This is a genomic window from Microcoleus sp. FACHB-68 (assembly GCF_014695715.1).
Lineage (GTDB): Bacteria > Cyanobacteriota > Cyanobacteriia > Cyanobacteriales > Oscillatoriaceae > FACHB-68.
In genome coordinates this window covers 1-57,671 of record NZ_JACJOT010000006.1, presented here as the reverse complement: position 1 = coordinate 57,671, position 57,671 = coordinate 1, and the positions used below count along the sequence as shown (strand labels likewise).

The following is a 57,671-nucleotide window of genomic DNA, read 5'->3' as shown; positions in this document are numbered from 1 at the left end:
TGGCAGTCGATACGGAAACAATGGGATTATTACCTTGGCGAGATCGCTTGTGTTTGGTGCAACTGTGCGATCCTCAAGGTCGAGTCACGGTGGTTCGCATTGAGCGAGGGCAGAGAGACGCGCCCAATTTAAAAAAGCTGATGGAAGCCACCGGCATTCTCAAAGTCTTTCATTTTGCGCGTTTTGACATGGCAACAATGCGCCACAATCTGGGTATTGAGGTTGCGCCGGTGTTCTGCACGAAGATAGCGAGTAAGCTTGCTAGAACCTACACCCCGAAACATGGTCTTAAAGAAGTGGTGCAAGAACTCGAACGGGTGGAACTGGACAAAAGCGCTCAAAGTTCGGACTGGGGAAATGCTGCGAACCTTTCTGAGGATCAGCTGAGATATGCAGCGAATGATGTGCGCTATTTGCTCAGTGTTCAGCAAAAATTGATGGGGATGCTGCAACGGGAAGAACGCTGGGAATTAGCGCAGCAGTGCTTTCAGTGTTTGCCGGTGTTCGTTTCCCTAGATTTGTTGCAATACAAGGATGTTTTTGAGCATTAAGCACCCTGTCTATTGCTTTTTTAAATGTTCGGTCTCTGAAGAATTGACTCAATGGGAAAGCCGACTGCTTTCCATGCGGCAACGCCACCCCTGATTTCAGATACGTTCTCATAGCCGGCTGAACGAAGTTTTTCGGCAGCTTCGGCTGTTTCCTCGTCGGTTTCGCCATAGAGGTAGATATCGCGGCACAGTTCAAGTGCTGTGAAGGCACGTTCGACCAATTCGCTCGCCGGCATGGAAATCGCGCCGGTGATGCGACTGGTGTTGAATAGGTTGCGCTCTCGCACATCAATAATTGTTAATGCTGGATCACCCCAGTCGAGCCGGTCTTTGAGGTCATAAACGAGGGATTTGGCTTGCAGTGGCGGCGGGATGGGGATGAGTCCTAGGAAGTTAGGCATGATCAGCGAAGACCTATTACATTCTCCTCTGCAATGTAACAAGATATTTTAAATTTTGCAAAGTTTTAATAAAATCAACTTTACAACGGTATCTATTTATGCATTTACACCTAGCCGGTGTCACTCAGCTCTTTTTTTCAGCCAGTCTCCCACTCTCTGCCGCTCAGCACTCAGCACTCAGCACTAAAAAAAATTAGGAGGCAACCCCGGAAGGATTGCCCCAATAAAGCCACTGCCTTAATTTCTCTCACTTAATTAGCTGACAGCGACGTAATATTAAACTGCAAAGCAAAGCTTAAACATCATTTGATTGCGTATCTGCATGATGCTTGAGGTTGGATACGACATTGTAGGCTTCATCGGGAGCCGGATCTTTCGCGTCTTCAATGCCTTCTGTGGAGCCGGCAATCGCTCTCCATGCTTCCAAACCACCTGTTATCTCTGCCACGTTGGTAAACCCAGCTTCACGAAGCATATTTGCAGCTTCGGCGGTTTCTGCGTCGGAGCCGCCATAAACATAAATGTCGCGGCTGGGTTCTAGGCTAGATTTAGCCCGCTCTACCAAGTCCTCCTTTGAAAACGGCATTGCTCCCATGATGTGCCCCTTATTGTAAGCAGTGCGCTCACGGACATCCAGAATTGTCAAAGCCGGCTCGCCCCACTCCAAACGAGCTTTGAGATCGTGTGCAGAGGACTGAGCTTTCAATCCTGGGGGGGTTGGGGTCAGATTGGGCATTTTTTCTTTGGCATCTTGAATTTGATCGGGAATATTTTTCATGATGAACTTTAACCAATTACTTCAATTTGGAATATAACAAGGTCGTTTGGTTCACCGAATCCTTCTAGGGAGAGAGCGTTCGCTTATCTTCGGGCAGAATTAAGTATTCATACTGTTAGGACTTCAGCAGCAAGTTGTCAGGCCAAGTGCCGATAAGCTAAAGTTATCAGTTCTTTCTGGCCTGTCCTTTCACAGGTGGCCGATATAGATGCTCGCATTTAGCCTCAACTTTCACTCTGTTTCTATAAGCGTTGTGGCTATGGGGATGCTCATAGCTAATACACTTAATTTATATTTAAAATAAAACATGAAATTTAGTTTTGCTTTTCATCTGGACATATAAATTGTTTAATTTTATGCCAATTTTTTGCAATTTAAGTGCAGATTGGCTAAGCATGAACTTAGCCGAATCTATCCCCTCAATGCTCAGAAGGAATCATCCACAAGAAACAGTGTTATTCCGTTTCACAAGGTTTCAAAGCCGGCAGTTCTGTTGATTCTAACAACGCTGCCGGTTGAGAAGATTCGCCGGCAGAACCGTATAGCTCAACAAATCTTCTAAAAAGCCGCATCGTTTCGTGATTTGAAACTCGATTTAAGTTAACCAAGCCGGCTAGATTTTTTTGAGAGATTTTGTGTAAATAAGGTAAATCCTCAAACAGCGTTAAACAAGAGGCAAAATGCAAAAGCATTTGCAATATCGGTTTGGGCCATTCCAGGTTGCTGTAAATGTCGATCAATAACTTGTGTTCAGTCTCGCTGATAGGCTGCACGTTAAACATGACAACTATCTTTTTACCGTTGTAAACAGGGATGCAGAGTTCAACGGTATAAGGCGCGTACAAGATTAAAATAACTTCAACAACTGGTAGCCTCCAAATTCTCAAAATATTGAAAGGAGAATCTAGAATTGTTTGAAATTTGATAATCCCGCCGGTTGCTGTCGGCTGGAAATGGGTGACTTTCAGAATTTTTAAGTTATTGAGACTGAAAGCATGAATGGATTCCAGATGTTTTAAGTTTAATAGATGATAAATTTGGCAAACATAGGAAAAGGGTAAAATATATTCTTGACTGATTGCGTGATAAGCTCGCAACTGAAACATTCTGGCTTGAGCTTCCCGTAAAGCGAATTCTGGCTGGTTGGGTTGGGCATTAAACCGGCATCTGCTAAGCTCTCCTGTGTTTAGGCTTTCTTCGGGCTTCAAAGATAGCCAAGCTAAAAGCAAGAAAGAGGCTGTAAATAACTGCGTTAAGTCAATCGCAGATAAATACCCATCAGCTAGAGAAGCCAGACTTCTATCGGTAATTCCAAATAAACAAGAGGGAATTCCTAAAATCCAAATACTATTTCTGATATGGGCGATGAAAAGAGAAATTTTTGCTGATGTATCGTTATTCATGGATTTAAAAAGATTTATTAATTTAGAGATTTACAACCTTAAGGATTTTTTGGATTTTTCTGCCGAGGCGAAGTGTATCTAACAAAGAAACTTTAAGTAAAAGCGCTCAAAATGAGCTATGAAGTATAAATCTGTAAAAGAAATTACTTGACATTTGGCTTTTTATTTGCTCTCCTACTTAAAAAGATAAAACTCAAAATTCTTTCCGACCTCTATCGCGAGATGGGTGTCTTAGCTCACAAGATGTAGTTTAAAAGAGCTGAAAATAGCAGTTCCTATTTCTCAAAGATGGTCATCACTTCCGCTCTATATATCTGAGGGATGAGAAGTAGAATTACTCCTGTGGCCGGCAGCCCTGCAAACTTATCAATCCAGAATGGTTATTTAACTGAGAGACGAGCTTTCTGTCCGCCGTGAAACTCTATTATTTCTCTTGATGAGTGGCTATCGCGGTAGCAGTTGAAAGAACCGTTACGTGACTATTTCGAGCTTTCAACCGCAGGGGATCGCTGAGTTCGGTGTAGAAGCCGGCTTAGCAGCCACATCAGCTAAGTAAGTTTGTGTATTGATACTCACTCAGTTAATTAATACAAATTTATTCCTTAAGGAAAGGTGAGATGTGGTGTCTAGGCTACATCTGTAGAGCGATGAATATCTTCACGAAACCTACAAAAATAAGAATGTAAATAACAGAATAATTTTGCCTCTCTATGAGTTCGTCTGAGAGGGCAGAAGGAGGAAAATATGGTAGTAAGCGAGCAAAGGCGTGCAGTTGGAGTCTTTTCTGACCGGCAACAGGCAGAGCAAGCACTCAATGAATTGAAAGCTTCAAACTTTTCGATGGACAAAGTTTCCTTGATTGCCAAGGAGACAGAGGAAGGCGATCAGCTAGGCGGTACTCAAGTCAGCGAACGCATTGGCAATCAAAATGTCGAAAGTGGAACAGCAGTGGTCGCTGATGCGGCAACAAGCAGTGCTTGGGGTAGTGTACTCGTTGGCTTGGGAAGTTTGGCAATTCCCGGACTCGGCCCTTTGATCGCAGCCGGTTCCGTTGGGGTTGCACTCGTAACAACCTTAGCCGGCATTGGTTTGGGAACCCTGGCAACAGGTAATTTAGTTAAAGCACTAACTGATTTAGGCATTTCCCAAGAATCAGCGAGCGCTTATGCAGATAGCCTGGAACAAGGTGATTACTTGGTCATCGTTGATGGCACACAAGAAGAGATCGGTCGTGCGGAAGCCGTTTTTAGTAATGGTGGAATTCAAAATTGGGCCATTTATAATTCCCCACAGGTTTAGATGAAAGGGATTTGCTGGATGCACAAGGTGGCCACTCCAAATCATCAACTCGCGGCATGACATTCGAGTGGAACTCTGACCTACACTTGATTGTATGGCTCAGCGTATCCAACCTCTACCAGCAGAAGTTGTTCATCTTATCGCCGCCGGTGAAGTCATTGACTCCCTGGCGGCTGTTGTGCGGGAATTAGTGGAAAATGCCCTAGATGCCGGCGCGACACGCATTGCGGTTTCAGTTTGGCCGGAACAGTGGCGTGTGCGAGTGGCAGACAATGGCACCGGCATGGATTTGGCGAACTTGCAATGCTGCGCCACTGCCCACAGTACCAGTAAAATCCATAGCAGCGAAGACCTCTGGAAAATTACGAGTTTGGGGTTTCGCGGAGAAGCGTTGCACAGTTTGGCCCAGTTGGCCGATTTGGAGATTTTAAGCCGGCCCACAAATCCGGCGAAAGAGCAAGGCAGTTGGCGCGTTGTCTATAACTCCCAAGGCGAACCGATTCAAATCGAGCCGGCAGCGATCGCTTGCGGGACTGTGGTCGATGTCTGCAATCTTTTTGGAACTTGGCAAGCGCGACGACAGGGTTTACCCTCGCCGGCACAACAGTTGCGATTGGTGCAACTCACGATTCACCAACTGGCACTGTGCCACCCTCATGTCACCTGGCAAGTCGAGCAAAACAATCGCCGGTGGTTTAGTTTAACTCCCGGTCAAACCCCACAATACATCCTGCCGCAGTTGTTACGGGATGTGCGCTGGGATGATTTGCACCAGTTGAAAGTTGAAGTGCCGGCACCTACAGAAACCGAAGCAGAAACTTTCCCCCCCTCACCCTCTCAATCTTTAGAATTAGTCCTCGGTTTACCTGATCGCTGCCACCGCCGGCGTCCAGACTGGGTGAAAGTTGCAATAAACGGACGCATGGTGCGAACACCGGAACTTGAGCAAACCCTGCTTACTGCCTTTGCACGAACACTGCCGCGCGATCGCTATCCCGTCTGTTTCCTGCATTTGCGGATTTCCCCGGAGGGAATTGACTGGAACCGGCACCCCGCGAAGGCGGAAATTTATTTGCAGCATTTGAGCTATTGGCAAGAACAGATTGCCGGTGCCACTCTGACGGCGCTACAAATAAGTCGGGCCAATTTGCCGGCAGCCGGTCAAGAACGGGTGAGCAAATTGCTGAAGGCATCGGAAGAGAAAGGGATTTATAATGCCGGTCGTTCGATTGAGCCGGCACAAAGTCAAGAGATGTTGCCAACACGTCTCTATCTGCGTGCGATCGCCCAAGTTCACAACACCTATATTTTGGCGGAACATCCAGGCGGTTTGTGGTTAGTTGAGCAACACATTGCACACGAGCGGGTTTTGTATGAACAGTTGTCTGATCGTTGGCACCTTGTTCCCTTAGAAGCGCCGGCAATTCTTAGTCAACTGACGCCTAAACAAATCGAACAATTGCAACGCATTGGCATAGAAATCGATCCATTTGGCGAACAAGTTTGGGCAGTTCGCACCGCGCCGGCACTCTTAGCTGAACGAGAAGATTGTACAGAAGCGTTGCTGGAACTGAGCTGTGGTGATTTACAAGCCGCTCAAGTTGCCACTGCCTGCCGCAGTGCGATTCGTAATGGCACGCCTCTGAGTTTGCCTGAAATGCAAACGCTTTTAGATCGCTGGCAAAGCACTCGCCATCCCCGCACCTGTCCCCACGGACGACCGATTTATTTATCTTTAGAAGAGACAGATCTCGCCCGTTTCTTCCGCCGGCATTGGGTGATTGGCAAAAGTCACGGAATTTAAGGCTTGTTTTCTAAACGTCGTCAAATGCCGGTGGATATTTAACCATTCCCGTAATTCCTTCCAAGGCTGCCGGTGCGAGTTCCAGCACCATAAATGCCTCATCGGGAACTGGAAAGGGTGCTTCTAATCCTTGCGCTCTAGCCGGAGAAAACCCAAAGCGAGTGTAGTAATGGGGATGACCAACAACCACAACAATTTTATGTCCCAAACGCTGGCAATCTTTTAATCCCTGCTGAATTAGTTGAGAGCCAATTCCTTGATTTTGAAATTCTGGATGAACGGCTATAGGCGCTAACGCTAATGCCGGCATATCCTTGTTTTCTGCTTGGATAATTATATCACTAAATAGTAAGTAACCAACAATTTTTTCAGCTTTTATGGCAACAAGCGATAACTCGGAATTAAAGTTATCTGACTGTCGAATTGTATCAACGAGTCTAGCTTCGCCTTCTTGTCCGAATGCCAGCTTATTGACTTCGTAAATAGCAGCAAAGTCTTCAAATTTTTCAGATCGAATTGTTATCATTTACTTTTTTCCTACCGGCTTTGCCATATAAATATCTGGTTTTCCCAATCCGTTTGCATCTGGCATCACTCCCACAATCGTAAATCCGCACTTTTGATAAAATTCATAAGGATGAGCGGCTAAGTTTTTAATTTCAGTAATATTTTCCCAAAGATTGGGGTATAAATTAACACCTGAAAGCGTCGTTTGATTCTCCTCATCATCAGTACCAACCCAAATTGTCAAGCCGGCACGTTCTCTCACCCGCGCTTCTAAATCAGCAACCAACGCGCTGCCAATTCCGCGACCTCGACAAGTTTTGTTGACGATCAAAGGGTGTAATTCCCATACATTACCGTTGTATTGCCGAATTCCCCCAATCCATCCCAAAACGCTGCCGGTTTCGTCAACAGCGACGCGGCTAATTCTGTCCTCTTCCAAAGATTCACGCACCTCTTGCAGACCGCTTTTTATATCTGGCCAACTATTGGGCCACTGCTCCACCAGCCAGCCGGCTAGCTGCCGAACGATGTTCTCGTCATCAGGAGACAGATCGATAATTTGCATCAGATGTTTCCTAAAGCAAGGCGCTGGGTAGAGATTTCATCTTGACTCGCTAAAATTATACCAATTTGTCAAATACTTGCCTTCCTATTTTTTAATTCAAAATGCAAAATGCTATAAGAGATAAGGAGAGAATAAACAAAAAATTATGCAACTGAGAATCTTTGCAAGTTTACTTCTGCTGGCTGCTTTTTGGTTAGGGATGCCGGCGCAAGCAGCAAATCCTAAACACGTTGAACAGTTACTTAAAACCAATCAGTGTACTAAATGTGACTTAAAGGGTGCGAATCTTCAAGGTGCTCAATTAGCCGGCGCGAATTTAAGCGAAGCTATCTTAAGTGAGAGTAACTTGGATGCAGCTAACTTAAAGGGTGCAAATTTGCGGGGTGCTCAACTTCAGTCTGCTGTACTGCGGGGTGCCATTTTGGAAGAAGCAAATCTGGAAAATGCCAAGATGAGGGATGCCAAAATGAGGGATGCCAAGCTCAGAGGTGCTAACCTGAGTTACGCTAGACTACGAGATGCCAGACTTCGAGGTGCTGATCTCACAGAAGCTAAATTGTTCGCGACTTTTTTAACAAATGCTATTTTAATCGATGCGAAACTAAAGTTAGCTAAGTTAGAAGGTGCCGACTTAACGGGTGCTAAACTTAATCAGGCAGACTTAGATACTGCGAATTTAGATAGTGCTAATTTAACGAACGCTGATTTAAGCGCAGCCTACCTTCCTGATGCCGATCTCAGGGGTGCTAACCTCAGCAATGCAAATCTAGCCGGCGCTAAATTAATGTCTGCCGGCTTAGTTAGAGCAAAACTCAATAATGCTGACTTCAGTTTAACCAATTTAACCCGCGCTAACTTAAGTTATACCGACTTAAGCGGTGCCAAATTAATCAATGCAAACTTAACCAAAGCAGTGCTTAGTAAAGCCAACCTAACGGGTGCCGATCTCACAGGTGCTAACCTCAGCAATACCTATTTATATCAAGCCAACTTAGAACGTGCCAACCTCACGAGTGCAAATTTAGAACGCGCCAACTTAACCAGCGCTAACTTAAAAGATACAAATTTAAATCAAGCAAATTTAAGCAACACCACCCTCACCGGCACCAGTTTAAGCGATCTTTAAAGCTCTATCAATCCTCCCTAATATTGATAACAGCGCTATCTTTCACCTCTCGCTTGCAAGAGTAATTTAGATAAAATGCCGGCAATATTCCAAGCATCATCTCCTCCTCGGTGGTGAGTGCCTTCAAGGGGAAGATTCAGGTATTCTAAGGCTTCCGCCATACCAATTTCCTGTGGCAAGGCATGAATAATCGCAAACAATGTCTTTACATTAATATGCCGGGGGCCAAAAGGATATTTAATTTGATAAGACCGGCATTGTCTTTCAAATTGATTTCTGTCATAGTCCCCATAACTTGCCCAAACCCGCTGCTGAGAGAGATATTTCTTTTTAACAATTAAACAAGCTTCGGCAAAGGGAACTCCTTGATCAACTTGTGCCTGGGTTAAAGTTGTCAGTTGCGTGCAGAATTCACTAACACGGGAACGTGCCGGCTTCACTAAAATACTTTCTTTTTCTAGCCGGCATCCCGAAGCGATATCAACGGGGCAAATTCCTATTTCAATAATTTCGTTTTCTTCTCCTGGCGGTGCTGTTCCTTCCCAGCAAGTGGCTTCCACATCTATTACAATAATTTGATCTAGTTTTTTTGCCACACTTTTTTCTCTAGTAGCTTTTTATTTCTGTTAATAAGCTAATATGATTTATTTTTTTATCCTAATGTATACATCCAACCATCTCTGGCGCAAATTCTGACCAGTCCATCCCAGACAATGGGGGTCGATTCAAAGGAAACTTCTGGTTTAAATCGGGCGGCTTCTTCGACAATGACGCGGTAAAATTCTCCTTTGGAATTTTTGAGGGCATTTTTATCATCTGGGTTTGCCGGCTCAAAATAAAGATTAAATAAATACACGCCACTGTAACAGGCGGCAATCAGTTTATTGCCATCGGTAAAGATTGGAGTTGAAATTGAGCCGCCAATTCTCTGTTTAAATACGATTAATGGCGTATTATATTCCCTATCTAGTAATGGCCCTCTAACTTTTTGGCCGGTGATTACGTTTTGAGAACCAATATAGACGTTTCCATCAATGGCGCAGGTGGCAAACAGTGCCGGCATTTCTTCTGTGCGGTATTCATCATTTAAGGCAACTGAACCAATAATTCCACCTTGCCAATCGTCTAATCGAGCGTTATTGGTGGGAAAGAACCATTCCACAGATTCACTTTCTTTCTTAGCTGGATTAAGTTTTAAAACGCCGCCGTTACCGGGAATGTATTGTTTTTCTATGGCGCAAAAAAGTTTTTCATCTTTGGAGATGGCGACGGTTCCATCCATATCAGAACCTGTATAAAAATCCCAAACTATTTTACGTTCTTTAATACTAATTCCATAAATATGTCCAGAACCGGCAGCAATATAAATTCTATCTTTGAGAACTGCCGGTGAGGATTCCGCAACTAAGTTTCCAGAATGTCTGCCAATGTCTGCCGGCTGATAAAGTTGAACTTCTGCCAAAATTTGCGGCTGAATTATACCCTCTTTTTTAGCAGCGGTACGTGTTGAGCTGTTAATAAAATAGCCAATTGCATTTTCACCGGCATTAAATATCACGCCACTGCCTAAATCAATGCCACTGCTATCGTTATCTCTGCTGTAACTCGCCGTTTTTCTAATATTTAGTTTCCAAAGTTCTTTGCCGGTTCTAAAGGAAATTGCTCGAAAACTCGGCACAGGTGCCGACGTAAATAAAGAATTTCTGACTCCCAGCCGGCTTCCCTGTAAAACCACAATTCGATCTTCTTCGCTTGCGGTTGGATCAATATAAATTGTTGAAGACCCCTTTAAAATATCATCATATTTATATCTCCACACTACCTCATTTGTTTCTATATCTATTTTTCTTAAGCTATGATCGTATGCCCCAATAACCAAATAGGTTTTCCCGCGATCTTTGGTAATCGTTGGCTGTCCTGTCCAGCCGGCACCACTCCAGGTTCCATATCCTCTAAAAGCCGTTATCCCACTTCCCAGTTCAAATCGATCCAGGAGATTCAGTCCTTCCGGAGTTCCCCTCCCATAAAATCTTCGCTTTTCATTTCCTAAATAGGTGGGAATTAAAAGTTCTATTTCTGGGTTCATGTCAGTGAGAATATTATTCACTTGACGGTTAACTGCCTCTGAAAGTGGGTCGGCATTAACTGTCTTCGCACTGACTGGAGTTACAACAGATTTCTGCGCTTTAAATTCTTTGAACACTACTGGAGAAATAGAGCTTGCGAGCATCAATTGGAACGCTCGTTTATTAAAATTTCTTCTTGATAAAAGCATAATTAATTAGATACAAAACGTATCTAAATTGCAGAATATTTATCTGGTTTTTAGATAATAAATTTTAGATTGTCTTTAGTCCTTTGTCAAGGGAGCTAGTGGCAAAAGACAATCCAAAATTTGGCGATTAAAATTGCCTAGTTTTCAGAAACAAACTCAGTCCGAAACTGCTCCACAACTTTATCTAAAGAGATCGCATGAGAAGCTTTAAATAAAAGGCGATCACCGGGTTGCACAAACTCCTTCAAACACTCAACCAATGCTTCTTTGGCGTGGATATAGGTACTCAATCGCGTTTCAATTAAAGGCACCCCAATCGCACCGGCAGCCAAGGCTTCTGCTTCCGCAGCGTCTGCCAAAATAAACAAAGCGTCAAGATTGAGATGGCTGGCGGTAACACCCACTTGCCGGTGAAATTCTAGAGAGCGATCGCCCAATTCCCGCATCGTCCCTAACACCGCAATATGGCGCTTCCCCGGTGTTTGTGCCAGCAGTTGCAGCGCTGCTTCCATCGATTCCAAGCCGGCATTATAACTTTCATCCAAAATCAGCACATCATCCGCCAACTCATAGCGCCGCGCCCGTCCCTCTGGTAGTTCCACGGATATACCGGCACTCAGAGTTTCCCAGCTAATATTGAGAACTTTCGCCACAGCTAGCGCAGCCAAATAATTACTCGCATTATGACGACCGGGAAGTGGGATTGGCAATTGAACGCCCTCAACTATCAAGCGTTCGGCATTAATTAGCATCCCGCGCACATCGCCGCCTTCCAAACCGTAAGTTAGGGTTTTCCCTTTCCAAACCGTGGCTGCCGTTGCCATTAACCGCTTATTATCGTGGTTGAGAATTGCCGTGCCGGTGGGAGGCATTTCGGCTAGTAACTCGCACTTGGCTTTAGCGATTGCTTCTTCAGATCCCAATAAACCGATATGTGCAGTGCCGGCATTCGTAATCACGCCAATTGTGGGGCGGGCTATTTGTGTTAACAGGGCAATCTGACCACTGCCACGCATTGCCATTTCAATCACAGCATAGTCGTGTTCCGAAGAAAGTTCTAGCAGTGTTTTAGGCACCCCAATTTCGTTGTTGTAGTTGAGCTGGGTTTTCAGGACTTTTCCGTGAACGCCTAAAATTGCCGCAATTAGTTCTTTGGTTGTGGTTTTGCCAAATGAGCCGGTTACAGCAATCACTGGAATTTTAAATTGCTCGCGCCACCAACGCGCGATCGCTTGATATGCCTGGAGTGTGTCTTTTACCTGTAGCTGCGGCACCGACACCGGCAGAGGACGTTCGACAATTGCAGCAATTGCGCCTTTTTCAATTGCCTGGGAAACAAAATCATGGCCATCAAAATTTTCGCCCCGCAATGCCACAAACACCTCGCCGGTTTTGATGCTGCGGGTGTCTGTAGTAATGCCGGTTACTGGGGTTTTTAGGAGCTTATCCGGTATATTCGCCGGCGTGGCGTGCAGAATATCAATGAGCTGAGTGAGGGTGGCACGAAAGGTCATAAGGCATTTGGGGTTTTTAGCTTTCAGATTTTAGATTGTAAATTGAATCCAAAATCGATGAACAACTAAAATCCCATTGGCAGCACTAAGGTTAACAAATATAAACGCTTCAAAAGGCCATCCTACACGGTTCCATCTGGGCCGCTGCAATCGCACAACACTCTCGCTTTGTATCAATTTTTAAACTTCCCCTTTTCCTTGCCGAAAATATGCGTAATTAAGTCAACAAAATTTTCATGATAAACCTACAATTTTAAGCCCAATCTTTACTGTTTCTTTACCAATTATCAAGACCAACGCGTGTACATTGGAATTGTAACCCCATTTAGCTTGAGCAGAGCGTTCTGTTCATGCCAAAATCAACTCTAAATCAAGTAGCTTGATTCATCAAAACTGAATTAGAGCGGGGGCAAATAGGGTTCGCAGATGCAGCTCTGCCCCGAAACTAAGCGGTCTATTCAGCGATTGTTAAGTGATCTAGATCACTTAACGTAACTGACAAAAGGCACATTTAGTCTTTATAAGGTCAGAGTATGATAGCTAAGGGTGGAGGATTCTTTGATTTGTGCAATAACTACCTAAAATTTCTTAAGACAGAGAAAATGCCGGCAGTAATTGAGCCTCCACTTTATTAAAAGTTTCGTAGCACGGAAAGCCTAATTTGATCAGCGCTTGCCGCCTACTTGGAACTAAAGATTACAGGGGTGCGTCTGCCAGTAAAGCAGCACAAAGCTTTATATTTATGTTTGAGATTAAGCACATCGGTTTGTGAGCGTTTGCAGCTAAATTTCTCAGATGTGAGATGAACAAAAGTAGCGTCGCTTGAACCGGACACTAGGGCGGGGTTGCTAGCACCATGTATAATTCTATAGACAATTCCCAGCGGCATAGTAATTCTGACGAGCAGATTTTGTACAACCATCTGCTTGAACTTGTAAAAGTAGAGACGCCCTCTGAGCTAATTGAGCGCTTCCGAACCTTATTTATTGCAGGAGTGGGCTACCCTGATCGTGAAGTGGGCGCTGCTGTTGAGAGGATAACCGCCTCAAAGCAGGCTGAGCATGAATTTAAATTTATTTTAAATCGGTGCTGCCATATTCTGATTAATCGCTGGCAAATGCAAACTCAACTGCATGGAGCGATTTCTGAGTTAATCGCGCTGTTTGAAGGAAATCGCAGCAGAAACGGGCTTTACTCATTACCCATGCGTGGAGTGAGGCGCTTGCATGAGTTGGTGCGTTTGTTCACCCAAAGTGAACAGTATTTGACGCTGCACCGCTTGGTGCGAGTCATGAACCAACCTTCAGAAAGCAGTGGCACTCCAGAAACCAAACCCTTGGGCAGCTTAATCAGCCAATATCCTTACCTGTATGAACACTGCCTGCTTAGTGAAGGTAGCACTTACGAGCATCAGCAAACGGTTCGGAAACTGCAATCGAGCCGGCAAAAGCAATTTGAGATTAATCTGTCACAGTATGTAACATATCAGGTGCGGCGCTCGCAGCAAGCCCGTCAAGCTTCCCCTGCGCCGGCAGGACGGATTATTCAAACAGTTAGCAATCCCACCTTATTAAATGATCGCGAATTGTATGTTGCCCTCAAACACTTTGTCGGCAAAGTTGAAGGCTGTCATACCTATCGCGACTTATCTCAAAGCTTTCTCACCCACAGCAGCCAAACACGAACCTACGGGACATTTAAAAAAGAATTATACGAATACCTCATTCCCTCGATTGATTCAGCTTACGGCAAGCGTCAATTTAATGAACGTTTGTATAAGCAACTAACCAACATTCTGCCCCAAAGCGATTCCCAAAAGTTCAGCGATTTCCTGTTAGTGAGAACTTGCAGTCAATTATTAAACTTTTTGGTAGTGGAAAGTCCGCAACGGCCCAACCATTTCATCTTGATTGACCTAATTTCAAATATTGGTCCAACCCTCGCCACCGGCTTGCTGCTAAAGATCGTGCTGCTGTGCCGCAAAGTCAAACCCTATTTGGAAAGGCGATTTGCAATTTTGTTTAACCACTACGAGTCCTCCACGAGAGAATCCGTGCATTGGTTAGTCAAAGCACTGGAAAATGTTAACATTGCCCTAAGTACGAATTTTGGAGCGGTCGATCTTTCCTTCATCCGCTAAATTTTTTTGGTGTCCAGCGCAGTTTTTGCAACCCACAGCAGACAATTCTGTGTTAAAGTCCCTGTTGTAAATCAGATTCGGTTGTAGGATTGTTTCTTGGTTGCAGAATTGCCAGTAGCCCCGTTCTGTATCGGCAGGCATATCTCCGAAGCTGAATCTCAAATCTCTCTGACTTTGGAGGTATCCCATGTCAATTTATGTAGGTAATTTGTCATACGACGTTACGCAAGAAGACATCACTGCTGTCTTCGCCGAATACGGCAGCGTCAAACGGGTTAATCTGCCCACCGACCGTGAAACAGGCCGTCCGCGCGGATTTGGTTTCGTGGAAATGGAAACCGAGGCCGAAGAAAACGCAGCCATTGAAGCGTTAGATGGCGCTGAGTGGATGGGTCGCGACCTCAAAGTGAACAAAGCCAAGCCTCGTGAAGATCGAGGAGGCGGTGGTGGCGGTCGCAGCGGTGGAGGAAACCGAGGAGGTGGCGGCGGCGGCGGCTACGGAGGAAAATCTTCCCGAGGAAGGTATTAAAATAGCTTTGGGGGGTCAGCACTCAGCGCTCAGCAGTCGGCTTTTAGCAATTGAGAAATTTATGGCTCATACCCCTTGCTTCTCAATTAATAAGCTGACGGCGGGGATCTGAATAGCTGACCATTCAATCACAGTTAGTTATCAAGAAATAAAGAATGACCCAAGTTGTTCTCGGCGAAAACGAAGGAATTGATTCAGCTCTACGCCGGTTTAAACGCCAAGTATCCAGAGCCGGCATTTTGGCAGATGCGAAAAATCGGCGGCATTTTGAAACGCCGGTGGAAAAGCGCAAGCGCAAAGCTGTTGCAGCTAGACGAAAAAAACGGTTCAGTTAAGATTGTTGCAGCTTCCACTGATTGGTAGCGGCAAGCTCCTGAACAACAGCAACTATTTTAAAATTTGTTAGCAGCGGTGGGCTTTTCATTAGAGAAAAGCCCACTTTTTTCTGGGGAAGCCACCCTCCTACTGTTGATTTTTCTAACTTCTGTGCGTTTCTGTGTCCAGTCACCGTTCAAAACCAAACCGGGAAAGAACGAACCTGTGCGCCGGCAAAATGCGTGATTTTCCGTCAATCGCCAAATCTGCTTTTCTAATTCGATAGGATCAAAGGAGGATGCCCTAGGTCGTGTGCCGGCTTTAGGCAGCCCCAAAGCATCTTCAAACCCTGCTCTCATGGGAGGTTCAGCTTTGACATCTTCTTCGCCTGACTTTGAATTCGCTCCCGATCCAAAGCAAAGTGATACACCGGCAACCAACTTAGCCGAGGAACTGGATCGGGCCATTTTTAGCTTTTCAGATATTCAGGCGGAACTGAACTACAAGCAAGCGAAAGACGCTCTGCAAGACTTGGTGAATAACCTGGATCTCACCGTTGAAGAACGAGCCGGCTTAGAAGGTGAAATTGGCGGCTTAGATGTGATGCTGGACAAATTAGAACGCACTTGTGTCCAGATTGCCGTCTTTGGCATGGTGGGACGGGGTAAATCTTCAGTTCTCAACGCCTTGCTAGGTCAGCCGGTGTTTGAAACCGGCCCACTTCACGGCGTCACCCGCAGCACAAAAGTTGGGACGTGGGAAGTTAAAGACTCCCCATCCCCACTTCCCAATGCCCAACCTACGATTACCTACCGCCTCTCTCAAGTTGAACTCATTGACACCCCCGGCATCGACGAAGTCGATGGGCAAACCCGCGAAGTTTTGGCCCGTCAGGTGGCTTCGCAAGCGGATCTAATTTTATTTGTCGTTGCCGGCGATATTACCAAAGTTGAATATGAAGCGCTTTCGCAACTGCGGGATGCCGGTAAACCCATGTTGCTCGTATTTAATAAGATCGATCAATATCCCGATGCCGACCGGCTCGCCATTTATCAAAAAATCCGAGATGAGCGGGTGCGGGAATTGCTCTCACCGGATGAAATTGTCATGGCTGCTGCCTCGCCTATCGTCGCCCAGGCAGTGCGTCGCTCAGATGGCACAAGAGGCGTCCAACTCAACCGGGGACTTCCTCAAGTTGAAGCGTTAAAGCTGAAAATCTTGGAAATTCTAGACCGAGAAGGTAAATCTCTCGTTGCCATCAACACGATGCTCTTTGCCGGCGATGTGAACGAGCAACTGGTGCAGCGGAAAATGGAGATTCGCGAGCGCAGCGCCAACCGCATGATCTGGAATGCTGTGATGGCTAAAGCCATCGCCATCGCCCTCAATCCTTTCACGGTCGTTGATATTCTCAGCGCTGCCGCAATCGATGTGGCGCTAATATTGACATTATCTAAAATTTATGGTATAACGATGACCCAAGCCGGTGCTGTTGGCTTGTTACAAAAAATAGCCATCAGCATGGGGAGCATTAGTGCCAGCGAACTGGTGGCAACTTTAGGTCTATCGTCCCTCAAAGGATTGCTGGGAATCGCCACACCGGCAACAGGTGGGGCCGCTTTAGCCCCTTATCTTTCCGTCGCCCTTACCCAAGCTGGGGTTGCCGGTGTTTCCTCCTATGGAATTGGCCAGGTCACCAAAGCGTACCTGGCCAATGGGGCTTCCTGGGGTCCTGATGGCCCGAAAGCCGTCGTGAGTCGGATTCTATCCACCCTTGATGAAACCTCGATTCTCAGTCGCATCAAGGATGAATTGCGAGAAAAGCTCTCAAGCGTAGGAAAAGCAGCAACTCGGAAGGCAGGGAAGCAAGAAAATTGAGGGCATGGGGCATTGGGGATTGGGGATTGGGCAAGGCTGAGCCAACCTAAAGGTATGGGGATTGGGCAAGGCTGTGCCAACCTAAAGGTATGGGCATGGCTGAGCCAACCTAAAGGTACGGGCAAGGCTGAGCCAACCTTTAGGTATGGGTATTTCTCCCCATCTTCCATGCCCCATGCCCCATGCCCCATGCCCCATGCCCCATGCCCCTTTCTTCTTACTTCCTTTCCTTAAACTCAGCCAGCCATTCCCGAATTTGCTGAGATGCGACCTCGCGACCGCCTAAGCCAAAGGAAAGGGCGAGGGCGACGGCAATTGCACCCAGAAGCAATCCAAATGCCAAATTGACAATGTTGCTGGCGATGCCCATTTGTTGCAGTGCCATTGCAGACACCAAGGCGATGATGGCAATGCGAGCGATTTGGCCAAGTATCCGCGCTTGACGAGAACCTGAACTGGTAATCAGTGAGAAGGCAAGGTTTGCAAAGTACAAACCGATGGCAAACACCACCAACCCAGCCAGAATGCGGCCAGCAACGATGACAAGGCCGGTGACAATGGCTGTCAGCGCTACAATATTTAAGATATTGGTGGCGGCAACTGTTGCCAAAAGCATGATGCCAACGAGTACGACAATGCCGACAAATTCAGAAGGTGTCCGCGTGGTAGAGGCGGGGGTGGTGTCCTGAATGACGGTTTGTTGTTGGTAGTCTGGCGGAATATTTGGATCAAGTGGCGGCGTGACAGGCCGGCCAGTATTAACGGGTCGGGTATCCAAACCCAGCCAGCGGAAGATGTTGTTGAAGCCTAAACCTGTGAGGATGTTGGTGACTAAATCTGCCACAAAACGCCCCAAGATGTAAGCACCAATCAGAATCAGCGCCGCTGTGAAAATTTGGGGGATGGCGTTGAGAATCTGGGTTAGCATCGAGATCGCCGGCCTGGAGATGGCCTCAATCCCCAAGGCGTTGAGGGCGGCGATCGCAGTTGGGATCAGGATTAAGACATAGACGATGGTGCCAATAATCCAAGAAAGCGATTGGCCGCCCGTGGTTTGACTAACACCAAAGCGTGCTCCCAGCCGATCTGTGCCGGTGGCGGCTAACAGATTTGTGACAATTCGACGCACCACCTGAGCCAGTAACCAGCCGGCTGCGGCAATGATGATCGCCTCTATAATCCTGGGGAGTGCTGAGAGGATTTGATTGAGCAGGTTTTGCACGGGTGCGAGTGCCTGCTGCAATCCCAAGGTATCTAAGATTGGGGAGAGAAAGAGTAAAAAGATGAACCAATAGAGGGCATTGCCGAGGGTGTCGCTCAGCATCAGTTGGTTACTTCCGGGTGTACTGCCCACTTGCCGGTTCAACCGCTCATCCAAACCAAAAGCTCGCAACCCTCGCGTTATCACCATTTTTGAGATGGTGGCAACAACCCAAGCGATGGCCAGTAAAATCAAAGCTCCGACTAACTTCGGTAAGAAGCCGGTGACCTGAGTGAGGAACGTGTTCAGCGGTTCGGAAACAGCCGGCAGATCCAGCTGGTTGAAAAAGGCCACCAAGACAAATATCATGATGACCCAAAACACCGCAGTGGAAATCCACTTTTCCACCTGTGGCCCATCTGGGCCATCCGGGCGACCTGTTACCCAGCCGGCTAGCCGGTTATCAATGTTGGTGCGCTTGAGCAGCCCCCCTGTCACGGCAGCGGCAATGGTAGCGATGAGCCAGCCAATCACCAAGATGGCGACTGCGATGCCGAGATTGATCAGGGAAGGGCCAAGGGTATTAACGTTGACGCCTGGGAGAATTTCCCCAGCTTGGTTGGTAGCCGGCCTGGCTTGCGCCAAAAACTCAGCTGATGGCATAGGCATCCACGTGCCTATTATTTGTGTAATACTTGGCGATGTTCCATTCATGGTTTTCTCGCGTTAAGGTTAGTTTCAAGACAAAAAATACGAAAATCGTGATATACGCCTCTAGCTTGAGGGTTAGGATGTCATCTCGTCAAGTTTTCGAGCAATCAATCCAGATTAACGCTAGTGCAACCGTGGTTGAGCGCTGTATCACGGATAACGTTTTCATGCACCGTTGGCTGAATCCGGCTCTGCGGTGTGAGCCGATCGGTGAGTGGAGTACCGATGTTGGTGCTCAAAGTCGATTTGTGATCCAAATTCCCTTCGTGCAGCCGGCATTAAATAGTGTAGTGCTGGAGCGGGAGCCGGGGCTGATTGTCTGGGGGTTTGAAGGATTTTTCTCAGGCTGCGATCGCTGGGAATGTCAACCGGCAGCTAAAGGGACGCAACTGCTCAACCGATTTGAATTTGAAATTCCCAATCCTTTGATTCGGTTTGGCTTCAATCGTTTTGCTGCAACTTGGACGCGCCAAGATATGCAGGCGCAACTGCGCCGGCTCAAACGCGTGGCGGAGGAAGTCTCCCAAGGCTTGCGAGCTTAATAGGCCGCTTAACTGTTATCCTGCATTCGCTCTAGTAACTTGCGAATCACACTGGCATCTTCCGCACCCGGAACTTGGGTCAGATATATCTGCAGATCCTGAACCGCTTTTGGCCACTGACCGAGTTGATAATAGAGGATGCCCCGATCTCGCAATTCGATGGGCGCACCCGGAAACAGCAACAAAATTCGCTCAACCGCAGCCAGAGATTTTAAGACATCTCCTTGGTTGAGGTAAATTAATTTCAGGTTGGAAAGCATTCGCCCTAAGAAACGCCGCCGGCCCACAGGTTCTAGAAATGCCGGCAGTAGCTGCACCGGCTGGCCGTAAATTTGGGCGAGTCGTTGCTGGCAATCTTCTGGAAACAGCACCTCACCTCGATTGAAGGGGTCCACGTAAATGCCGGCACCTTCAAAGTCTGGGCGGATTAGGAAGTGTCCGGGCATCCCTACGCCGACCATCGGAAAGTCAAGACGCCGCGCCAGTTCCAGGTAAACCAGCGAGAGGGTGAGGGGGATGCCGGTGCGCCGGTCAATGACATCATTGAAAAAGCTATTGCGCGGATCGTAATAATTCTCACCATTGCCGGTGAATCCCAAGTCATCGTACAGATATTGATTGATGGTTTGGATAATCCGCATGGGATACCGTTCAGCCGGCAGCCGGTCTTCCACCTCAGATGCCATCGTGTCGAGCGCATCAAGATATTCTGCGGGATCAAGTTCTGGATATTCTTCCTGAGCTATATACAGGGAAGCTTTAGCCAAATCAATCTGTGGATCTGGCTGATAAATTTCTTTATAGAAAAATTGCCGCGCTAGGGGAAAGTCCATATTGGCTCACGAATGCACTGTTACAATTCTCCTATTTTTTGCAAAGACGCTTTGCCTAATGCCATATCTGCTCCTTTAGACGACTTGGCTGTTATCGGCGACTTTAACAATTCACTCTGGCGAATCCTCACCGACCATAACCTAGAGGTAGCGCCTCTCGCCATCCCCCCTAGGAGAGGGATACATCTATCACCTTGTTTGTTTCACGGATTACGTGAGTTTCCCTTCACGCTTCTTATTATTTCCCCAGTCATTTTCAGCATAACTGGGGAAATATTTCTTTTCAAGATTCACTTTTTAAAGTATACAACTTTATTGATATTTATTAATATATCTGGCTAATTTTTAAAAGAGACTTTCAAAAAATTTTAAAAATGTTTTATTAAAAATGTTTGGAAAATTCATTTAAATTTATTATTTTTATTAAAAAAAAATAACTTTAGCTAAAAGTTTTGCTTTTTGGACAAAAAGCATGAGCACAAGGGTGAGATTCCATGCTTTCAGGAATTAGACGAATACCGTACAGGCCGCTTTCAATCCGACATTTTCAAGGCATAGTGACAGCGGATACAACAGTTTTCGCCCTGTACTTATACCCAAAGAAAGATAAGGTTAAAAAGAAAATCAGGCAAGATAGAATTTACGGATTAAAGAGCCAATTTTCTATTTCGGCTTATGGAAACTATTTACGGACATATTCAAGGATTAAAATCCAGCCATATCAAGCAACTAGAGCGATTATATGAACATCGGGAACCCAGCGATCGCGCGATTACGGCTGAGTTTGCCCAGCGCCTCGCAGCAATTAGTACAGAAATTCATCACCCGGTATGTGCCTATATTAGCCGGCGCGGACAGGTGTTTCGAGTCGCAGTGGGAACACCCAGCCAAACTCGAATTCCCCCCCAACAATTGCCCCGGCATAGCGCTGAACGCTTGAGTGGAATCCGTTGCATTGCCACTCAAATCAAATCAGCGGCACCAGACACAGCCGCACTAACAGCAATGGCACGGCAGCGCTTAGACGCTTTAGTCGTCTTAAATTTAACAAAAGAAGGAGTTGAACGACCGGGAAAAGGAGCCACCGGCTATGTTAAAGAAGCTTTCTTGGCTCACCCGATTCCCGGTACTGAAACACCCTGGATCGTTTCTGAGCCTCTGAGTTTAGATGACCTCAGCGAACAAGACTTTGGCGAATTAATAGATGAATGGGAAAGTGAGTTTTCTCAATCAGGTTACGGCGCATTTCAGTTTGAGGAAGCCGGCAGCGACGAAGATAAAGTCCTGCTGGTGGGATTAATGACCGATGATATCTCTCCCCAACGCTTTCAAGATGGATTGGAAGAACTCACCCGCTTAGTTGAAAGTGCGAAGGGAACCGTACTCGACACAATACAGCAGAAGCGATCGCGCCCCCATCCTCAAACCGTTGTGGGGGAGGGAAAAATAGAAGAAATTGCTCTGCAAGCGCATAAGTTGGGAGCGAATCTCATCGTCTTTGACCGAGATATCTCTGCCTCTCAAGTCCGTAACCTGGAAGCCCAGATTCACATCCCAGTCGTAGATCGCACGGAAGTTATTTTAGATATTTTCGCTCAACGTGCTCAATCCCAGGCCGGCAAATTGCAAGTGGAACTGGCGCAACTGGAATATATGCTGCCTCGGCTGAGAGGACGGGGTCAGCAGATGTCTCGGTTAGGTGCCGGCATCGGGACGCGAGGGCCGGGTGAAACGAAATTAGAGACGGAACGGCGAGTCATTCAACGGCGAATTGCCCAACTTCAACAGGAAGTTAATCAATTACAGGCGCATCGTGCGCGTTTGCGGCAGCAGCGACAGCAGCAAGAAATTCCCACAATCGCAGTCGTTGGCTATACCAATGCCGGTAAATCAACGCTGCTGAATGTGTTAACTCATGCTGAGGTTTACACAGCGGATCAGCTATTTGCCACCTTAGATCCCACCACGCGAAAGCTGGTGATTGCAGACCCAGAAACCCAGGAACGACAATCAGTTCTGCTAACAGATACTGTAGGGTTTATCCACGAACTTCCGCCTCCGCTAATGGATGCTTTTCGAGCCACTTTAGAGGAAGTTACAGAGGCTGATGCGTTGCTTCATGTCGTCGATCTTTCCCATCCAGCTTGGACAAGTCATATCCATTCAGTAGACGAAGTGTTAGGAGAAATGCCGGCGCTTCCGGGTAAAGCTTTGATTGCGTTTAACAAGATCGATCAAGTCGATAGTGAAACTCTAGCGCAAGCTCAACAAGCCTATCCCGAAGCCGTGTTTATTTCAGCGACTCAACGCTTAGGTTTAGAGACTCTGCGGCAGCGAATGATCCAGCTAATTGATGAAGCTGCTTCAGCGCCGGTACTTGCAGAAATGTAGGCAGGAGCCGGTTGTGCCGGCTATCCATTGTAATGACTTCACCATTGTTAGAGGATAACCAAAAATGGTAGAAACTCTTGATGACACCAAGCGTCTTGCAATTGCCACAAAATTGTCAGAGATGAAAGCATTGCAAAATCTGCTGATTAGCAATAACCGGCAATTCATTCAAGATTGCACAGATGATGAAATTCGCCAGCGCTTGCAAAATATGGTCGAGGACGATGAAAAAAATTTAGGCGTTCTTGATACTGTGATTGTTCAGTATGGTGTCAAGGCAGAAGCGAAAGAAACAACCCAAAAGATGATTGAGGAAGTTCAGAAACTTATGAAAGGTTCTGAGCTAACTTTGTTCGAGAAAGTATCTCAGCAGGAATTACTCAAACACCGGCAGACAATGGCGGGATTGTTAATTCACAAAGCTGCTCAAATTATTGGTGCTGATGTTGAAGCTGCGATCACTCCTTTAAATACTGTTAACTTCGAGAACCGCGCCCATCAAGAGCAACTCAAAGGAATTCTAGAGATTTTGGGTGTTCGTGAATTGACAGGACTTGAGCCACATCAGGGAATTTGGGCGCGGGTTCAAGATGCTGTTGCAGCATTTACTGGAGTTGCCGGCAGCGTTGTTTCTCGCACCGATGATGAGATGAGCATTCGTGACCTTCTCCTCATGGATCATACTAAGGCTGATACTCTGTTTGCAGAAATTTTAGGTTCTGACGATCCTGAAAAAATTCAAGAGTATTTTGGGCAACTTTATAAAGATATCAAAGTTCACGGGACAGCGGAAGAACAAGTTGTCTATCCGGCAATTCGTTCTGATTACGAACACACGCAGGAGATTTACAAACAGACGGATGAAGTGATGGAGATGTTAGACGAAATTACACCTCTTGATCCGGCTTCATCTGAGTTTAAAGCAGCGATTGAACGGTTAAGAACTGCGGTGCGAAATCATATCAATCAAGAAGAGAGCGATATATTCCCCAGACTCCGCAACAACTTCAGCGATGAACAGCAGAAGCAAATGGCGACTGAGTTTAAAACCGCTAAAAGCCGGCTGCAAGATGAAATGGCTGCTGCGACTCATTAAAACAAAAGTTTGTAGCTAAGTAAAACTATCCCAATTTGTGCAAGTTATGAACAATCCAACGACGTGGAAGTACATATTTTACCTCAAGGCTGTGATCAATTGGGTCGAATCTCTGGCTTTGCTGTTTGCAGATCGCTGGATTCGTGAGTTACTTGGTGAAAAACCTCTGACTAACCCTGAATATTTACAATTATTTCTTGTGTTGGTAATTGTGGTTGGGATTGGCTATTGGTGGGTTGGTAACGACATTTCTCGCAATCACAACATCGTCAAACTTGGAATTTACGCACAATTTTCTGTATTTGGCGTGCTGGCTTATCAGACGTTAGCCGGCAATGTTCACCCATTTTATTTAATTCCGGGTGTCATTGATCTGACGTTTGCCATTCTCTTTGTTGTGTTTCTATCTTCTTACCCTCGAATTAAGCCGGCTTTGGAGTGACTCTCTAGCGGTTTATGTGATTAAGTCTGAAGAATTGTTTGAGTTAAATAGTTGAAATTTACGCGACTGTCCTTTTTTTGAAAAGGGCAGTTCTCTGTTATTTGCGAATTAATAATGAGGAGAATCTATCATGGCACAAAAACACGGCCCTTGGACAATACAAGAAACTTCTCAGAAATACGAAAATTCCTTTATCAATGTTCGTGAAGATCAAGTTCTTCAACCTGACGGGAAACCGGGTATGTACACGACCGTCAAAATGAAAGCCGGTGTTGCTATTTTGCCAATCGATAGCGAGGGCACTGTATATCTTACCCGGCAATTTCGCTATGCGCTTGGGAAAGAGAGTATTGAAGTGGTATGCGGTGCACTTGAGGAAAATGAACCGGCACTGGATGCGGCAAAGCGAGAAGTTCAAGAAGAGTTGGGAATTACGGCAGATGAATGGATAGAGTTGGGGTTCTTTGATTTAGACACCTCGATTGTGCATTGTCCCGTTTATCTATTTTTGGCAAAGCAGTTAACGTTCCAAGAAGCGCATCAAGAGGGAACGGAAACCATAGAGAAACTTCAAATTCCTTTGAATGCAGCCCTGCAAAAGGTGATGGATAACGCGATTACACACGGGCCTAGTTGTGTGCTGATTCTCAAAGCCGGCAATACGCTGTCGTCTGGCGATTAAATGCCCCTAGTATGAAATTTGTTTGTGATGAAGAATACTCTTTATAATCTCTCTTCAGAGTAATATCAAAATTTATCAAGAATCGCTAACATTAATAATTATCGGCTCACTTAAAAACGCCTAATTGCCTAAGAATTAGGAGGCATTTTAACGAACCGATAGCCAATATCAATATGGAACAAGGCATTGCAAAAACTTGGGGTTCTACCCCAGAAGAAAGATTAATGTCGTTCCCTTGCGACCGCTACATTGATAGTTCTGACGAGGCGTATTTCCGAGCTATAGATGTAAAAGCACCGGCTCCTATTTTATTCCGGTGGTTATGTCAACTAAAAGTTGAATCTTACAGTTACGACTGGATTGACCGGCTCGAAAAGATATTTTTCAACGTTCAAGCGTCGCTCTCAGATCGTCCGAGTCCAGAACAACTGCTCCCCGGAGTAGAAGATCTAGCGCTTGGTCAAAGAGTGATGGGCATCTTTAAACTTGTTGAGTTTGAAGAGAATCGGCATTTAACGATAGTGATGGATGACAAACAAGCCATCGCACTGTTTGGCAACATTGCTGCTAGTTATGTCGTTTTTCCGGTGACGCAAGACACTTGCCGCCTTGTTCTCAAAGGGCATATTTTCTATCCGAGAAACCGCTTTTTGTCATGGATGCCCTGGGTGCTGCCGTGGGGAGATTTACTCATGATGCGCCAGCAGTTCTTGAGGCTCAGAAATCTAGCCCAAAACCAAGTTGACTGTATCTCTGAGGTGAAAATTCAAACATAAAAGCTGACCCGATCCTATTTAAAGATATTCTCTGGAACAGCCTTCAGCTATGAAGCGGTACAAAAAAGTTTTCCAAATCATACTTGCCCTAGGGATGGTAGTCATCGGTGCATGGCATTTTACTAGCCCAGAACCATTTGAGAAAATTGTGCCGGCCTTTCTTCCCTATCATCTGGCACTGGTTTACATCAGCGGATTTCTGGAAATTTTGGGTGGAGTCGGATTATTAATTCCTCAAGTTAGTCGTAGCGCTGCTTGGCTTCTCGCTGTACTTTTTATTGCTGTTTTTCCAGCCAATCTTTATCAGGCGATCAATAACATTGAAGTTCCAGCGCTGCCGCACGATCCGCCACTGATTTGGTTGCGACTTCCGTTTCAGGCGCTTTTAGTCGCTTGGGCTTGGTGGTTCACCAGAGAATAAGGTTTACGTCAATTGCAACGATCTACAAAAGTTTACTCAGGTTCAAAATAAGGAGCTACAAATGACACTCAGTATTATTGTTCATGGTGGAGCAAAAACCATCACAGACGAAAAGATTCAAGCAAACCACGCCGGCTGCTTAGCCGCAGTTGAGGCCGGCTGGGCAGTGCTTCGCAGTGGAGGCAGTGCCGGAGAAGCCGTTGAGGTTGCGATCCGTGTTCTCGAAACTGACCAGACATTTAACGCCGGCTTTGGCGCAACCCTCAACAGTGAGGGAGAAGTTGAGCTAGACGCGGCGATGATGGAAGGTGCCAAGTTAGGTTGGGGGGCAGTGGCAGCCGTTCAAGGGGTGCGCCATCCGATCTCAGTTGCACACAAGATTATGGATGAAAAACCCATGCTGTTAGTCGCGCGCAGTGGCGAACGCTTTGCCGCCGAACATGGGCTTGAGCTGTGTCCAAAAGAAGATTTGATTAGTGAGGAGCAGCGAAAGGAGTGGGAAGAGGAGCAGGAAGTTCTTGATCGCCCCAACACCGTTGGCTGTGTGGCGATAGATGCCACCGGCACTGTCGTTGCCGGCACCTCAACTGGGGGCACCACAGGTCAACCGCAGGGTCGTGTTGGCGATACCGCCTTGGTTGGCTGTGGCTTGTACGCTGATAACCACCTGGGCGCTTGCTCAACCACAGGCGATGGCGAGTCAATTATCCCAGTGGTTCTTGCCAAAACGGCGATTGATTTGATGGCGGGAGACACCCATCCAGAAGAGGCATCGCGCAAGGCAATTGAGACTTTGGTCTCTAAGGTTGAAGGAGAGGCCGGCTGCATCCTCGTAGATCGGCAGGGACGCATTGGCTGGGCGTACAACTCAGATCACATGGCAGTTGCTTATATGACGCAAGACATGGACAAACCGGCTGCGTTTATTAGCAAAGAAGAAGAAAATAGCTCAAAAGCACAAGGTGTTCCGTCAGGTACAAAAGAGCTGATGACGGTTCACTCCCCCTCGGAATAATCGCGTCCGCTCGCTTACGGTTCACTAGCCTAAAGCGATCAAACACGGATAAGCACAAGCATTTGGGTAAAGCCCAGGGCTATTTGATTCTGCCGGTAGGCGCAGGCTTAACAAATCCTCTTTCACTCTGAAAGGGGATTTTTTGTCAAAACACGCGCCTATAGGAATACTTATTCCCCTGTGTTGCCTTACCTAAATAGCCCCCAGGAAGATGATAGAAAAATCGCTACTTGGGAGAATACTGATTATTGGTTGTTTAGCCTTCTTTTTATGAACTCAACATCCGACTTTCAATATTTTCAGGGTAATTCTTTTTCCGATCTGTTTGCTCAAGACATCACGGATGCGCGTTATGCGTTCCTGCTAAATTATCCTGCGACTGCAAGCTGGGCGGCTTACCCCAACCGGCAAAAATATTTTATTCAAGACGGTAGTAGTGAAGCCACTAAAACCACCTTCGACAAGATTTGCCAGAAGGAACCTTGGAAAAATCTGGCTGTGTTAGGTGATGCCATTCCAGGGATTATTATCACCGATCCGCCAAATTCGCTGCTTGACTACTGGCGCGAGCATTTTGGCTTCAGCTATTCCAATATTATGAAGAGAATAGACTGCGCGACGTATCTTGATGAGCTTAGTGTGAGTGATGACTTTGACAAACTCATCAGTTTATTTCCCTTCGATAATCTCAAACCTGAAAAACACGCCGTCCATCCAGACAGCCACTACCATTTGCTCAGCAAAGCAACCCTAGCCGAATTGGGGGTGCAATGCCCGAAATATTCAAGCTACAACCTGCATGAAGTCAATATCGAAGACATTGCGTTACCAGAGCAATTCCCCTTCTTAATTAAGACTTCTCACGGACTATCAGGGGAAGGCACTTATATTATTAAAAGTCCCAGCGAATTGGACTACTGTTTGCGGGAAGTGAAGAAATATCTCGATATTAAGTTGCTCGATACGATTATTGTCTCGGAATTCGTCAACAATGTCGTGGAAAACTACTGCGTGCAGTTCTACGTCAGTAAGGCGGGAGATATTACCCTCATTGGCACGACGGGTCAACTTGTTACCCCAGAAGGTAGCTATTTAGGGGGAGTAATTGACTACCGGCACAATGATATGAGCAAATTTTATGACATGATTGCCGCCATTGGTCGGTATGCAAATCAACAGGGATATTTTGGCGTTATTGGCTTCGATGTACTCGAAGATAAAGACGGACAGATGTATGTGATCGATGCCAATTTTCGAGTCAATGGTTCAACTCCCCTCTGCTTGCAACGCCATACACTGCAAAAGCTAGCAAAGCAGGTGGCGAAATATTCCAGCGACTACCGCATGGATGGAACATTAGACTCGATTCTAGCCACCTTGAAACCTGAACTAGAGCGCAAAGACTTTATTATTTTGTCCGCTTTAGATAAGGTCAAATACGGAAAAATCCACACCGATATTTACGGAATTGTTGCTGGAGAAACGCTGGAGGAAGTGCAGCATATTGAGAAGAATTTAAAAGAGAAAGGGTTACAAGGACTGAGCTAAACAGCTTGATCGTTCCCAATTTTTTCTTCTGTCATCCTCATCCTGCTACCACCTGACAGAACGCAGGCCCAGCATTTGCCTCGGTCGGCGGCTGCCGGTAAAGACTCTATGCTTTTGTGATTTCCTTATGTGCGCTAGCGAACATAAGCTATAATAGTAATAGTTTGCTAGCCTATGTACAATTTCATAGAGTCAGATAAATCCCACAGAATTACCCATGATTAGTAGGAATCAAGCTGATTTCTAAGAATGAGTAATTTAAAGGAAATTGTCATGATAGGTAGTTCACTAGCCCAGAGCTTGCATTGGTGAGCTATCTATCAAGGAAAAAACGTGATCAAGCAGGCGCGACCGGCAATCTTATCTGATTTCCCCGAAGCCGATTTCTCTTTAATCGCGATCGCCACTTCTCAGGGGGGGCTAAAAGCAATTAGCGAGATTTTATCTGTCTTACCGGCAGACTTTCCTGCAGCGATTACCTTAGTGCAGCATCTAAGTGCCGACTACCCCAGCTATATGGCTGAAATCCTCGCTAGGCGCACGGCTTTGCGGGTTAAGCCGGCAGAAGACGGGGAACGCCTACGCCCAGGAACCGTTTACACTCCTATCCCCAACAAGCACCTGCTGATTAAGGCAGACAGAACAATATGTTTGTCAGATGAGCCAAAGATGAATTTTGTGCGCCCTGCAGCCACTAAAATGTTTGCCTCAGTCGCAGCCAGTTTTAAAACACGAGCAATCGCAGTTGTGCTGACTGGCAAACTAAGTGATGGGGCTTTAGGGGTGGTTGCCATCAAAAAGCAGGGTGGCTTAGTCATCGCTCAAGATGAAGCTAGCTGCGAGTATTTCAGTATGCCAGAGGCTGCTATTGCCACAGGAAAAGTAGATTTAATTCTTCCCTTAAGTGCAATCGCCGGCACGTTGCTGGAGCTAGTAATTGCCAACAAAGTTCTATAGAGTGGGTGAACTAACAGCGGCGAAAAAGTTAAGGGCAACCGATTTAAAACGATGAGCGATTACAATACAATCGCTGTAGCCCCCAACTTGAAAAAAACTGGGTTTCCTTAAATTTTATATTTAATAATTGGCTTTAATTATTGGGGTGCTGCATGATTTCTGGATGAGGATTTATTGTGCCGGCAGCACCCCATAAAAAAATAGCCTATTTTTATTTTAAATTAAGCTTTATTACCTTGTCTAGACAAAGTAAAAACATTTAACAGTCACACTCAACAGGATAGTCAGAAATTGGAAAGCCCTTGCTTGTTAAGCGTTAAGCAAGAGCTTTCAGAGGATTACCACCAAACTCGATTGCCATCTTCATCAACGCGAGCTTGTCGGATTACATCAGAAATTGCTTCAGCGTCGTGTACGTGGTGGAGCGCCTTTTTCTCACCATCCGGGTATTCCACAATAAAGTAAGTCGGTACTGTAATCTGATCACCTGTAATATCGGGTGAATCTACAGCGACTTGTTTAGCCTTTTCTTCAATAGTTTGAGCTTCAGGAGAAATTACATCTCCCGGATTTGCCGTTAAGTTTTTTTCCTTAGCTGTCGGCTCTGTGCGGGAATGCCAATCTTCACTGACTGGTTGATTTGTTTGGTTTTTACTTTCTTGTTTCATGGCTGTTTTAAGGGTTTCAAAACTTTTTACTTACTGAACTAAGTCTAGGGAATCTCACAGGAAAATGGCTCTTTCAAAAGAATGAGTTTGTAAAAAAAGCAAAATATTAGGGGTTTAAAGGCAAATATCTTTCAAACCTGTGGGGGCAAAATGTTCCACCATAACTTCATTCGGCGCGATTTGCTGTAAAGCATTTTTGATTAAAAAGCACATACAAACTTAATCTCAGGCTCATTCTTTAGATAGAAGAGCCTTCACTCGGTAGGAAGAGGAGTGAGCAAGCCGGCTTTGCTACTGTTGAGTATTGTTAAAAAAAAATAACGATTATAAAAGTTTTTACCTAGTGTAATCATTCAATAATTGTTGAAGCCGGCATCACGCGTTAAATTCAGTATCTTGCCTCCTACACAGCATTTTTTGACCTGAAGGCTCTCAATTTAAGAAAAGAAGCCGACAGATGAGCTTGCCGGGTAAAGCAACGCGAAACTCAACATAGATAAGTCGTTCAGATGTTGGATTGCTCAGCCCAACCTAGATTTTGAAGCTGGCAAAAAAACTTTTAAACTTATAAAAATAAGCAAAGTTGAATCTGTGTAGGTGTTAAGAGTTTTAAAGTCGTCAAAAATCTTCAAAGCATAGGAGACAATTGCAATGGCAGAGAACTTCAAAAAATCTTCTCCAGCCGGCGAAAATCTCGTTCCACTTCCGACCACAAAGAACGATTGTGGGGGTCGGTACGGAGGGCTTTTTTCAGATAAATTCTTGCCTTATCGAGCTGTTTCTCCCCAATCAAGTGCCGGCCCCAGCGCTGATAAGCGATCGCCTGCCACTGCCGCACTTCTGAATCGTAGGGAAGACGTTGCGCTAACCCTTCAACGAGTGCGATCGCACGGGGAAAGCGTTGCGATTTAAGTAAATACTGCAACTGTATGTACGAATTTTCCTTCATCTGCCGCTCAAAGTCTGATAGTTGGCAGTTTTCTTGAAACTTCGGTTCTTTGGGAGTTACTCGCGTTGCCGCCGGCTGCCGGCGCACTGTTACCACCGGCTCTTTTTTAGCTGCCGGCGTGGTTTGCGGCTGCCTCAACGGTTCGGGTTCTGGCTTGGCAACCTCTAACAGCAACTTATACGCCTCATGCAGCCGAATAAATTTCTCATGGGCATATCGGTCGCCGGTGTTCACATCCGGGTGATAAAGCCGCGCCAGACGCCGGAAAGACGCCTTCACATCCGCTTGACTTGCTTTTGAAGTCAACCCCAACAGTCGGTAGCAGTCTGCAATGTTCATTCACTTCCACGAAAAAGGCAGAATCTCTCTTTATAAAGATTCTGCCACGCTTATTTATGTCTGAGAACAAATCTAACAAGGGCAACCCTTTCGAGACTTACGCTTTTGAGAAACAGGGGGGGAGGGGGGAAAAATACAACCGCTCTTACCCTCCCCTGCTTGCGTCAGTCTTGCCCCAACTCATGCCGGTGTTTTAGGCGGGACGCTCTTCAATGACTCGGTCAATTAAGCCGTATTCTTTCGCCTCTTGAGCAGACATGAAATAATCGCGGTCGGTATCCTTCTCAATTTTAGAGAGAGGTTGGCCGGTTCGCTGTACCATCATGTCATTGAGTTGCCGGCGAGTGCGGATGATCTCTCTGGCTTCAATTTCGATGTCTGAAGCTTGTCCTTGAGCACCGCCAAGGGGTTGGTGGATCATGATCCGTGCGTGGGGAAGTGCGAGTCGCTTCCCTTTGGTGCCGGCAGTGAGGAGGAACGCACCCATTGAGGCTGCCATTCCCACACAAATTGTCACCACATCTGATTTAATGTGCTGCATTGTGTCATAAATCGCCAAGCCGGCTGTTACCGAACCGCCCGGAGAATTGATGTACAGAAGAATATCTTTGCCTTGATCCTCGGAATCTAAATAAAGCATCCGAGCGATGATAGAATTTGCAACTCCATCATTGACTTCTCGACTCAGGAAAATAATTCTTTCCAGAGAAAGGCGAGTGTAGATATCAATCCACTGGGTGTAAGGTTGGCCTGGGAGGCGGTAGGGAACTTGAGGAATACCAATGGGCATAGGAGTCTCTTGCTTTTAGCGGGTATACAACTCAGACTACAGCGGGGACGGGTGTAGGCAGGTCTTTAGAACTTTCTAAAACCCGGTCGATCAAGCCATATTCTTTGGCTTGATAGGGGGTCATGTAGAACATTCTGTCCATATCTTTGGAAATTTTTTCAGCCGACTGTTCCGTATTTTTTGCGAAAATCTCCACGATTGTCGCTTTATTTGCCAAGACTTCTTTTGCCCGAATTTGAATGTCTGTGGCTTGACCCCGTGTGCGGCTGCGAGCTTGGTGCAGAATGATCGTAGCGTGGGGCAAACTCGCTCTACATCCTTTCGTGCCGGCTGATAAAATCATTGCTGCCGTGCCCATTGCCTGACCCAAACAAATGGTATGAACGGGAGGCTTTATGTAACTAATGGTGTCACAGATTGCAAAGGCTTCTGTTTCAAAACCAATGGAATCTCCACCATACCAAGAAGTGCCGGTAGAGTTGATGTAGATATAAATAGGCTTCTCTGGGTCATCGTATTGCAAATAGAGCAATTGGGCAATAATTAGCTCTGTTACGTCTACCCCTAGCTGATCTTTATACTCATCTGGTGAAACTAGCGGCAGTCCCAGATAAACAATGCGTTCCTTCAATAAAAGGGACGGTAAATCTGGCGGGGGTGTCCTATAGTAGGCATCTCCGTATTGGCTCGATTGAACAGCCTTGATGGGTGAGTTCATTGCTGATGGTTGCCTGAAATGATGACACTATCTCTAACATAGTAGCGTGATGGTGTGAACGCAGGAGGAACGGTCGAGGAGTAATTTCACTACCGGCAGATGGCTTCGTCATTTTCTCGCCCCCTAGCCTATGCTGAGTAATAACGAGATGGCTCGAAAGCGCTGCTGGCGCTCTGCGTAACGCTAGTATTTGCCTATGATGTCATTCCTATCGGTATTGAGTTTCGCAGGAACGATTTGATTATGAAAGTAAGTTTGCAACCGGCCTTAAATGATTCTAACGTTGATGCCACTCAGGCAAGCAGCCAGCGTCAGCTATCGATTTCGATCTCTGCGATCGCTGCTGAGATGGATCGCAATGTGCCCCTCAACTTGTGTTTGATTTTGGATCACAGTGGTTCGATGAGTGGGCGACCCCTGGAAACGGTGAAACAAGCAGCGCATCGCCTTGTAGATAGGCTGAATCCGGGTGATCGCCTCTCGGTGGTGGCATTTGACCACAGGGCTAAAGTCATTGTCTCAAATCAGGCGATTGAAGATCGGGGGCGGGTTAAAAAGCAGATTGATAAACTTCATCCTGAAGGCGGTACTGCCATTGATGAGGGTTTGAAGCTGGGAATTGATGAACTGGCTAAAGGCAAAAAAGATAGGATTTCCCAAGCGTTTCTCCTCACAGATGGCGAGAATGAACACGGCGATAATAACCGTTGTTTGAAGCTGGCTCAACTGGCAACTGATCACAAACTCACACTAAATACGCTGGGGTTTGGTGATCACTGGAATCAAGATATTTTGGAAAAGATTGCCGATGCTGCCGGCGGTAATTTGGCTTATATTGAGCGTCCCGATCAAGCGATCGATGTGTTTAGCCGGCTGTTTAGCCGCATTCAATCTGTGGGACTAACGAATGCTTACCTGTTGCTGTCATTAATGCCGAAGGTGCGCCTCGCGGAACTCAAACCGATCGCTCAGGTGATCCCCGATGCGATTGAATTGCCGGTGCAAAGAGAGGCAGATCGGATTGTGGTGCGTTTGGGAGACTTAATGAAGGATGCACCCAGAGTGATTTTGGCTAACCTTTACCTCGCGCAGCTGGCACAAGGCCGGCAAACGATTGCCAATCTGCAAATCCGTTATGATGACCCTGCTGCCGGTGTTGAAGGGGTACTCTCGGAAGTGGTGCCGGTGGATGCTAACTTCCTGAGTGTTTACCAGCCGGCAATTAACCCAGAAGTACAGCAGCACATTCTCGCTTTGGCAAAATACCGGCAAACTCAACTGGCAGAGGCGAAATTGCAACAAGGCGATCGAGCCGGTGCCGCTACAATGTTGCAAACAGCCGCGAAAACGGCGCTGCAAATGGGAGATAAAGGTGCGGCGACGGTATTGCAAAGCAGTGCAACGCAATTGCAATCAGGGGAAGAACTTTCAGAAGCTGATCGCAAGAAAACTCGCATTGTTTCTAAAACTGTTTTGCAATAGTCAAGCCGGTGAAAATCGCAGGCCGGTTTTTTTTAAGGCAAGCAAGTCAGAAAAGATCGCAAAGGTACGCAGCGGAAAATTTATAATGCTGCGTACCTCTGTGCTATTTACGCGAAAAGAAAACAACTTGCTTTATTCTGGAGGCGGAGCGGCGTGAGGCAGTACAGACGCACTCTCATCTGAGGTTCGCACCGGCACGCCTAAATGCTTTCTCGCCTCTTGTTCTGCTAGCTGCCGGTCTTTGTCGCTCTTAAACTGTCCCTCGTCCAGCAGGGACTCATTTCGTGCCGCCTCATCTCGACTCGGCTTATAGCCATTTTTCCACTTATACTTCAAGTCCATAAGTCAAACACCAGATACAACATTTTGTTGGTCTACTTGCAATCCTACGATTTGAGTTCTGATGAAACTCCTATCCTTGGGAATATATAGCAATAATAATATCTGCCAAAAGCAGTAAACTTCTGCTTAGATCGCTTGCTTAAAATTTCAGCTATTTTAAACAGGCTAAAAGTATAAAATTATTTTGTATTCCTATTTTCTCTTAAATTAACTATTAACTCATGTAGGTAGGACGAGCCAACTAGCTATTATTTAGGGTTAAAAAATATGGTTTAAATATTTTACCTTTTCTCTGCTTTCCAAGTGCCCCCATAAACGTAGAAAGGATTATTTTGACTAACCTGCGGCCAGCATTCTTTACAAACAAAAAACCACTGCCCCGACTTATCGTATTGAACACGATAGAGAACCGGGGCAGTTTGATGACAGCAGTCACAGAGTTTTATTCGGAATTTGCGAGCCATTGCCTCCAAATTATCCAGTAACGGCTGATGCGTGGGGACGGGCAAAAATCATCCGACCGGCAGACGTTTGTAGTGCGGATGTCACGACGACGCGCAATTCGCCGCCAATGTGGATGCCACCTTCTTCAACAACCACCATTGTGCCGTCTTCTAAATAACCCACGCCTTGAGCCGGTTCTTTCCCTTCTTTAACGATTTTTAGGTCAATATTATCGCCAGGAAGATAAGTCGGACGTACAGCTTGGGTTAAGTCATTGATATTCAACACCGGCACTTTTTGGACGCTGGCAACTTTACTTAAGTTGTAGTCATTTGTCAGCAAGGTGCCGTTAATTTCTTGTGCTAAACGGACTAATTTAGCATCCACTGTGTTGATATCTTCGTAGTCTGCTGAATGGATCACAATCCGGTCTGGATACGTTTCCATTAGCCGCTTGAGGATATCCAAACCGCGCCGGCCTCTCACGCGTTTTAAATCGTTAGAAGCATCAGCCACAAGTTGCAATTCCTGTAGCACAAACTGCGCTACAAGAATTTGACCCTCAACAAATCCAGTTTCTAGCAACTGCTCGATGCGACCATCAATAATGCAGCTGGTATCTAAAACTTTGGTTGCCACCGGCTTGAGGGTGCCTTCGGCCATCAGGATGGATTCCACACTGTTCGGATTGATCAAGCGTAAGAAGGCGCGACCATGACTGTCTGCCAAAGTGACGCCGGTGAAGGCAAACAGGATGCTGCCAACCACAGCCACTAAGGGTTTAATAAAGGCAAACTCACGGGGAATCGGCAGCAAGAAAAGCGGGGCCAGCATTAAGTTGGCAACTAATAAGCCAATGACTAAACCAACCGCACGCGTCAGCAGCATTTCTACCGGCATTTGGCGGATCTGCGCTTCCATCCGCCGATAGGTGGTTTGCGCCGATAAGCCGACGGCAACGCCAATCAGCGCCCCAAAGCCGGTTGTTACCAAGCGCAACCCCTCTATACTCGTTACCTGTTGCATCGTACTGCTAGGAAGCAGTTCTACCCCGTAGAAACCGATTCCTGCTGCTGCTAGGATGAATGAAAGAATAATGATTGCATCAAGCATCGTTTTAAACCGATAAATTTCGGATTTAATTCCCAGGGGGGAATTTAGGAGCGATTAGCCGTTAAACTCATCGCAAAGATAGAATTGGTTTTATTATATCTTTAGAGGTTTTGCATTCAGTTTCTCGTTTACCCCCTCAGCATTAGTAAAGATTCCCGTCACATTTAGCAAATTCTGGTTTTTTACCTCCCTTGAATAGTGCAATAGCTTATACTCCAACGCCTCCAAGCTCTTTAACATCAGGTGTTCCGACTGCTGCCTACCTTCACATTCCCTTCTGCCGGCGTCGCTGTTATTACTGCGATTTTCCCGTTTCTGTGGTTGGGGATCGCAAAAATGGTGAGAATTCTGGCACAATTCAACAATATGTTGAGATGCTGTTGCAAGAAGTATGCACAACTTCAGCAACTTGTCAACCGCTTCTCCGCTCAAAATCTCTGCCACTAGAGACAATTTTTTTTGGTGGCGGCACTCCCTCTCTGCTTTCAGCCGGCCAGATCCGGCGTATTTTGGAAGCACTTGAGCAAGAGTTTGGCCTAGCTGCCGGCGCTGAAATTTCGATGGAGATGGACCCAGGAACCTTTACCCTGGAACAACTCGAAGGCTATCGAACGGCTGGGGTAAATCGGGTGAGTTTAGGCGTGCAAGCGTTTCAAGATGAACTGTTAGGTGTGTGTGGCCGTTCTCATACAGTTTCAGACATTTTGGAAGCAGTGGAAATGCTTCGCCAGGTAGATTTTCACAATTTCAGTATCGACTTAATTTCTGGGTTGCCCCATCAAAACCTTGATCTGTGGAAAGCTTCGCTAGAAGCAGCGGTGGCGATTTCACCGGCTCATATTTCAAGTTACGATTTGATCGTTGAGCAAAATACAGCCTTTAATCGTTACTATCAAGCCGGTGTTCAGCCCTTGCCAGGAGATGAAATGGCTGCTCAAATGTACCGACTAGCACAGCAAATCTTAACAAGTGCCGGTTACGAACATTACGAAATTTCTAATTACGCCAAGCCTGGTTATCAATGCCGGCATAATCGAGTGTACTGGCAAAACCGGCCTTACTTTGGCTTTGGCATGGGTGCAACCAGTTATGTTCAAGGCCGGCGATTTACGCGACCTCGCAAGACGTGGGAATATTATGAATGGCTGCACTCGGAAGGCGCAAAGCAGAATGGGGCAAGCGAAATAGAGGATGCCGGCACTGAGTGTTTTCAGGATATTCTGCTGGAAACTTTGATGTTGGGGTTACGGCTGGCAGAAGGGTTGAGCTTGTCTGGACTAGCCGAAAAATTTGGGACCGGCACCCTAGAAAAGATTTTGACGTGTTTGCAACCCTATCACCGGCAAGGATGGGTAGAAATCTTAAACCCAGATGGAGTGCCGAGCGCGGTTTCCCTCGGACAAAACCCGCCAGCATTTGGCCAACTGCGCCTGAGTGACCCGGAAGGATTCTTATTTTCTAATACGATTCTGGCCAGCCTGTTTCGTCAATTTAGTTCTTAATATAAAGCAACTAAATTTTCAACGCTATTTAGAGAGAATTTGATTATCCTCAAGAAAGAACTTTCTTGAGTGATTTATGTACGCCTCCGAGCATGAGTTATTTCGGCATTTTCTGGAACATCTCCCTTATGCCGTAGCAATGGTAGACCGCCAAATGCGCTATCTGGCAGTCTCTCGGCAGTGGGTACAAGTTCACAAACTCGAAGACTCTGACCTAATTGGCCGGCAATTTCACGTAGACTTTGGAATGCCGGTTCATTCGCGCCCTGAGTTGCAGGAAAGTCAAGAACATGGAGTCACCCTCCTGGGATCGCCGGCTACAGTTTCCCATCCAGAATTAGTATCCCAAACAACTGAAAAGCTAACATGGGTGAGTCATCCCTGGCACGAAGACAATGGAGACATTGGAGGGATGATTTTTTCCTTAATTCCCACTTGCTCGTCTCCGGCAAAAGAGAACGAATTATTAAGAGAAAAGGAAGCCTTATTTACTGCTACTTTTGAGCAAGCAGCGGTCGGAATTTCCCATAGCGATCCCCAAGGCCAGTTTACCCACTTCAACCGGAAGTTTTGTGACATTGTGGGTTACACAGGTGAAGAATTGCGAGTTCTATCTTGGATGGATATTACTCATCCAGATGATTTAAATATTGATTGGGAGTCTCAGCGCAGGCTTGTTGCCGGTGAAATTCCCACTTATTCAATTGAAAAACGCTATATTCACAAACAAGGTTTTCCCGTCTGGGTTAACTTAACCGTTTCTTTGATGCGCGATTTTAATGGAGAGTTAAAGTATTTAATTAAAGTTATTGAGGACATTCAAGATCGCAAAATAGCCGAGGCAAAACTTCACAAAAGCGAAGCCGACTTAAAAGCTGCTCAGAAAATTGCTCATGTCGGCAACTGGGAATTTGATGTCATCACCCAAACGATCACTTGGTCTGATGAAATTTTCCGAATCTACGGGCGCGATCCCAACGTAGGAGCGCCCACTTATTTAGAACTTCGGCAAGCTATTCATCCCCATGATTTAGAATACTGGGAAGCACGGATAAACGGGATAATTCGTGAGGGAAAAGCGTGCAAGTTTGAATATCGAATTACTCGCTCGGATGGTAGTATTCGCTACCTCTATGCTCAGGTAGAACCTACACTGATTGAGGAAAAAGTGGTGCGGTTGTTTGGCACGGTTATGGACATCACCGAGCGCAAAATAGCCCAAATTGCCTTACAACAAGCCAATGAGCAACTAGAACAACGCGTTGAAGAACGAACTGCAGAATTAAGACAAACAATTGAACAATTGCAGAGCGAAATTGCCTACCGGCAACAGGCTCAATCACAACTGCGCCAGAGTCAGCGACGCTATGAAACCCTGACACAATTATTGCCGGTGGGAATTTTTCACACTGACAATCAAGGAAACTGTTTGTACACCAACGAACGGTGGCGTGAAATTACCAGCCTCTCAGCAGAACAGGCGCGGGGAGATGGATGGTCTAACGCAATTCATCCCGACGACCGAGCGCGTGTTTTTAGTGAATGGCAACAAGCAACGCAACAAAATGTGCCATTTCAATCAGATTATCGCTTTGCCAAGCTTGATGGCCAGGTCGCTTGGGTTTTCGGTCAGGCAGTTGCGGAGACGGGGGAAGCCGGGGAGGTTTTGGGCTATGTTGGAGCCATTACGGATATTACCGACCGGGTGCTAGCAGAGCAAGCGCTGCGCGACAGTGAAAGGCGGTTCCGGGCGATTTTCGACCAGTCGTTCCAGTTTGTGGGGTTGCTGAAACCGGATGGCACCCTTACACAAGCGAACCAGACAGCGCTCGATTTTGGCGGCATAGAGCCGGCAAATGTGATCGGTCAATTGTTTTGGGAAACACCGTGGTGGAGGCTTTCCACTCAAACTCAAGAACGCTTAAAAGTTGCCATTGCTCAGGCTGCAAGTGGCCAACTTATCCGTTATGAAGTGAATGCTATCGGTGCTGGAGATCAAGTGATAACGGTTGATTTCTCCCTCAAGCCGGTGCTTGACGAGACGGGAGCAGTTGTTTTGCTAATTGCAGAAGGACGCGATATCAGCAAACAGCAAGCATTAGAGGCAGAACTGGCGCAACAGCAAGAACTTTTAAATAGCTTGATCGCCAACGCACCCGTTGGCATTGCCATATTAAATAGCGACTTGCGCTATTTGCAAATTAACGAAACCCTAGCAGCAATTAATGGCGTGCCGGTGGCAGAACATATTGGCAAAACGATGACGGAAATCCTACCCGATATCGCACCCAAGGTAGAACCAATTTATCGGCAGATCCTAGCAACGGGCGAAGCCATACTCAATATTGAAATCTGTGGTGAAACACCCAGGCAGCCTGGAGTGATGGGGACGTGTCTGGTTTCTTGTATTCCCCTGCGCTCAGAGAATAATACTCCCATTGCAATTGGGCTGATAGTGATCGAAATTACCGAACGCAAACAAGCAGAAGCTGCACTTGCCGAGAGCGAAGAACGTTTCCGCAAAATTTTTGATTGCGCTCCCATTGCGATTGCTTTATCTGACGTCAATACGAATCAGTTGGTTAAAGTAAATCATGCTTTGTGTGAGATGTTAAATTATAGCGAATCCGAACTTTTGGAAATGTCAGTCGCTCAAATTAGCCATCCAGAAGACATGGCACAAGAATTAAAATTGGGTGAGGATATAAAAACCGGCGTTTTGGCAACTTCTCAATTTGAAAAGCGTTTCATTACCAAAAATCAGGAAATTGTCTTAGGCAGTTTAAAAGAAACGCTACTGCGAGATCGGGACGGCAACCCCAGCTATTGGCTGGGTATGGTTGAGAATATCACAGAGCGGAAACGAGCAGAAATTGAATTGCAACAGCAAGCGCAACTGCTCGATCAACTATATGACTCAGTGGTAACAGCCGACCTCATCGGCAATATCACAAGATGGAACAAGGGCGCTGAGCGAATCTATGGCTATACAGCCGCAGAAACCATTGGTCAACCTATTAGCTTGCTTTTCCCTGCCGATCAGCATGAGCGCCTGCACAACCTAAGCATTATCTTATTGGAGCAGCAAGGCAGTTATGAAAAGGAATTCAAGGCGCTCCGCAAGTCTGGGGAAGTCTTCGATCTGCTTCTATGCGTTTCACTGGAAAGAGACAGTGAGGGAATTGCGATTGGTAGCATAGGCTACGGCATCGACATTACAGAGCGCAAACGCGCCGAAGCGGAACGTCGCGCGACTGCCCAAAAACTTGAATTGATGATTCAGCAAACTCCGCTTGCTGTCATTGAATGGGGAACACCAGAGCTGACAGTGGTGGGGTGGAACCCCGCATCTGAGAAAATTTTTGGCTACAGTGCCGATGAAGTGATCGGACGCAGTTTGTTCGGACTGATTATCTCAGAAACTACTAGAGAAAACGTCGAGCAAATTCAAGCCGGTTTGCTATCACTTAAGGGGGGATTTCATGCTATCAACGAAAATATAACGAAAGATGGGCGGGCGCTGATTTGTGAATGGCATAATACTCCCCTTGCTGATGAGCAAGGTCAAGTTGTGGGAATTATTTCTTTGGGTTTAGATATTACTGAGCGCGTACAGACAGAAGAGGCGCTGCGTCTAAGTGAGGCACAATTCCGCACCCTCGCTCAACGCGAGGAACTGATTAACCGGCTCACCAGTCAAATTCGTCAATCTCTCAATCTTTCAGAGATTTTAAAAACCACTGTTAATGCAATTCGGGAATTGCTAGAAGTTGAGCGATGTCACTTCAGTTGGTATTGTCCAGAGGGAATTAAGAATGAAGCGTTAATGATCAATTCTCCTTGTTGGGAGACGGTTCAAGAATCCAGACTTCCAGAAACACCCAGCCGTTTGGGTGTGTATCTCGCCAGCGATGTCGGCCCGTTAGGACAAAAAGTTGTAGACTCTGCGGAGGAAATTTGCATTGATGATGTTGACTCGCTTGACGAGCCGGTTTTTCAGGAGTTCTTACGCACTCATGAAATTGCTTCATTCCTGAGTTTTCCAGTTCACACTCGGACGGGTGAAGTGGGGGTGATTGCTTGCATTCGTTCGCCGCATCCTCGTCCGTGGTGCGATAGTGAACGAGAATTATTAAGAGCAATTACCGGCCAATTAGCCATTGCAATTGACCAAGCTGGGCTTTACGAGCAAACGAGCGTTGCTGCGGCAGTTTCCCAAGCTAAAAGTCTGGAGTTAGAACACGCTTTGCGGGAGCTGCAACAAACTCAATCGCAGCTAATTCAGAGCGAAAAAATGTCTTCCTTGGGGCAGTTGGTTGCCGGTGTTGCTCACGAAATTAACAATCCAGTGAGCTTTATCTATGGTAATATTATGCCGGCTCAGGATTACGCGCTTGGTTTGTTGAAACTTCTTCAACTTTATCAGGAGGTTTATCCCCAGCCGCCTGCTAAAATTGAGAATGAAATCAGAAATATTGATTTAGAATTTCTGGCAGAAGATTTGCCGAAATTGCTGGGTTCGATGAAAGTGGGAGCTGAGCGAATTCAAGAAATTGTGCGCTCTTTAAGAAACTTCTCTCGCCTTGATGAAGCGCAAATGAAAGAGGTTAATATTCATGAAGGAATCGACAGCACCTTGATGATTTTGAACAGCCGGCTCAGAGCGAAATCTACTTCTCCTGCTATTGAGGTGATTAAAGAATATGGCGATTTGCCTTTAGTCGAGTGTTATGCCGGCCAACTCAATCAAGTGTTTATGAATTTACTCACCAATGCAATAGATGCCTTGGAAGAACGGGACAGCCGAGGTGCTTCTTTGCAGCAAAGCCGGCAAATTCGGATTCGGACTTCTCTTGTTAATAAAAACAAACTAATCATTTCCATTGCGGACAATGGTTATGGAATTAGTGAGTCCGCCCAACAAAAACTTTTTGATCCCTTCTTCACAACAAAACCCATTGGTAAAGGAACGGGTTTGGGCTTAGCAATTAGTTATCAAATTGTGGTTGAGAAGCATAAAGGCTCGTTGCAATGTGTTTCACAAGTTGGTCGGGGCACAGAGTTTATCATTGAAATTCCGATTGATCAGCACCGCCCTGAGATGAAGTTATGATTCCGATTTCTGATAATCTTCCGAACAGCCGGTTTCCACTTGTTACTTACTTGCTGATTGGTTTTACAATTGCTTTATTTTTTTGGGAACTGAAACTAGAAGTTGCCGGTGAGTTAAGTGATTTTCTCTTAAGTTGGGGAGTCGTACCGGCACGTTTGCACGCTGTAGCGAAAGATGCGATAGCATCGGGAAATCCGGCTGCTTGGTTCATCTTGCTATTCATGTCTTCCCGTTCCCTCCTCTCAGGGATTTTTCTTCACGGCAGCTTTAGCCAAATCTTGGGAAACTTACTGTTTTTATGGGTGTTTGGTAAAAGAGTGGAGGAGCTTTTAGGACATGGGCGATTTCTGGGATTTTATCTCATTTGCGGGCTTTTAACCGGCATTGTGCAAATTTTGGTAGAGCCGGCACTCTCAGTACCTTTAGTGGGGGCTAATGGAGCCATTGCTGGAGTTTTAGGCGCGTATCTTGTGAAGTTTTCCAAAGCAAAGATTGACAGTATTTTGCCGCTAGTTGTTGTATTTATTCCAATGGAAATTCCGGCTTTCTTATACTCAATATTATGGTTTATTCAGCAGCTATTTTACAGCATTGGTCAACTGCTCGTGGTCGGAGGTGTGAACTTTCAAGGAATCGGTTACTGGGCGCATGGAGTTGGTTTGCTCATCGGTGCCGGCTTAGTGCCACTCATGGGAAAACCTCTATCAACAATAGTCAGTGATTAAGTCACTGAATCGCTAACAAATCTGAATATAATTTTTCGGCTAACCAGACAAGTTTACTGAGGCTGGTTGTATCGCAAAACAGGGTTGCGTAAAAAATACAGTCCTGGCGCTGTTGTCTGTTAGCTTAATCTTGGAATTGATGGTAATTTGGATATCTTGAATGAGGGCGTTAATTTTTTGGGCTGATTGTTTGCTCTGAGTTGCAAGTTTGCGAATTTCACCGGCAACAACGGCAAAGCCTTTTCCTTGGTCGCCGGCACGCACTGCTTCAACTGCTGCATTCAGCGTTAACATATTCGTTTGGCCGGCTAGCTCACTCACCAAACTTGAACTATTTCCGATCAGGTTCATTTGCTCATTCAATAGTAGAATTTGAACCGTTAGTGCTGTGACTTTTTCTTGCAGAGTTGACATCCCCTCCAACGTTTGCGCTACCGCTTTAGAACCTTCCTGTGCCCAAATTAATGCCTGCTGTGCGCCGGCAGCATCGGGCAGGATGTATTCAAGATTTCGGTGAGCGTGGGGTGCGGCTTCCTAATATCTGCCTCAATTAAAGTGGAGAAAAGAGTCCAAAAAAGTGAGACAGTGGTCGAATATATTATAAAATGCCCGATTTCATTCAGCCCTTGGTATCCACACCGGCACTGAGCAACCCAAGTTTTGCAAACAATGTTAATCGCAAGAGATTGAGGCATCGAAACCGGCAACCCCAGCCAAAGTAAATTTTTGCCCCGACCTCCCAATTTTTTCACGGGCGGATTAGCATATAGGGGTGAGCAATCTGTACTATCCCCTAAACTCTTTAAAACAAGGCCACTGGTTCAAGCTCATTTGCGGCGCGAGCTTCCAGCATCTCCCTGCTGTTCGGAATTTGACTTTGGCCTATAGCCTAGCCGGCGCTGACTGCATCGATGTGGCAGCAGATCCAGCTGTCATTGCGGCAGCTCAAGAAGCCCTACAGAGTGCCGAAGCGTTGGCACCGGCAGCCCGAAGGCGAGGGTTTAAAGACAGCAAGCGTCCGTGGCTAATGGTGAGCTTGAACGATGGGGAAGATCCTCACTTTCGCAAAGCAGAATTTAACCCAGCGGCTTGTCCCGCTGACTGCCCTCGTCCCTGCGAAAGCATTTGTCCAGCACAAGCAATTGTCTTCCAAGACGCAGATGCGCGAGGAAAAAGCGGGAGTGGCAAACATCAGAAAACCTCTCACATTCAAAATCTTAACGTTGAGCCAGGTTTTTCTGGGGTCATCGACCAGCAGTGCTACGGTTGTGGCCGGTGTTTGCCGGTTTGCCCGATTCAGCAGATTGTCACTCGTTCTTATGTCGCCACACCGGCAGCAGTCGCGCCAATGGTGCTGGCAACCGATGTGGACGCCGTAGAAATTCACACACAAGTGGGGCGTGTGGAGGATTTTCGCAGGCTTTGGGATGCGATCGCCCCGTGGGTTGGTAAGTTGAAGCTAGTCGCCATTAGCTGTGGCGATGGTGAAGGACTGATTGACTACCTGCACGCGCTCTACGAGCTAATTTCGCCGCTGCCATGCCCGTTAATCTGGCAAACCGATGGGCGTCCCATGAGTGGCGACATTGGCGACGGCACGACTCGCGCCGCCGTAAAACTCGGCCAGAAAGTCTTAGCAGCCGGCTTACCGGGCTACGTCCAGCTAGCCGGTGGCACGAATGGCCATACGGTTGCAAAGCTCAAAGCTGCCGGTTTACTCAAACGTGAGGGAACAGCCAGCGGGGAAGAACCTTGTCGCTTGCCTTCACACATCGCCGGCATCGCTTACGGCAGTTATGCCCGTGTTTTGCTCTCACCCGTCTTAGAGCAATTAGAACCCATCACTCAAGCCTTTCCAGTGGCTGCATCTGAGCAAGGAACCCAACTCGCCCGTCTAGAAGACACACCCGAATTGCTTTGGGAAGCTGTGAGTCTGGCAGATTCTTTGGTTAATCAACTCAAATTACCCATAAAATTGCACCAACCCTCGCTTAGCAAATTCCCATGATTTAGCAAATATCGAGTGCTAACTTCTCAGCTTCTACTCTTTTCATTTAATGCCATAATTTTCAACGCAAATCATCTATGGTGCATTCCAACGGTGTGAATCTCTCTGACACGCAAGCCAATCAAGAATCGCCGGTTTTGGTTGACGAAGTCGCTATAGGCAGCATGCAAATTACAGACGATCTGAATAAATTACTAGACATTTTGCCCGAAGAAATTCGCTTGCCGCTGGAGCAACACCCCCAGCTAAGCAAATTAATCGAGGTGGTGATGGATGTGGGCCGGCTCCCAGAGGCTCGCTTTCCAGGTACGGCAGAGTACCTGTCTCAGACGCCGGTTTCCAAAGCCGACCTGATTCATTGCATTGAGCGAGTGGGCCACTTTAGCGGTGATAACCGAGCCGGCATCGAGCAAACCTTGCACCGAATTAGTGCGATGCGGAATCGTGCCGGTGAAGTGATTGGCTTGACTTGTCGCGTCGGGCGAGCCGTTTTTGGGACGATTGGCATGATCCGCGACTTGGTGGAAACCGGCCAATCAATTTTAATGCTCGGTCGCCCCGGTGTGGGCAAAACTACGGCGCTGCGGGAAATTGCGCGGGTGCTGGCAGATGAATTAAACAAGCGGGTGGTGATTATTGACACCTCGAATGAAATTGCCGGTGATGGCGATATTCCCCACCCCGCAATCGGTCGCGCTCGCCGGATGCAGGTTTCGCGTCCAGAACTTCAGCATCACGTGATGATTGAAGCGGTGGAAAACCATATGCCAGAAGTCATCGTGATTGATGAAATTGGCACGGAATTGGAAGCGCAGGCGGCTCGCACGATTGCTGAGCGCGGCGTGCAGTTGGTTGGCACGGCTCACGGGAATCAAATTGAAAATTTGATTAAAAACCCGACCCTGGCGGATCTGATCGGCGGTATCCAGGCGGTGACGCTGGGAGATGAAGAGGCGAGACGCCGGGGTTCTCAAAAAACGGTGCTGGAACGTAAGGCACCGCCAACGTTTGAGATTGCGGTGGAAATGCTGGAACGTGAGCGTTGGGTGGTGCACGAGCAAGTTGCGGAAACGGTGGATAATTTACTGCGAGGCCGGCAACCGAATCCGCAAACCAGGACAGTGAGCGAAACCGGCAAGGTGACGATTACGCGGGAGTTGCCCAGTGTGCCGGCGGCTCCGCCATCGCGCTCGGTGACGCCGGTACGAGGGAACACCGGCTGGCGAGCTTCGGGGCAAATGACGCCGGTGCCGGTGCTGCGAGAGGTTGGGGATTTGTCGGAGGAGAAGTATTTTGAGCAACTGCTGGATGCTTCTCTGCAGCCTAGTAGTTTTGGCAGAATGCAACTCGACGATGCCGACGACTTTGGCGGGACTGCCGGCCCGAATGGGGAAGATTTGCCGCTGCACGTTTATCCCTATGCGGTGAGCCGGCATCAACTAGAGCAAGTGATTCGGGTGCTGAAGTTGCCGGTGGTGCTAACGAAAGATATAGACGGTGCGGATGCAATTTTGGCGCTGCGTTCCCATATCAAAAACCAGTCTAAGTTACGGCACATTTCCAAAGCTCGGCATCTGCCGATTTATACGATTAAATCGAGCAGTATTCCCCAAATTACTCGCGCACTCAGGCGGTTGCTGGATATGGACGACCCCAGCAGTCCTGATATGGCAGAACTCAGCCTCTTTGCCCACAACGGCAGTGAAGATGAGATTGAAGCACTGGAAGAAGCACGCCTTGCTGTGGAGCAAATTGTGATTCCTAAAGGGCAGCCGGTGGAGTTACTGCCTCGCTCTCCTAAAGTCCGCAAGATGCAACACGAGTTGGTTGAGCATTACCGGCTCAAGTCTTCGAGTTTTGGCGAAGAGCCAAACCGGCGCTTGCGGATCTACCCCGCCTAAGTGAGCGCTCACTTCAAATCTCACAACTAATTGTTAGAAGTCAGGATAGATTATTAACATTTTATTCTGGCTTCTTCTCTTTTTTCTCTCCATTCTTAATTGCCTCTCCCGGTCTAAAATCTCCAACCTAAAATTTAAAAACCTGGAAGGTTCGGCAATGAGGTTCAGTATTCTAAGAACGGGAATTTCGATTTGTAAAATTTAGCTCAATTTCAAACTTCATCTTTAATTTCAGCATCACTATTACTGAAAAACCTGTCAACTGTTTTACGCAGTTGTTCTGCATTAAACGGCTTGGTTAAATATTCTGTTGCGCCGGCAAGACGCCCCTGTACCTTATCAAACAGTCCGTCTCTTGCCGTTAGCATAATAATGGGCAGTTCTTGAAACTGAGGCAAGTTTCGCACGGTGCGACACAGTTCCAACCCATCAATTCCTGGCATTGTCACATCTAGCAACAAGCCGGAAATTGGTTCATGATAAATAATTGACAGTGCATCCACTGCATTATCTGCCACTAGAATTCGGTAGTTTCCTTCCAGGGTTCGTTTGAGCAGTTCCAGCATAACAGGACTGTCATCCACTGCTAAAATCGTCGGGACAGAATTGGAATTTGAAGGCATCATTTCCTTTAATGACTATGAGGACGTTGAAACCTGGTTGGTAAAGACATAGTCAAAATATTTTGTAATTTTGATAAAAGATATTACTTTAGTTGCCGATTCATTTCTGCAATTAATCATACCCTTAATCTGATTTAAACGCTTTAAATTCAATAATAAGCCAATTGCAACCCCCATAGTTGTGCTGACTCAGATTAGCTTAAGAGTTTTTAACTATTTTCACCGGCACCACGCAGAAGATAAACTTAAAGAAAGAATCGCGACACAAGAGGCGCTGAGCAATCGGCCAGCGATGACTGGGCCTGCAAACCTCAAGACTCTTCTTTTATTCTAACGGGTGAGGTGCCGGTAAAATATGGCTGACGAGTTTTAGGATAGCTATCCAACCTCAAGCATACAGGCGATTGGCTCAGCACAATCGATAGAAAGGATTTGACCGGCTGTGGGGAAAATTTATCACAGAACGAGACAGCAGTTGGATGAAAAAAACTTGAAATTTGTTTGAATAACTTAAAGAAAAAATTAAATCCATCTGATAGCCAAATAGGTTTTTTGGGAATTCTGTAGAAAGTCAGGTCTAATCGACCCGATCCACAGGCTCAACAAGTGGCAGGGAGCAAGCTAACGGGTGAATTTACAGGTTTGCCTCAAGGTATTAAGACCTAAGAGCCGGCAAAATCGCCATCATTCATAAAAATAATTGATGCTCGTAGCGAACTTAAATCAACATATCTCTGAAACGCATAGCTGCTGATAGATAGAAGATTTAAACATCGTTAAGTGCAAACCTCAACAAGATTCTGAAATGTTCCGATGGGGGAGGATCGCAGAGAAATGAAAGCACATTCGCCTGAGTTCGCGCCACTAAAAAGTGATGACCCGTGTCGGTTAACTGTTCTTAACACTGCTTCGGAAGCAGGCTTAGAGGAATTGACTCGCTTAGCGACCTATATTTGCCAAATGCCGGTGGCCTTTATCAGCCTCAGTAATGGGAACCGGCAGTGGATCAAATCTCAAGTCGGACTGACGAAAAGTGCAGCCTATCGATATCGTGCTTTATGCTATCATGTCAGCCGGCAATCTGAGCTATTAATTGTCAAGGATCTGCCAGCAGATGCTCAGTTAACCCCCCCACAGTCAACCGATCAACCGTCAGAAGATCTGACTGAGCCGGCCCAAGTGTTGACGCAAGGCAGCCGGCAACTGCGGTTTTACGCCGGCTACCCTTTAACCACCCCGGCAGGTGTCCCCCTCGGCGCACTTTCCCTCATGGACTATGAGCCGCACGAACTCAAACCCGAACAACAGCAGGCATTGCGGACTCTCAGCAGTCAAATTGTCGCTTACCTGACACTGAGCCGGCTCACCAAGTTAGAACCCAGTATTGCAGAAGCAGCTTTTAACTCATCGGGCCGGCAAAACAAAGGCACCGAAGCCAGCTTTGAGATCACCGAACTACTGCAAGTAGAGGAAGCACTAAGCCAGCGGCAGATTGTGAATATCTTAGAAAACATCACAGATGGGTTCTTTACCTTAGATCGCAAAGGTTGCTTCACTTACTTAAACTCTCAAGCCGAAATCCTTTTGCAGCGCACCCGCGATGAATTAATGGGAGCTTGTGTTTGGGATGAGTTTCCAGAATTGCTTAATTCCTCTTTTTACACTAATTTTGATCGGGTCTTTTCTGAGCGAATGACCCTTAATTTCGAGTTCTTTTATTCCTCATTAAAAACTTGGTTGGAGGTACGAGCTTATCCTTACGAAAGTGGGGTATGTGTTTATTTGCTGGACGTGACAGATCGCAAACAAACACAGGCAATGAGCAACAAGCGATCACAATTGTGGGCTTTAGGTGCAGCGGTCGGCTTAGCACTAGCACAGGGTGGGCCTTTAGCCGAAGCCCTCAATCGTTGCACCCAAGCAATTGAGGAGCATTTAAATGCGTTAGGAGTTCGCATTTGGATATCGAAAGGCTCTAACAAACCCTTAGAACTCGAAGCGACATCTGGGCAGCCAACACACCCTGAAGACGCCTCTGGAGAAGCGTCTATCATCGATTTCATTGCCAACAACCAGCAGCCCCTCAGCGGTCAGTTGCGTTCGATCAGCGGCAAACTGAAAGGAGTTAGCGGCCATCCGGTTCCTGAAAAAGCCATCAGGCATGACTCTGATATGGAGAGTCCGATGTGTTTTATAGGCTATCCCCTTGTTGTCGAGGGGCAGTTAGTGGGGGTTATGGCTTTGTACCACCGGCAGCCTTTAACTGAGGATGCCCGCATTTTGCTAGAGTGGGCCGCCAATAGCATTGCCCTGGCCATTGACCGCGCTTGGGCACATGAAGCGCTGCTCAAACGCAGAGAAGGGTTGTTGTTTCGTCTGGCTAACCAAATTCGCAATTCTCTCGATCTCAACACAATTCTGGAAACAGCGGTGCATGAGATCCGCAATTTGTTGCAGATTGATCGCTGCCATTTTCTGTGGTACTTGCCCCATCCAGAAACGCCGAGTCTGATGGTGACTCATGAAGCCCGAAATATTGAACTGCCGAGTCTGCTAAGGGATTGCCCAGCTCAGCATATCGACTTTTTAGCCGGTAAAATCCAGAATATGCAGATCCTGCGAGTGGATAGTGTGGATCTCGAAACCGACCTAGACCTACAGACGCAAGCTTTGCTGAAGGGTTTGGGGATGACGTCTCAACTGCTGCTGCCTTTAGCAACCCGATCCGGTCAGCAAGGTGCTATAGTTTGCAGCCATTGCAGTGGCCCACGACCTTGGAACGACAGCGAGGTGGAACTGCTGCAAGCGGTGGTTAATCAACTGGCTATCGCGATTGACCAAGCTGAACTTTATGCTCAAACTCATGCCGCAGCGCTGGCAGCTCAAACCCAGGCGCAACAGTTGAGTGAGGCATTGCAAAATCTCAAGCAGACGCAAGCGCAGCTGGTTCAAAGTGAGAAGATGTCTAGCCTCGGTCAAATGGTTGCCGGTGTCGCCCATGAAATTAACAATCCCGTTAATTTTATCTATGGCAACCTGACTTATGCCAGCAGCTACATTAAAGAAATTCTGACTTTATTAGACCTTTATCAACAGCATTATCCCCAGCCGGTGCCGGCCATTCAACAGCGCCTTGAGGACATAGATTTAGAATTTTTAATTGAAGACTTGCCGAAAATTTTATCCTCAATGGAGATGGGTTCCGACCGCATCCGGCAGATTGTTTTGTCTTTGCGGAATTTTTCTCGGCTAGATGAGGCAGAAAAGAAATGTGTGGATATCCATGAAGGACTGGATAACACGTTGCTAATTTTGCATAACCGCTTGAAATCGAAAGGGAAAAATTCTGGCATTGAAGTTGTTAAACACTATGGAAATATTCCTCAGGTTGAGTGCTATGCCGGCCAGATGAATCAGGTGTTTATGAATATTCTGACGAATGCGGTTGATGTCTTGGAAAGTGAACGTGATTCCCGCACAATTACAATTCGGACTCAGCTTTTAGATAAAAATGGAGACGTGCTGCCGGCAGCCTCTGCCCCAACCGTTCGTCCGGCCCATCTCTTGATTCGCATTGCTGACAATGGCCCTGGTATGACAGAAGAAGTCAAGCGGCGCTTGTTTGACCCGTTCTTTACAACCAAGCCGGTGGGCAAAGGCACCGGACTGGGGCTATCAATTAGCTACCAAATCGTGGTGGAAAAACATGGCGGAGTTCTTAAATGTTTTTCGGAGGTGGGGAAAGGCTCAGAGTTTTGGATTCAAATTCCTCTACTCTCAAATTAAAAGGAGACATTCATTCCTTAAAAATTAACAATCTATTTTATACTTCTCAGATTTTTATTTAAATGCTACAGTTTGAATTCCCTATCTATCGCCGGCACTGTTAGCTATCAAAAATTTATCTAATTTTTGGGTTTAGCAGAAAAATATAACACTTGCTTAATCTGCCTGCTATAGGGGTTTACCACTCGCTGAGTGGAGGCTACACTGTAGAGTCCGGTGAGTGCAGATGATCTCTCCTCAGTTGCCGGCGCTACCGGCTCATTTTCCCCACCCCCACTTTCTTGTTCTAAAACCTCCCAGCCACCTGTAACCGGGCAAACAGCGCTTTATTTAAAATATCAGTAGATCCACTGAGATTTTGTGTCGGCAATTTTCTGACTTAAAAATATGAAACCTTTAAAAATTCTTTAGAAATATAAAATTTTTGTTATTTTTAGTAAAAAAAGTTAACTTTCAGGCACATTAGCTTATAAGCTGCTTATAGGGGAATAGTAAGGTAAAGTTCAAAAATCTTACTCGCATTTATGGCTTTGAATCCCGCTTCTCTATAGCCGGTTGCTCTCGATTAACGCAAAAATGATTTTAAATTTTAATATTTGACGATTTCGGCATCCATTGGCGGGTTGGCAGTTTAGCCAAACCATTAAAGTCGATCACTTGCCATTACGTGTAGCAAGCGTCATAAAGGAAGAAGAAGCCAACGATTCGGCAAGTTTGTGAAAACCTCGTAATAGTAACTCTCGTATTGGTAGATTTTTCAAAGGAAATAGGGCTTTGTGTCAGGGATATTTCTCATGAATGACGCTTTAATAGAGCAATTTATCAACCTAATCTCCGCAACTACCGGCTTGTACGTTCGTGGACAAGATCGCGACGCTTTGCAAAAGAAAATTTTGCTCCGGATGAAGTTGCTAAAATTGTCAATTCCAGACGAGTATTACCAACTGTTGGAAGCGGGGACAAATCCCAATAATCCAATAGATGCAGTACAAAGTGAATACGAATGGAAAGAACTGACTCTTTTGCTAACCGTTTGCGAGAGTTATTTCTTTCGAGATCGAGGTCAGTTCAATCTGCTCAAAAATTATATTTTGCCTGAATTAATAGAACGTCAAAAGCCAATGCGTTCGCTGCGAATTTGGAGTGCCGGCTGTTCTACGGGCGAAGAACCTTATTCTTTGGCAATTCTTCTTCAAGAAATGATTCCAGACTGGGAACAGTGGGATATTTTAATTTTAGGGACTGATATCAATCAAGTCAATATAGAGAAAGCCAAACTGGGACTGTACAGTTCTTGGTCATTCCGCATGGTAGATCCCAATTTACAGCAGCAGCATTTCTCTAAGCATAGAGCCGAATGGCAAGTGGTCGAACGAATTCGGAAGATGGTAACATTTCAGTATGGGAATTTAGTTAAAGATCCCTGTCCAAACATTAATGCCGACATCTATAGTATGGATTTAATTATCTGTCGGAATGTGTTTGTATATTTTTCAGCTCAAGCAATTTCTTTAGTGTTAAAGAAGTTTTATCACGCCCTCAGACCAGGAGCGTATTTAATGACGGCTCACGCAGAGCTTTATGCCCAATCTATGGGGCATTTCCGGGCTAAAGTCTATCCAGAATCAGTTGTTTATAAACGATGTGAAAATGTCTCAAATGAACCAGCCATAGGCGGTTTGCCACAAGAAACTCACTCGCAGAGGTTAAGTGATCACGAGAGTACAACCTGGCTTTCAGAAAATTTTAATCAATTTGTAGTTAAAGAATTGCCGGCAGTTGAAAGAATGCCCACAACTGCAACATTTTCCACCTCCCCCAAAGGCCCAATTAATTCAATTCAATCCTCTCACCTTCCCCTTAAAACAGCCGCCCCCACCTCAATCATCCCGAAGACTACCGCTTCACAAACCAGGGATTCAAAAGCAGAGATTTCTCAAGAGCAAATGGCTCAAGAACTCTTGATTGAGGCAGAAACGCTCTTTCTAAAAGAAGCTTATTTTGAGGCTATTAAAAAAACACAACAACTCATCACATTACAACCCGCTCAGTTTGCCGCTCATTATCTAATGGCTCAGGCGTATGCAAATTTGGGGCAGTATGAAAAAGCGAGTGTTGCTTGTCATCGCGCCATTCAATTAGATTCTCTCTCCGCAGAACCTTACTACTTACTCGCTCATATTGCTGAAGAGCAAGGAGATATTGAGGAGGCAAAAATGTTTTGCAAACGTATTATCTATTTGGCACCTTCTTCTATCTTTGCCTATCTTGAGCTTGCTTCACTATACGAGCGGGAAGGAGATATGCAAAGAGCAAAAAAAATGCGAACGACAGCAGTTGAGCTGCTCAAAGAAATACAACCAAATGCCATTATAGAACACCCCAGTCAGTTGAAAGCTTCTGAATTATTACAGTATGTCCAAAAAATGCTGAAAAATTATGCCTAGTTGCAAGCGTGACTGCCGGCATCCAACGCTCTTAAAATCAGCAAAAAAAACTGATCACGGTTTTATCCATTTTTTGCCAAGAGTGAAATGCTTGGGTGCATCCCAGATTTGTCAAAATATTGTCACAGGGAGCATCTTGCTCCCAGAGATTACAGTAAGCGGGCAAGGTGCCCGCCCTACTATTTACAAAAATAGGAGGCTCCCGAAATGCTTCCCTCTCTGTAAAATTTTTAACAATCAATCTCTGCTTTGAAAATACCCGCGCCGGCGTCTAAAAATGTTCTGAAAATTCTCGAAAGTTGATTGATAATTTAAATACATTTATAATAAATTTAATAATCTTAACTAACCTTAAATAGAATTTTGCGATAAATCCATATAAAATTTAAGTTAAAAACTGGCTTCCCCAGACATCAAGTGGGGATATTCTTATAGAATATCCTTGAGATCGTCTTTTATATCTAAAATTTCACCCCATCAAGATGGAAAATAAATCTTATCTTATTTTCGAGCTTAATGGTTCCCGTTATGGTGTAGAAGCGTTCTGCGTTCAGGAGATTTTCTTCCTGCCAGAGTTAACACCAATTACAGACGCACCCCGCGATATTGTGGGTGTCGTCAATCTTCGAGGCAATATTGTGCCTATTATGGATCTCGAAGTACGTCTTGGGCACCGAACACGGGAATTCCAACTTTCAGACAGCGTAATCATCCTAGACTTGCAAGGATTTCAGATTGGTATTATTGTCAATCAAGTCCAAGAAGTTCTAGACCTTGTGGCAGAAGAGGTTTCAACAGAACTACTCTACGGGCGAAAAATTTCCGATAATTCCCACAACTTTTTAAGCGGCGTCGCTAAAATGGCTGGTGGCATTGTGATGCTACTAAACGCCAAAAATTTAGTTTATTACTCTGACACGGTTGAAGCGTTAATCCCCGAAAAAATTCCAAAGAGTGCTCAAGAAACTGAAGCGTTTCTGGCAACCCAACGTGTGTTCTGCCCCCATGCAACCCCAGAGGAACGAGCAATTTTTCGGTTGCGTGCCGAAAATCTCATGCTCTCTACATCTCGGCAGGATTTTGCCGGCTTAACGCCCTTAGCCGTTATTGGTTTAAATGGAGAGTATTTTGGATTTGAATTAGAGTTGGTGCGAGAATTTACCGATCTCCGCAAGATTACGCCAATTCCTTGTACGCCGGCACATATTATTGGAAATATGAATCTGCGGGGTGAAATTATCACAATCATCGATATTCGGAGTTTGCTGAACCTGTCAGTGGCTGGAAGTAGTACGAACGCTAAAGCAATGGTAATTCACGTCGATGATCTCGTTGCCGGCGTCACTGTCGATGAAGTTTTTGATGTCATGTACTTGCAACCTTCAGACATGAGGCCGGTTCCCGCAGCCGTTCATTCCAGCAATGATGAATATCTGCGAGGGACTGCTCCCTACCGGGAAAAAATGATGAGCATTCTAGATATGTCGAAAATTATCACCAAAGGAGAGTTAATTGTGAATGAAGAAATTTAATTATTGCTTCGCCTTCTCAACCTAAAGTAAAAATATTGGGTGCATCGTCTCTACAGGAAAACTAAAATTTTTCATTCGAGTCTTTATCCGCCAAGCAATCAAAATTGGTAGAACTTGCTTATTCCTATTTTGAGTTAATTGTTCTTAAAATCATGAAACTTAATCAATTGCGGTTAGGCTTAAAATCTAAATTTACTAATAAACTAGGTTCTACAGAAATATCCAGAAGTTTTATATTATTGCTCTGCATCATTATCTGTATCAAAGGATTGACAAGTTGCACTTTTACCGCAACCTCGCCAGCCTTAACAGTATCTGCTGCCGCCAGTTTAAAAGAGTCGCTTGAAGAAATTCAAGAAATTTATACAAAAGACAAACCGAGCGCGTCATTAATTTATAATTTTGGAGCTTCTGGTGCCCTCCAGCAACAAATTGAACAGGGAGCGCCGGTGGATATTTTCATCTCTGCTTCCCCTCAGCAAATGGATGCGTTGCAGAAAAAAGGTCTGTTAATGAGTGAGACTCGTAAAAACCTACTAAAAAATCAACTGGTTTTAGTTGAACCTAAAAACTCGCCATCACTCTCTGATTTTAAAGATTTAGCCAGTGATCGCGTAAAAAAAATAGCCCTTGGAGAACCGCAAACCGTACCCGTTGGCAAATACGCGCAAGAAGTTCTCAGTTTTTTTCAAATTGCAGATAAAGTTAAACCAAAAGTTGTTTTTGCTAAAGATGTTCGTCAAGTTTTAACTTATGTAGAAAGGGGTGACGTGGATGCCGGCATCGTCTATAAAACGGACGCCATGCACTCAGCTAAGGTCAAAATTGTGGCAGTTGCACCCGCTCAGTCTCATTCACCCATTATTTATCCAGCAGCCGTCATTAAAGACAGCAAAAACATCCCAAAAGCTCAAGAATATGTAGAGTTTCTTGCTAGCAATCGGGCTGCATCTGTGTTTAGGAAATACGGATTTACCATTCCTGCCGGTGAGTCTGGGGTTCTTCCCTAAGTAAAAAATTATACAAACAAAAAAGCGCCCCCATTTCTGAGAGCGCTTTTTTAATCAATCGCTAAAACTTAGCCATTAATAGAAGGAGCAGTTAAAGCAACAGGTGTTTGCTCGCCGGCTGCCAAATCAAGCGGGAAGTTGTGAGCATTACGTTCGTGCATCACTTCCATCCCCAAGTTAGCCCGGTTGATCACATCAGCCCAGGTATTGATAACGCGACCTTGTGAATCGATTACCGACTGGTTGAAGTTGAAACCGTTGAGGTTAAACGCCATTGTGCTGATACCCAAGGCGGTGAACCAAATTCCGATCACCGGCCATGCACCTAAGAAGAAGTGCAAGGAACGGCTGTTGTTGAAGGAAGCGTATTGGAAGATTAACCGACCGAAGTAGCCGTGGGCTGCAACGATGTTGTAGGTTTCTTCTTCTTGACCGAACTTGTAACCGTAGTTCTGAGATTCCACTTCGGTGGTTTCACG

Annotated in this window: 47 protein-coding genes and 1 pseudogene (1 of these 48 running past the window's edge); 28 read left to right on the top strand and 20 right to left on the bottom strand. The window is 46.0% G+C overall.

The features are described from left to right. Window positions 1-551 carry the 3' portion of a ribonuclease D gene (locus H6F73_RS04865; protein WP_190757686.1) on the top strand. Its footprint begins 73 nt before the window's first position, so the window shows 551 of its 624 coding nt (coding positions 74-624); its start codon lies beyond the left edge, outside the window; the stop codon is at window positions 549-551. Window positions 552-571: 20 nt separating this feature from the next. Here the strand turns inward: H6F73_RS04865 and H6F73_RS04860 are convergent, their stop codons facing one another. The 3 genes from H6F73_RS04860 to H6F73_RS26225 all read right to left on the bottom strand — a co-directional run bounded on the left by H6F73_RS04860 (window position 572) and on the right by H6F73_RS26225 (window position 3,133). Next, window positions 572-952, bottom strand: coding sequence for a rhodanese-like domain-containing protein (locus H6F73_RS04860; protein ID WP_147688374.1), 381 nt, complete (start codon window positions 950-952; stop codon window positions 572-574). Window positions 953-1,247: 295 nt separating this feature from the next. After that, window positions 1,248-1,730, bottom strand: a complete 483-nt coding sequence (locus H6F73_RS04855) for a rhodanese-like domain-containing protein (RefSeq protein ID WP_190757685.1) — start codon at window positions 1,728-1,730, stop codon at window positions 1,248-1,250. A gap of 455 nt (window positions 1,731-2,185) precedes the next feature. Continuing rightward, window positions 2,186-3,133, bottom strand: a complete 948-nt coding sequence (locus H6F73_RS26225; RefSeq protein ID WP_190757684.1) for a hypothetical protein — start codon at window positions 3,131-3,133, stop codon at window positions 2,186-2,188. Window positions 3,134-3,877: 744 nt separating this feature from the next. Between H6F73_RS26225 and H6F73_RS04845 the strand changes: the two genes are divergently transcribed. Next, window positions 3,878-4,432: a general stress protein gene (locus H6F73_RS04845; RefSeq protein WP_190757683.1), complete on the top strand. Its 555-nt coding sequence runs from the start codon at window positions 3,878-3,880 to the stop codon at window positions 4,430-4,432. A 94-nt stretch (window positions 4,433-4,526) separates the two neighbouring features. Next, on the top strand, window positions 4,527-6,236 hold the full coding sequence (gene mutL / locus H6F73_RS04840) for a DNA mismatch repair endonuclease MutL (RefSeq protein WP_190757682.1): 1,710 nt from the start codon (window positions 4,527-4,529) through the stop codon (window positions 6,234-6,236). 10 nt (window positions 6,237-6,246) lie between these two features. Here mutL and H6F73_RS04835 read toward each other — a convergent pair whose 3' ends face one another. Together H6F73_RS04835 and H6F73_RS04830 are read right to left on the bottom strand one after the other, a co-directional pair. After that, entirely contained in the window at window positions 6,247-6,762 is a 516-nt protein-coding gene (locus H6F73_RS04835) for an N-acetyltransferase (protein WP_190757681.1), read from the bottom strand. Continuing rightward, entirely contained in the window at window positions 6,763-7,308 is a 546-nt protein-coding gene (locus H6F73_RS04830) for a GNAT family N-acetyltransferase (RefSeq protein WP_190757680.1), read from the bottom strand. A 145-nt stretch (window positions 7,309-7,453) separates the two neighbouring features. Between H6F73_RS04830 and H6F73_RS04825 the strand changes: the two genes are divergently transcribed. After that, entirely contained in the window at window positions 7,454-8,434 is a 981-nt protein-coding gene (locus H6F73_RS04825; protein ID WP_190757679.1) for a pentapeptide repeat-containing protein, read from the top strand. A 35-nt stretch (window positions 8,435-8,469) separates the two neighbouring features. On the opposite strand, the gene H6F73_RS04820 is transcribed toward H6F73_RS04825, so the two are convergent. The 3 genes from H6F73_RS04820 to murF all read right to left on the bottom strand — a co-directional run bounded on the left by H6F73_RS04820 (window position 8,470) and on the right by murF (window position 12,223). Further along, the gene (locus H6F73_RS04820; RefSeq protein ID WP_190757678.1) at window positions 8,470-9,030 is read right to left on the bottom strand and encodes an exonuclease domain-containing protein; all 561 of its coding nucleotides are present in this window, start codon (window positions 9,028-9,030) and stop codon (window positions 8,470-8,472) included. 56 nt (window positions 9,031-9,086) lie between these two features. Continuing rightward, window positions 9,087-10,664 (bottom strand): PQQ-binding-like beta-propeller repeat protein, encoded by a 1,578-nt coding sequence (locus H6F73_RS04815; protein ID WP_242072338.1) that lies wholly within the window; start codon window positions 10,662-10,664, stop codon window positions 9,087-9,089. 182 nt (window positions 10,665-10,846) lie between these two features. Then, the gene (gene murF / locus H6F73_RS04810; protein ID WP_190757676.1) at window positions 10,847-12,223 is read right to left on the bottom strand and encodes a UDP-N-acetylmuramoyl-tripeptide--D-alanyl-D-alanine ligase; all 1,377 of its coding nucleotides are present in this window, start codon (window positions 12,221-12,223) and stop codon (window positions 10,847-10,849) included. Window positions 12,224-13,079: 856 nt separating this feature from the next. On the opposite strand from murF, the gene H6F73_RS04805 reads away from it, so the two are divergent. From H6F73_RS04805 to rpsU, 3 genes are all read left to right on the top strand, one after another. Next, window positions 13,080-14,363 carry a hypothetical protein gene (locus H6F73_RS04805; RefSeq protein ID WP_190757675.1) on the top strand — a complete coding sequence of 428 codons (1,284 nt, stop codon included), beginning with the start codon at window positions 13,080-13,082 and terminating at the stop codon, window positions 14,361-14,363. A gap of 187 nt (window positions 14,364-14,550) precedes the next feature. Continuing rightward, window positions 14,551-14,892 carry an RNA-binding protein gene (locus tag H6F73_RS04800; protein ID WP_190757674.1) on the top strand — a complete coding sequence of 114 codons (342 nt, stop codon included), beginning with the start codon at window positions 14,551-14,553 and terminating at the stop codon, window positions 14,890-14,892. Between the two features lie 155 nt (window positions 14,893-15,047). After that, a complete protein-coding gene (gene rpsU / locus H6F73_RS04795) occupies window positions 15,048-15,227 on the top strand; it encodes a 30S ribosomal protein S21 (protein WP_190757673.1) in 180 nt (59 codons plus the stop codon). A gap of 57 nt (window positions 15,228-15,284) precedes the next feature. On the opposite strand, the gene H6F73_RS04790 is transcribed toward rpsU, so the two are convergent. Continuing rightward, entirely contained in the window at window positions 15,285-15,566 is a 282-nt protein-coding gene (locus H6F73_RS04790) for a hypothetical protein (RefSeq protein WP_190757672.1), read from the bottom strand. Window positions 15,567-15,660: 94 nt separating this feature from the next. On the opposite strand from H6F73_RS04790, the gene H6F73_RS04785 reads away from it, so the two are divergent. Next, window positions 15,661-17,085: a GTP-binding protein gene (locus H6F73_RS04785; RefSeq protein ID WP_242072369.1), complete on the top strand. Its 1,425-nt coding sequence runs from the start codon at window positions 15,661-15,663 to the stop codon at window positions 17,083-17,085. 217 nt (window positions 17,086-17,302) lie between these two features. Here the strand turns inward: H6F73_RS04785 and H6F73_RS04780 are convergent, their stop codons facing one another. After that, window positions 17,303-18,949 carry a mechanosensitive ion channel gene (locus tag H6F73_RS04780; protein ID WP_242072368.1) on the bottom strand — a complete coding sequence of 549 codons (1,647 nt, stop codon included), beginning with the start codon at window positions 18,947-18,949 and terminating at the stop codon, window positions 17,303-17,305. Window positions 18,950-19,077: 128 nt separating this feature from the next. Between H6F73_RS04780 and H6F73_RS04775 the strand changes: the two genes are divergently transcribed. Continuing rightward, window positions 19,078-19,539, top strand: coding sequence for an SRPBCC family protein (locus tag H6F73_RS04775; protein ID WP_190757669.1), 462 nt, complete (start codon window positions 19,078-19,080; stop codon window positions 19,537-19,539). A gap of 8 nt (window positions 19,540-19,547) precedes the next feature. Here H6F73_RS04775 and H6F73_RS04770 read toward each other — a convergent pair whose 3' ends face one another. Next, window positions 19,548-20,372, bottom strand: coding sequence for a SirB1 family protein (locus H6F73_RS04770; protein WP_190757668.1), 825 nt, complete (start codon window positions 20,370-20,372; stop codon window positions 19,548-19,550). Between the two features lie 675 nt (window positions 20,373-21,047). On the opposite strand from H6F73_RS04770, the gene hflX reads away from it, so the two are divergent. From hflX to H6F73_RS04725, 9 genes are all read left to right on the top strand, one after another. Then, window positions 21,048-22,763, top strand: a complete 1,716-nt coding sequence (gene hflX / locus H6F73_RS04765; RefSeq protein ID WP_190757667.1) for a GTPase HflX — start codon at window positions 21,048-21,050, stop codon at window positions 22,761-22,763. A 64-nt stretch (window positions 22,764-22,827) separates the two neighbouring features. Further along, complete coding sequence (locus H6F73_RS04760; RefSeq protein ID WP_190757666.1) at window positions 22,828-23,859, top strand: hemerythrin domain-containing protein; 1,032 nt, start codon at window positions 22,828-22,830, stop codon at window positions 23,857-23,859. Window positions 23,860-23,905: 46 nt separating this feature from the next. Then, window positions 23,906-24,301: a hypothetical protein gene (locus H6F73_RS04755; protein WP_190757665.1), complete on the top strand. Its 396-nt coding sequence runs from the start codon at window positions 23,906-23,908 to the stop codon at window positions 24,299-24,301. A 130-nt stretch (window positions 24,302-24,431) separates the two neighbouring features. Beyond that, window positions 24,432-24,983 (top strand): NUDIX hydrolase, encoded by a 552-nt coding sequence (locus H6F73_RS04750; protein WP_190757664.1) that lies wholly within the window; start codon window positions 24,432-24,434, stop codon window positions 24,981-24,983. 173 nt (window positions 24,984-25,156) lie between these two features. Then, a complete protein-coding gene (locus H6F73_RS04745) occupies window positions 25,157-25,759 on the top strand; it encodes a hypothetical protein (RefSeq protein WP_199330424.1) in 603 nt (200 codons plus the stop codon). A 49-nt stretch (window positions 25,760-25,808) separates the two neighbouring features. Continuing rightward, window positions 25,809-26,180 (top strand): DoxX family protein, encoded by a 372-nt coding sequence (locus H6F73_RS04740; protein ID WP_190757663.1) that lies wholly within the window; start codon window positions 25,809-25,811, stop codon window positions 26,178-26,180. 61 nt (window positions 26,181-26,241) lie between these two features. Beyond that, a complete protein-coding gene (locus tag H6F73_RS04735) occupies window positions 26,242-27,195 on the top strand; it encodes an isoaspartyl peptidase/L-asparaginase family protein (RefSeq protein ID WP_190757662.1) in 954 nt (317 codons plus the stop codon). A 270-nt stretch (window positions 27,196-27,465) separates the two neighbouring features. Next, window positions 27,466-28,743, top strand: a complete 1,278-nt coding sequence (locus H6F73_RS04730; RefSeq protein WP_190757661.1) for an ATP-grasp domain-containing protein — start codon at window positions 27,466-27,468, stop codon at window positions 28,741-28,743. 333 nt (window positions 28,744-29,076) lie between these two features. Continuing rightward, complete coding sequence (locus H6F73_RS04725) at window positions 29,077-29,700, top strand: chemotaxis protein CheB (RefSeq protein ID WP_347239474.1); 624 nt, start codon at window positions 29,077-29,079, stop codon at window positions 29,698-29,700. A 338-nt stretch (window positions 29,701-30,038) separates the two neighbouring features. Here H6F73_RS04725 and H6F73_RS04720 read toward each other — a convergent pair whose 3' ends face one another. From H6F73_RS04720 to H6F73_RS04705, 4 genes are all read right to left on the bottom strand, one after another. Next, window positions 30,039-30,368, bottom strand: a complete 330-nt coding sequence (locus tag H6F73_RS04720) for a hypothetical protein (protein ID WP_190757660.1) — start codon at window positions 30,366-30,368, stop codon at window positions 30,039-30,041. A 664-nt stretch (window positions 30,369-31,032) separates the two neighbouring features. After that, window positions 31,033-31,656: a J domain-containing protein gene (locus H6F73_RS04715; RefSeq protein WP_190757659.1), complete on the bottom strand. Its 624-nt coding sequence runs from the start codon at window positions 31,654-31,656 to the stop codon at window positions 31,033-31,035. 193 nt (window positions 31,657-31,849) lie between these two features. Further along, window positions 31,850-32,446 (bottom strand): ATP-dependent Clp protease proteolytic subunit, encoded by a 597-nt coding sequence (locus tag H6F73_RS04710; RefSeq protein WP_190757658.1) that lies wholly within the window; start codon window positions 32,444-32,446, stop codon window positions 31,850-31,852. Between the two features lie 31 nt (window positions 32,447-32,477). Then, window positions 32,478-33,164 (bottom strand): ATP-dependent Clp protease proteolytic subunit, encoded by a 687-nt coding sequence (locus H6F73_RS04705; RefSeq protein WP_190757657.1) that lies wholly within the window; start codon window positions 33,162-33,164, stop codon window positions 32,478-32,480. 243 nt (window positions 33,165-33,407) lie between these two features. Here H6F73_RS04705 and H6F73_RS04700 point away from each other — a divergent pair, with 243 nt between their 5' ends. Beyond that, window positions 33,408-34,646: a VWA domain-containing protein gene (locus tag H6F73_RS04700; RefSeq protein WP_190757656.1), complete on the top strand. Its 1,239-nt coding sequence runs from the start codon at window positions 33,408-33,410 to the stop codon at window positions 34,644-34,646. A gap of 132 nt (window positions 34,647-34,778) precedes the next feature. Here the strand turns inward: H6F73_RS04700 and H6F73_RS04695 are convergent, their stop codons facing one another. Both H6F73_RS04695 and H6F73_RS04690 read right to left on the bottom strand, forming a co-directional pair. Then, window positions 34,779-34,988 (bottom strand): bromodomain-containing protein, encoded by a 210-nt coding sequence (locus H6F73_RS04695; protein WP_190757655.1) that lies wholly within the window; start codon window positions 34,986-34,988, stop codon window positions 34,779-34,781. A 474-nt stretch (window positions 34,989-35,462) separates the two neighbouring features. Then, window positions 35,463-36,545: a PIN/TRAM domain-containing protein gene (locus H6F73_RS04690; RefSeq protein ID WP_190757654.1), complete on the bottom strand. Its 1,083-nt coding sequence runs from the start codon at window positions 36,543-36,545 to the stop codon at window positions 35,463-35,465. 191 nt (window positions 36,546-36,736) lie between these two features. On the opposite strand from H6F73_RS04690, the gene hemW reads away from it, so the two are divergent. The 3 genes from hemW to H6F73_RS04675 all read left to right on the top strand — a co-directional run bounded on the left by hemW (window position 36,737) and on the right by H6F73_RS04675 (window position 43,885). After that, window positions 36,737-38,047, top strand: coding sequence for a radical SAM family heme chaperone HemW (gene hemW / locus H6F73_RS04685; protein ID WP_190757653.1), 1,311 nt, complete (start codon window positions 36,737-36,739; stop codon window positions 38,045-38,047). A gap of 76 nt (window positions 38,048-38,123) precedes the next feature. After that, entirely contained in the window at window positions 38,124-43,160 is a 5,037-nt protein-coding gene (locus H6F73_RS04680) for a PAS domain S-box protein (protein WP_190757652.1), read from the top strand. Further along, entirely contained in the window at window positions 43,157-43,885 is a 729-nt protein-coding gene (locus H6F73_RS04675) for a rhomboid family intramembrane serine protease (protein ID WP_190757651.1), read from the top strand. The genes H6F73_RS04680 and H6F73_RS04675 overlap by 4 nt, the downstream gene beginning before the upstream one ends. Before the next feature lie 39 nt (window positions 43,886-43,924). On the opposite strand, the gene H6F73_RS04670 is transcribed toward H6F73_RS04675, so the two are convergent. Further along, window positions 43,925-44,380, bottom strand: coding sequence for a methyl-accepting chemotaxis protein (locus H6F73_RS04670; RefSeq protein WP_199330453.1), 456 nt, complete (start codon window positions 44,378-44,380; stop codon window positions 43,925-43,927). Window positions 44,381-44,657: 277 nt separating this feature from the next. Here H6F73_RS04670 and H6F73_RS04665 point away from each other — a divergent pair, with 277 nt between their 5' ends. After that, a complete protein-coding gene (locus H6F73_RS04665; RefSeq protein ID WP_190757650.1) occupies window positions 44,658-45,893 on the top strand; it encodes an LdpA C-terminal domain-containing domain in 1,236 nt (411 codons plus the stop codon). A 164-nt stretch (window positions 45,894-46,057) separates the two neighbouring features. Beyond that, the gene (locus H6F73_RS04660; RefSeq protein WP_190758306.1) at window positions 46,058-47,794 is read left to right on the top strand and encodes a R3H domain-containing nucleic acid-binding protein; all 1,737 of its coding nucleotides are present in this window, start codon (window positions 46,058-46,060) and stop codon (window positions 47,792-47,794) included. 212 nt (window positions 47,795-48,006) lie between these two features. Here the strand turns inward: H6F73_RS04660 and H6F73_RS04655 are convergent, their stop codons facing one another. Continuing rightward, complete coding sequence (locus H6F73_RS04655) at window positions 48,007-48,417, bottom strand: response regulator (RefSeq protein ID WP_190758305.1); 411 nt, start codon at window positions 48,415-48,417, stop codon at window positions 48,007-48,009. 834 nt (window positions 48,418-49,251) lie between these two features. Here H6F73_RS04655 and H6F73_RS04650 point away from each other — a divergent pair. The 4 genes from H6F73_RS04650 (at window position 49,252) to modA (ending at window position 57,192) form a co-directional block, all read left to right on the top strand. Beyond that, a complete protein-coding gene (locus H6F73_RS04650) occupies window positions 49,252-52,203 on the top strand; it encodes a GAF domain-containing protein (RefSeq protein WP_242072337.1) in 2,952 nt (983 codons plus the stop codon). A gap of 794 nt (window positions 52,204-52,997) precedes the next feature. Further along, the gene (locus H6F73_RS04645) at window positions 52,998-54,650 is read left to right on the top strand and encodes a protein-glutamate O-methyltransferase CheR (protein WP_190757648.1); all 1,653 of its coding nucleotides are present in this window, start codon (window positions 52,998-53,000) and stop codon (window positions 54,648-54,650) included. Between the two features lie 482 nt (window positions 54,651-55,132). Further along, window positions 55,133-56,182: a chemotaxis protein CheW gene (locus H6F73_RS04640; RefSeq protein WP_190757647.1), complete on the top strand. Its 1,050-nt coding sequence runs from the start codon at window positions 55,133-55,135 to the stop codon at window positions 56,180-56,182. 269 nt (window positions 56,183-56,451) lie between these two features. Next, window positions 56,452-57,192: a molybdate ABC transporter substrate-binding protein gene (gene modA, locus H6F73_RS04635; protein ID WP_242072336.1), complete on the top strand. Its 741-nt coding sequence runs from the start codon at window positions 56,452-56,454 to the stop codon at window positions 57,190-57,192. Window positions 57,193-57,260: 68 nt separating this feature from the next. On the opposite strand, the pseudogene H6F73_RS04630 reads toward modA, so the two are convergent. Then, window positions 57,261-57,671: pseudogene (locus H6F73_RS04630) on the bottom strand (photosystem II q(b) protein); the annotation flags it as partial.

Excerpts from the sequence above, each read along its gene's own strand:
- rpsU (WP_190757673.1), top strand. The coding sequence starts at position 15,048 with ATGACCCAAGTTGTTCTCGGCGAAAACGAAGGAATTGATTCAGCTCTA.
- H6F73_RS04700 (WP_190757656.1), top strand. The coding sequence starts at position 33,408 with ATGAAAGTAAGTTTGCAACCGGCCTTAAATGATTCTAACGTTGATGCC.
- H6F73_RS04755 (WP_190757665.1), top strand. The coding sequence starts at position 23,906 with ATGAACAATCCAACGACGTGGAAGTACATATTTTACCTCAAGGCTGTG.
- H6F73_RS04660 (WP_190758306.1), top strand. The coding sequence starts at position 46,058 with ATGCAAATTACAGACGATCTGAATAAATTACTAGACATTTTGCCCGAA.
- H6F73_RS04825 (WP_190757679.1), top strand. The coding sequence starts at position 7,454 with ATGCAACTGAGAATCTTTGCAAGTTTACTTCTGCTGGCTGCTTTTTGG.
- H6F73_RS04760 (WP_190757666.1), top strand. The coding sequence starts at position 22,828 with ATGGTAGAAACTCTTGATGACACCAAGCGTCTTGCAATTGCCACAAAA.
- H6F73_RS04860 (WP_147688374.1), bottom strand. The coding sequence starts at position 952 with ATGCCTAACTTCCTAGGACTCATCCCCATCCCGCCGCCACTGCAAGCC.
- H6F73_RS04680 (WP_190757652.1), top strand. The coding sequence starts at position 38,124 with ATGTACGCCTCCGAGCATGAGTTATTTCGGCATTTTCTGGAACATCTC.
- H6F73_RS04675 (WP_190757651.1), top strand. The coding sequence starts at position 43,157 with ATGATTCCGATTTCTGATAATCTTCCGAACAGCCGGTTTCCACTTGTT.
- H6F73_RS04690 (WP_190757654.1), bottom strand. The coding sequence starts at position 36,545 with ATGCTTGATGCAATCATTATTCTTTCATTCATCCTAGCAGCAGCAGGA.
- H6F73_RS04640 (WP_190757647.1), top strand. The coding sequence starts at position 55,133 with ATGGAAAATAAATCTTATCTTATTTTCGAGCTTAATGGTTCCCGTTAT.
- H6F73_RS04750 (WP_190757664.1), top strand. The coding sequence starts at position 24,432 with ATGGCACAAAAACACGGCCCTTGGACAATACAAGAAACTTCTCAGAAA.
- H6F73_RS04800 (WP_190757674.1), top strand. The coding sequence starts at position 14,551 with ATGTCAATTTATGTAGGTAATTTGTCATACGACGTTACGCAAGAAGAC.
- H6F73_RS04735 (WP_190757662.1), top strand. The coding sequence starts at position 26,242 with ATGACACTCAGTATTATTGTTCATGGTGGAGCAAAAACCATCACAGAC.
- H6F73_RS04845 (WP_190757683.1), top strand. The coding sequence starts at position 3,878 with ATGGTAGTAAGCGAGCAAAGGCGTGCAGTTGGAGTCTTTTCTGACCGG.
- H6F73_RS04855 (WP_190757685.1), bottom strand. The coding sequence starts at position 1,730 with ATGAAAAATATTCCCGATCAAATTCAAGATGCCAAAGAAAAAATGCCC.
- H6F73_RS04645 (WP_190757648.1), top strand. The coding sequence starts at position 52,998 with ATGAATGACGCTTTAATAGAGCAATTTATCAACCTAATCTCCGCAACT.
- H6F73_RS04835 (WP_190757681.1), bottom strand. The coding sequence starts at position 6,762 with ATGATAACAATTCGATCTGAAAAATTTGAAGACTTTGCTGCTATTTAC.
- H6F73_RS04775 (WP_190757669.1), top strand. The coding sequence starts at position 19,078 with ATGTCATCTCGTCAAGTTTTCGAGCAATCAATCCAGATTAACGCTAGT.
- H6F73_RS04830 (WP_190757680.1), bottom strand. The coding sequence starts at position 7,308 with ATGCAAATTATCGATCTGTCTCCTGATGACGAGAACATCGTTCGGCAG.
- H6F73_RS04740 (WP_190757663.1), top strand. The coding sequence starts at position 25,809 with ATGAAGCGGTACAAAAAAGTTTTCCAAATCATACTTGCCCTAGGGATG.
- H6F73_RS04780 (WP_242072368.1), bottom strand. The coding sequence starts at position 18,949 with ATGCCATCAGCTGAGTTTTTGGCGCAAGCCAGGCCGGCTACCAACCAA.
- hflX (WP_190757667.1), top strand. The coding sequence starts at position 21,048 with ATGGAAACTATTTACGGACATATTCAAGGATTAAAATCCAGCCATATC.
- H6F73_RS04715 (WP_190757659.1), bottom strand. The coding sequence starts at position 31,656 with ATGAACATTGCAGACTGCTACCGACTGTTGGGGTTGACTTCAAAAGCA.
- H6F73_RS04705 (WP_190757657.1), bottom strand. The coding sequence starts at position 33,164 with ATGAACTCACCCATCAAGGCTGTTCAATCGAGCCAATACGGAGATGCC.
- H6F73_RS04790 (WP_190757672.1), bottom strand. The coding sequence starts at position 15,566 with ATGAGAGCAGGGTTTGAAGATGCTTTGGGGCTGCCTAAAGCCGGCACA.
- H6F73_RS26225 (WP_190757684.1), bottom strand. The coding sequence starts at position 3,133 with ATGAATAACGATACATCAGCAAAAATTTCTCTTTTCATCGCCCATATC.
- H6F73_RS04710 (WP_190757658.1), bottom strand. The coding sequence starts at position 32,446 with ATGCCCATTGGTATTCCTCAAGTTCCCTACCGCCTCCCAGGCCAACCT.
- H6F73_RS04770 (WP_190757668.1), bottom strand. The coding sequence starts at position 20,372 with ATGGACTTTCCCCTAGCGCGGCAATTTTTCTATAAAGAAATTTATCAG.
- H6F73_RS04730 (WP_190757661.1), top strand. The coding sequence starts at position 27,466 with ATGAACTCAACATCCGACTTTCAATATTTTCAGGGTAATTCTTTTTCC.
- H6F73_RS04720 (WP_190757660.1), bottom strand. The coding sequence starts at position 30,368 with ATGAAACAAGAAAGTAAAAACCAAACAAATCAACCAGTCAGTGAAGAT.
- H6F73_RS04815 (WP_242072338.1), bottom strand. The coding sequence starts at position 10,664 with ATGCTCGCAAGCTCTATTTCTCCAGTAGTGTTCAAAGAATTTAAAGCG.
- H6F73_RS04745 (WP_199330424.1), top strand. The coding sequence starts at position 25,157 with ATGGAACAAGGCATTGCAAAAACTTGGGGTTCTACCCCAGAAGAAAGA.
- H6F73_RS04655 (WP_190758305.1), bottom strand. The coding sequence starts at position 48,417 with ATGCCTTCAAATTCCAATTCTGTCCCGACGATTTTAGCAGTGGATGAC.
- mutL (WP_190757682.1), top strand. The coding sequence starts at position 4,527 with ATGGCTCAGCGTATCCAACCTCTACCAGCAGAAGTTGTTCATCTTATC.
- murF (WP_190757676.1), bottom strand. The coding sequence starts at position 12,223 with ATGACCTTTCGTGCCACCCTCACTCAGCTCATTGATATTCTGCACGCC.
- H6F73_RS04805 (WP_190757675.1), top strand. The coding sequence starts at position 13,080 with ATGTATAATTCTATAGACAATTCCCAGCGGCATAGTAATTCTGACGAG.
- H6F73_RS04695 (WP_190757655.1), bottom strand. The coding sequence starts at position 34,988 with ATGGACTTGAAGTATAAGTGGAAAAATGGCTATAAGCCGAGTCGAGAT.
- H6F73_RS04650 (WP_242072337.1), top strand. The coding sequence starts at position 49,252 with ATGAAAGCACATTCGCCTGAGTTCGCGCCACTAAAAAGTGATGACCCG.